General features: G+C 65.0%; 49 protein-coding genes and 1 pseudogene (1 of these 50 running past the window's edge). 29 read left to right on the top strand and 21 right to left on the bottom strand.

Annotated elements, in window-relative coordinates:
- The 8 genes in view from A37U_RS0115320 to A37U_RS0115285 are tightly spaced (at most 55 nt apart) and all read left to right on the top strand, a layout consistent with a single transcriptional unit that may run on beyond the window.
- Nucleotides 1-110 carry the end of an OB-fold domain-containing protein gene (locus tag A37U_RS0115320; RefSeq protein ID WP_020497524.1) on the top strand. The gene continues 1318 nt to the left of window position 1, outside the view, so 110 of the gene's 1428 nt are visible here — the last part of the coding sequence; its start codon lies beyond the left edge, outside the window; its stop codon occupies nucleotides 108-110.
- Entirely contained in the window at nucleotides 107-1300 is a 1194-nt protein-coding gene (locus A37U_RS0115315; RefSeq protein ID WP_031467854.1) for an acetyl-CoA acetyltransferase, read from the top strand. Before A37U_RS0115320 ends, A37U_RS0115315 begins: the two co-directional genes overlap by 4 nt.
- 55 nt (nucleotides 1301-1355) lie before the next feature.
- Nucleotides 1356-2579, top strand: a complete 1224-nt coding sequence (locus A37U_RS0115310; protein WP_020497522.1) for an enoyl-CoA hydratase-related protein — start codon at nucleotides 1356-1358, stop codon at nucleotides 2577-2579.
- 2 nt (nucleotides 2580-2581) lie between these two features.
- Nucleotides 2582-3742, top strand: coding sequence for an acyl-CoA dehydrogenase family protein (locus A37U_RS0115305; protein WP_020497521.1), 1161 nt, complete (start codon nucleotides 2582-2584; stop codon nucleotides 3740-3742).
- A 15-nt stretch (nucleotides 3743-3757) separates the two neighbouring features.
- Entirely contained in the window at nucleotides 3758-4621 is an 864-nt protein-coding gene (locus tag A37U_RS0115300) for an SDR family oxidoreductase (RefSeq protein WP_026197247.1), read from the top strand.
- A gap of 11 nt (nucleotides 4622-4632) precedes the next feature.
- Nucleotides 4633-5949, top strand: coding sequence for a phytoene desaturase family protein (locus A37U_RS0115295; RefSeq protein ID WP_020497519.1), 1317 nt, complete (start codon nucleotides 4633-4635; stop codon nucleotides 5947-5949).
- Nucleotides 5950-5974: 25 nt separating this feature from the next.
- On the top strand, nucleotides 5975-6169 hold the full coding sequence (locus A37U_RS0115290; protein ID WP_020497518.1) for a ferredoxin: 195 nt from the start codon (nucleotides 5975-5977) through the stop codon (nucleotides 6167-6169).
- A gap of 55 nt (nucleotides 6170-6224) precedes the next feature.
- Nucleotides 6225-7463 (top strand): NAD(P)/FAD-dependent oxidoreductase, encoded by a 1239-nt coding sequence (locus A37U_RS0115285; protein WP_020497517.1) that lies wholly within the window; start codon nucleotides 6225-6227, stop codon nucleotides 7461-7463.
- Nucleotides 7464-7473: 10 nt separating this feature from the next.
- On the opposite strand, the gene A37U_RS43890 is transcribed toward A37U_RS0115285, so the two are convergent.
- Nucleotides 7474-8160 carry a TetR/AcrR family transcriptional regulator gene (locus A37U_RS43890; protein ID WP_051111650.1) on the bottom strand — a complete coding sequence of 229 codons (687 nt, stop codon included), beginning with the start codon at nucleotides 8158-8160 and terminating at the stop codon, nucleotides 7474-7476.
- Nucleotides 8161-8716: 556 nt separating this feature from the next.
- Here A37U_RS43890 and A37U_RS0115275 point away from each other — a divergent pair.
- The 4 genes from A37U_RS0115275 (at nucleotide 8717) to A37U_RS0115260 (ending at nucleotide 13766) form a co-directional block, all read left to right on the top strand.
- Nucleotides 8717-9754: an MBL fold metallo-hydrolase gene (locus A37U_RS0115275; protein WP_020497515.1), complete on the top strand. Its 1038-nt coding sequence runs from the start codon at nucleotides 8717-8719 to the stop codon at nucleotides 9752-9754.
- A gap of 304 nt (nucleotides 9755-10058) precedes the next feature.
- Nucleotides 10059-11693, top strand: a complete 1635-nt coding sequence (locus A37U_RS0115270; RefSeq protein ID WP_020497514.1) for a class I adenylate-forming enzyme family protein — start codon at nucleotides 10059-10061, stop codon at nucleotides 11691-11693.
- 157 nt (nucleotides 11694-11850) lie between these two features.
- Nucleotides 11851-12780 carry a phosphotransferase family protein gene (locus A37U_RS43885; RefSeq protein WP_020497513.1) on the top strand — a complete coding sequence of 310 codons (930 nt, stop codon included), beginning with the start codon at nucleotides 11851-11853 and terminating at the stop codon, nucleotides 12778-12780.
- Between the two features lie 14 nt (nucleotides 12781-12794).
- Nucleotides 12795-13766 carry a DUF7065 domain-containing protein gene (locus tag A37U_RS0115260; protein WP_020497512.1) on the top strand — a complete coding sequence of 324 codons (972 nt, stop codon included), beginning with the start codon at nucleotides 12795-12797 and terminating at the stop codon, nucleotides 13764-13766.
- A gap of 371 nt (nucleotides 13767-14137) precedes the next feature.
- Here A37U_RS0115260 and A37U_RS43880 read toward each other — a convergent pair whose 3' ends face one another.
- Nucleotides 14138-14998 (bottom strand): transposase, encoded by an 861-nt coding sequence (locus tag A37U_RS43880; protein ID WP_020497511.1) that lies wholly within the window; start codon nucleotides 14996-14998, stop codon nucleotides 14138-14140.
- A gap of 381 nt (nucleotides 14999-15379) precedes the next feature.
- Between A37U_RS43880 and A37U_RS0115250 the strand changes: the two genes are divergently transcribed.
- Entirely contained in the window at nucleotides 15380-16033 is a 654-nt protein-coding gene (locus A37U_RS0115250) for a GntR family transcriptional regulator (RefSeq protein WP_020497510.1), read from the top strand.
- A 47-nt stretch (nucleotides 16034-16080) separates the two neighbouring features.
- Here A37U_RS0115250 and A37U_RS0115245 read toward each other — a convergent pair whose 3' ends face one another.
- Together A37U_RS0115245 and A37U_RS0115240 are read right to left on the bottom strand one after the other, a co-directional pair.
- Nucleotides 16081-17346, bottom strand: a complete 1266-nt coding sequence (locus A37U_RS0115245; protein WP_020497509.1) for an alpha-hydroxy acid oxidase — start codon at nucleotides 17344-17346, stop codon at nucleotides 16081-16083.
- Nucleotides 17343-18389 (bottom strand): fumarylacetoacetate hydrolase family protein, encoded by a 1047-nt coding sequence (locus tag A37U_RS0115240; RefSeq protein WP_240437592.1) that lies wholly within the window; start codon nucleotides 18387-18389, stop codon nucleotides 17343-17345. The genes A37U_RS0115245 and A37U_RS0115240 overlap by 4 nt, the downstream gene beginning before the upstream one ends.
- Between A37U_RS0115240 and A37U_RS0115235 the strand changes: the two genes are divergently transcribed.
- From A37U_RS0115235 to A37U_RS51520, 5 genes are all read left to right on the top strand, one after another.
- Nucleotides 18354-19130 (top strand): acetoacetate decarboxylase family protein, encoded by a 777-nt coding sequence (locus A37U_RS0115235; RefSeq protein WP_338055014.1) that lies wholly within the window; start codon nucleotides 18354-18356, stop codon nucleotides 19128-19130. The two genes, A37U_RS0115240 and A37U_RS0115235, sit on opposite strands and share 36 nt — an antisense overlap.
- The gene (locus A37U_RS0115230) at nucleotides 19127-19942 is read left to right on the top strand and encodes an SDR family NAD(P)-dependent oxidoreductase (RefSeq protein WP_063712795.1); all 816 of its coding nucleotides are present in this window, start codon (nucleotides 19127-19129) and stop codon (nucleotides 19940-19942) included. Before A37U_RS0115235 ends, A37U_RS0115230 begins: the two co-directional genes overlap by 4 nt.
- Nucleotides 19943-20038: 96 nt before the next feature.
- Nucleotides 20039-20773: an N-acyl homoserine lactonase family protein gene (locus A37U_RS0115225; RefSeq protein ID WP_020497505.1), complete on the top strand. Its 735-nt coding sequence runs from the start codon at nucleotides 20039-20041 to the stop codon at nucleotides 20771-20773.
- Between the two features lie 252 nt (nucleotides 20774-21025).
- Nucleotides 21026-21166 (top strand): hypothetical protein, encoded by a 141-nt coding sequence (locus tag A37U_RS51525; RefSeq protein ID WP_020497504.1) that lies wholly within the window; start codon nucleotides 21026-21028, stop codon nucleotides 21164-21166.
- A gap of 25 nt (nucleotides 21167-21191) precedes the next feature.
- Nucleotides 21192-21590: a hypothetical protein gene (locus tag A37U_RS51520; protein WP_157182841.1), complete on the top strand. Its 399-nt coding sequence runs from the start codon at nucleotides 21192-21194 to the stop codon at nucleotides 21588-21590.
- Nucleotides 21591-22018: 428 nt separating this feature from the next.
- On the opposite strand, the gene A37U_RS0115210 is transcribed toward A37U_RS51520, so the two are convergent.
- Nucleotides 22019-22594, bottom strand: a complete 576-nt coding sequence (locus A37U_RS0115210) for a TetR family transcriptional regulator (RefSeq protein ID WP_026197244.1) — start codon at nucleotides 22592-22594, stop codon at nucleotides 22019-22021.
- A gap of 172 nt (nucleotides 22595-22766) precedes the next feature.
- Between A37U_RS0115210 and A37U_RS0115205 the strand changes: the two genes are divergently transcribed.
- Nucleotides 22767-23783: an alcohol dehydrogenase catalytic domain-containing protein gene (locus A37U_RS0115205; RefSeq protein WP_020497501.1), complete on the top strand. Its 1017-nt coding sequence runs from the start codon at nucleotides 22767-22769 to the stop codon at nucleotides 23781-23783.
- A gap of 765 nt (nucleotides 23784-24548) precedes the next feature.
- On the opposite strand, the gene A37U_RS48365 is transcribed toward A37U_RS0115205, so the two are convergent.
- The 4 genes from A37U_RS48365 to A37U_RS0115185 are packed head-to-tail and all read right to left on the bottom strand — an operon-like array spanning nucleotide 24549 to nucleotide 28968.
- On the bottom strand, nucleotides 24549-25322 hold the full coding sequence (locus tag A37U_RS48365; protein WP_020497500.1) for a nuclear transport factor 2 family protein: 774 nt from the start codon (nucleotides 25320-25322) through the stop codon (nucleotides 24549-24551).
- A gap of 13 nt (nucleotides 25323-25335) precedes the next feature.
- On the bottom strand, nucleotides 25336-27069 hold the full coding sequence (locus tag A37U_RS43870) for a bifunctional 3-(3-hydroxy-phenyl)propionate/3-hydroxycinnamic acid hydroxylase (protein ID WP_020497499.1): 1734 nt from the start codon (nucleotides 27067-27069) through the stop codon (nucleotides 25336-25338).
- Between the two features lie 41 nt (nucleotides 27070-27110).
- The gene (locus A37U_RS0115190) at nucleotides 27111-28022 is read right to left on the bottom strand and encodes a fumarylacetoacetate hydrolase family protein (protein ID WP_020497498.1); all 912 of its coding nucleotides are present in this window, start codon (nucleotides 28020-28022) and stop codon (nucleotides 27111-27113) included.
- 4 nt (nucleotides 28023-28026) lie between these two features.
- A complete protein-coding gene (locus A37U_RS0115185) occupies nucleotides 28027-28968 on the bottom strand; it encodes a VOC family protein (protein ID WP_020497497.1) in 942 nt (313 codons plus the stop codon).
- Nucleotides 28969-29108: 140 nt separating this feature from the next.
- On the opposite strand from A37U_RS0115185, the gene A37U_RS0115180 reads away from it, so the two are divergent.
- On the top strand, nucleotides 29109-29807 hold the full coding sequence (locus A37U_RS0115180; protein WP_040587820.1) for a GntR family transcriptional regulator: 699 nt from the start codon (nucleotides 29109-29111) through the stop codon (nucleotides 29805-29807).
- Between the two features lie 439 nt (nucleotides 29808-30246).
- On the opposite strand, the gene A37U_RS43865 is transcribed toward A37U_RS0115180, so the two are convergent.
- From A37U_RS43865 to A37U_RS0115135, 9 genes are read right to left on the bottom strand one after another with little or no spacing between them, the layout of a single operon-like run.
- Nucleotides 30247-31476: an NAD(P)/FAD-dependent oxidoreductase gene (locus tag A37U_RS43865; RefSeq protein WP_063712794.1), complete on the bottom strand. Its 1230-nt coding sequence runs from the start codon at nucleotides 31474-31476 to the stop codon at nucleotides 30247-30249.
- Entirely contained in the window at nucleotides 31466-31663 is a 198-nt protein-coding gene (locus tag A37U_RS0115165) for a ferredoxin (protein WP_020497494.1), read from the bottom strand. Before A37U_RS0115165 ends, A37U_RS43865 begins: the two co-directional genes overlap by 11 nt.
- Entirely contained in the window at nucleotides 31660-32844 is a 1185-nt protein-coding gene (locus A37U_RS43860; protein WP_020497493.1) for a cytochrome P450, read from the bottom strand. Before A37U_RS43860 ends, A37U_RS0115165 begins: the two co-directional genes overlap by 4 nt.
- 36 nt (nucleotides 32845-32880) lie before the next feature.
- On the bottom strand, nucleotides 32881-33585 hold the full coding sequence (locus A37U_RS0115155) for a class II aldolase/adducin family protein (protein ID WP_020497492.1): 705 nt from the start codon (nucleotides 33583-33585) through the stop codon (nucleotides 32881-32883).
- A gap of 20 nt (nucleotides 33586-33605) precedes the next feature.
- A complete protein-coding gene (locus A37U_RS0115150; protein ID WP_020497491.1) occupies nucleotides 33606-34367 on the bottom strand; it encodes an SDR family NAD(P)-dependent oxidoreductase in 762 nt (253 codons plus the stop codon).
- Nucleotides 34364-34645 (bottom strand): hypothetical protein, encoded by a 282-nt coding sequence (locus A37U_RS52930; protein WP_205622944.1) that lies wholly within the window; start codon nucleotides 34643-34645, stop codon nucleotides 34364-34366. Before A37U_RS52930 ends, A37U_RS0115150 begins: the two co-directional genes overlap by 4 nt.
- The gene (locus A37U_RS43855; protein WP_205622943.1) at nucleotides 34642-36642 is read right to left on the bottom strand and encodes a hydantoinase B/oxoprolinase family protein; all 2001 of its coding nucleotides are present in this window, start codon (nucleotides 36640-36642) and stop codon (nucleotides 34642-34644) included. The genes A37U_RS52930 and A37U_RS43855 overlap by 4 nt, the downstream gene beginning before the upstream one ends.
- The gene (locus A37U_RS0115140; RefSeq protein WP_020497490.1) at nucleotides 36642-38753 is read right to left on the bottom strand and encodes a hydantoinase/oxoprolinase family protein; all 2112 of its coding nucleotides are present in this window, start codon (nucleotides 38751-38753) and stop codon (nucleotides 36642-36644) included. Before A37U_RS0115140 ends, A37U_RS43855 begins: the two co-directional genes overlap by 1 nt.
- Nucleotides 38754-38790: 37 nt before the next feature.
- The gene (locus A37U_RS0115135; RefSeq protein WP_240437591.1) at nucleotides 38791-40434 is read right to left on the bottom strand and encodes an aldehyde dehydrogenase family protein; all 1644 of its coding nucleotides are present in this window, start codon (nucleotides 40432-40434) and stop codon (nucleotides 38791-38793) included.
- Here A37U_RS0115135 and A37U_RS0115130 point away from each other — a divergent pair.
- Together A37U_RS0115130 and A37U_RS0115125 are read left to right on the top strand one after the other, a co-directional pair.
- Nucleotides 40353-41114 carry an IclR family transcriptional regulator gene (locus A37U_RS0115130; RefSeq protein ID WP_020497488.1) on the top strand — a complete coding sequence of 254 codons (762 nt, stop codon included), beginning with the start codon at nucleotides 40353-40355 and terminating at the stop codon, nucleotides 41112-41114. The genes A37U_RS0115135 and A37U_RS0115130 overlap by 82 nt on opposite strands.
- A 203-nt stretch (nucleotides 41115-41317) precedes the next feature.
- Nucleotides 41318-43258 (top strand): FAD-dependent monooxygenase, encoded by a 1941-nt coding sequence (locus A37U_RS0115125; RefSeq protein WP_020497487.1) that lies wholly within the window; start codon nucleotides 41318-41320, stop codon nucleotides 43256-43258.
- Between the two features lie 465 nt (nucleotides 43259-43723).
- On the opposite strand, the gene A37U_RS0115120 is transcribed toward A37U_RS0115125, so the two are convergent.
- A complete protein-coding gene (locus A37U_RS0115120; protein ID WP_157182840.1) occupies nucleotides 43724-44638 on the bottom strand; it encodes a MurR/RpiR family transcriptional regulator in 915 nt (304 codons plus the stop codon).
- Nucleotides 44639-44744: 106 nt separating this feature from the next.
- On the opposite strand from A37U_RS0115120, the gene A37U_RS0115115 reads away from it, so the two are divergent.
- From A37U_RS0115115 to A37U_RS0115095, 5 genes are all read left to right on the top strand, one after another.
- Nucleotides 44745-46778 (top strand): hydantoinase/oxoprolinase family protein, encoded by a 2034-nt coding sequence (locus A37U_RS0115115; RefSeq protein ID WP_020497485.1) that lies wholly within the window; start codon nucleotides 44745-44747, stop codon nucleotides 46776-46778.
- A complete protein-coding gene (locus A37U_RS43850; RefSeq protein WP_020497484.1) occupies nucleotides 46775-48376 on the top strand; it encodes a hydantoinase B/oxoprolinase family protein in 1602 nt (533 codons plus the stop codon). The genes A37U_RS0115115 and A37U_RS43850 overlap by 4 nt, the downstream gene beginning before the upstream one ends.
- Nucleotides 48373-49518, top strand: a complete 1146-nt coding sequence (locus A37U_RS0115105; RefSeq protein WP_020497483.1) for an aminotransferase class V-fold PLP-dependent enzyme — start codon at nucleotides 48373-48375, stop codon at nucleotides 49516-49518. Before A37U_RS43850 ends, A37U_RS0115105 begins: the two co-directional genes overlap by 4 nt.
- A 53-nt stretch (nucleotides 49519-49571) precedes the next feature.
- On the top strand, nucleotides 49572-50906 hold the full coding sequence (locus tag A37U_RS0115100) for an MFS transporter (protein ID WP_020497482.1): 1335 nt from the start codon (nucleotides 49572-49574) through the stop codon (nucleotides 50904-50906).
- 141 nt (nucleotides 50907-51047) lie between these two features.
- Nucleotides 51048-52580 (top strand): amino acid permease, encoded by a 1533-nt coding sequence (locus A37U_RS0115095; RefSeq protein ID WP_020497481.1) that lies wholly within the window; start codon nucleotides 51048-51050, stop codon nucleotides 52578-52580.
- A gap of 1488 nt (nucleotides 52581-54068) precedes the next feature.
- On the opposite strand, the gene A37U_RS0115090 is transcribed toward A37U_RS0115095, so the two are convergent.
- Nucleotides 54069-55001: a helix-turn-helix transcriptional regulator gene (locus A37U_RS0115090; RefSeq protein WP_020497480.1), complete on the bottom strand. Its 933-nt coding sequence runs from the start codon at nucleotides 54999-55001 to the stop codon at nucleotides 54069-54071.
- Nucleotides 55002-55059: 58 nt separating this feature from the next.
- On the opposite strand from A37U_RS0115090, the gene A37U_RS0115085 reads away from it, so the two are divergent.
- On the top strand, nucleotides 55060-56139 hold the full coding sequence (locus A37U_RS0115085) for an aldo/keto reductase (protein WP_205622942.1): 1080 nt from the start codon (nucleotides 55060-55062) through the stop codon (nucleotides 56137-56139).
- A 295-nt stretch (nucleotides 56140-56434) separates the two neighbouring features.
- Nucleotides 56435-57400 carry an aldo/keto reductase gene (locus A37U_RS43845; protein ID WP_020497478.1) on the top strand — a complete coding sequence of 322 codons (966 nt, stop codon included), beginning with the start codon at nucleotides 56435-56437 and terminating at the stop codon, nucleotides 57398-57400.
- 63 nt (nucleotides 57401-57463) lie between these two features.
- Here the strand turns inward: A37U_RS43845 and A37U_RS49695 are convergent.
- Nucleotides 57464-57671 (bottom strand): annotated as a pseudogene (locus A37U_RS49695) (transposase); the annotation flags it as partial.

Here is a 57671-nt window from a genome sequence, read left to right as displayed (position 1 = left end):
GGTTGTTCACCGCGGGCGGTGTGCACAACTACTTCTGGAAAGCGCGAGTGCCCGCGGACGGTGCCGCTTCCGGAGTTGAGCAGGAGCATTCGGATGGAGGACGACAGTGAGCAGCAGGGGAATATGTGACCGGGTGGCGGTCGTCGGGATGGGGTGCACCCCTTTCGGCGAACACTGGTCGTCCTCGGCAGAGGATTTGCTGGTGGATGCGGCCGAGGAAGTGCTCGCTGGTGCCCGCATCGCGAACCAGGATATCGACGCGTACTGGCTCGGCACGCTGGGTTCCGGGCAATCCGGTCTGACGTTGAGCCGTGCTCTCTCGGTCGACTACAAGCCGGTGACCAGAGTGGAGAACTACTGCGCGACGGGCTCGGAGGCGTTCCGCAACGCCTGCTACGCGGTGGCTTCCGGAGCCTATGACCGAGTTCTCGCCGTGGGCGTGGAGAAGCTCAAGGATTCCGGGTTCTCCGGACTGCTTCGTTCGGACCCGCCGGGAGACGGCACCGCCGCGGAGCTGAGTCTGACGGCCCCGGCGGCTTTCTCCTTGCTGGACCCGGCCTATTGCGCGCGTTACGGCGTGGATTCGGCCGATGTGCGCGCGGCTATGACTCATATCGCGTGGAAGAACCACGAGAACGGTTCCCGCAACCCGAAGGCGCAGTATCGGTCTCCGGTCAGCAAGGAGAAAATCGAGCAAGCACCGGTGGTCGCGGGCAGACTCGGCGTACTGGACTGTTCCGGTGTCTCGGATGGGGCCGCCGCCGCGCTGATCGTCCGGGCCGAGCATGCGGCGGATTACACCGATCGCCCGATGTATGTGAAGGGGCTCTCGCTCGCGGCCGGGCCGGCGCGAGGAGCGATGGATCCAGATTATGACTATACGACGTTCCCGGAGGTCGTGCACAGCGTGCGCGATGCGTTGCGGCAGGCGGGGGTGGGTGACCCGAGAGAGGAACTTTCCCTTGCCGAGGTACACGATTGCTTCACACCGACCGAGCTCGTGCTGATGGAGGACATGGGGTTCGCCGAGCGGGGGCAGGCGTGGAAAGACATCCTGGAGGGGGCCTTCGAGCTCGACGGTAAGCTACCGGTGAACCCCGACGGGGGGCTGAAATCCTTCGGCCATCCGGTCGGGGCGAGCGGACTGCGAATGCTCTACGAATGCTGGCTCCAGTTCCGTGGCGAGGCAGGCCGTCGCCAGCTGCCGGATCCGAGGCTCGCCCTGACCCATAACCTCGGGGGTCGGCCGGGAAACTGCGTGTCCTTCGTCTCGGTCGTGGGGTCTGAACCGACCATGTGACTTGACGCGGACACAATTTTTTATTTATATTAAATTCATTAATGATGGAGGTTGCGTGGTGGGACCCAAGGATGCGGTGAATCCGGTCCGGGCACGTGAACTCGCGGCCGGACTCTACCGTGCACTGGCTTCGGGTGATCGCGACGAGCTGGACCGGTTGCTGCACCCTGAATTCGTTGGGCGGGCGACCGAAGGGCTGCCCGGTTCACTCGGCGGGACCTACCAGGGCCCCGATGCCATGCGGCGCCGATTCTGGGGCGGCATCGCCCGGCGGTTCACGGCCCGCGCCGAGCCGGAGAGCTTCGTCATGCTCGAAGACGGCAGGCTGCTGGTCGGCGGGCGCTACACCGGCACGGCGAACAGCACGGGCGCCGAGCTCGACGCGGAGTTTCTGCACCTGCTTTCGTTCGCCGAGGGGCGGATCGTCGCGCTTTCCCAGCTGACCGACAGCGCGCGCTGGGAACGGGCGCTCGAAGGTGAGGGCGAGACGCTGGAAGCCGTCGAGTTCAGCGTCGCCGATGGGCTGGCCACGATTCGGCTCAACCGGCCGGATGCCGGTAACGCGCTGAACCAGCAAGCCGCGGATGAACTGTACGAAGTGGCCACGCGCTGCGCCGCGCGCACCGACCTGCGGGCCCTGCTGATCATCGGATCGGGGTCACGGTTCTCGGTGGGCGGTGACATCGCCGAGTTCCAGAGCCCTGGTGGCAGCAGGGGTATGGCCGAAGTGCTGCGGCGGATGACGACTCCGTACCACGATGCCCTGGCGATCATTCACGAACTCGACGTTCCCGTTATCGCCGCGGTGCATGGCGCGGTGGCCGGAGGAGGCCTCGGGTTGATGCACGTGGCCGATATCGTCTTCGCGGCGGAGGGGACCCGCTTCGCCACCGGCTTCTGCGCGCTCGGGCTCTCGGGGGATGGCGGCAACTCGTGGTTTCTGCCGCGGCTGGTCGGCATGCGCAAGGCCGTCGAGCTGTATTTCGAGCAGCGGGTACTCGATGCGCATGAGGCCGAACAGTGGGGGCTGGTCTCGCATGTGGTGCCCGCCGAGGAGCTTGCCGAACGGTCGAGGGAGCTGGCCGTCCGGCTGGCCGCCGGGCCGACCAAAGCGTACGCCGAGATTCGGCAACTACTGCACGCGTGCTGGGCTTCGGGGCTGACCGAACAGCTTTCCGCGGAAATCGAGGCGATCGCGCGCGCCGGAGCGACAGACGACGCCGCGGCTGCGGTGCAGGCCTTTCTGGCCAAGTCAACACCCACGTTCGAAGGACGATAAGCATGGCAGGACTGGTCGTCGACGGTGAGGACTACCGGCTGATCCGGGAGAGTACGGCGAAGATCGCGGCGAAGTACGGCCGCGAGTATTTCGTGGAGCGCGCCGAGAAGGGCGAGCACATCGACGAGCTCTGGAATGAGCTCGGCGAGGCCGGACTGCTCGGCGTGCATCTGCCCGAGGGATCCGGCGGCGGTGGGGCGGGGCTCGCCGAGCTTGCCGTGGTGATCGAAGAACTCGCGGCGCATGGGCTGCCGCTGCTGATCGGGGTCATCTCTCCGGCGATCTGCGGTTCGATCATCGCCGCGCACGGCTCGGTAGACCTGAAAAGCCGATGGCTGCCGGGACTTGCCGACGGGTCGAGGAAGATGGCTTTCGCGTTGACCGAACCCGATGCCGGATCCAACAGCCACAACATCAAGACCGGTGCACGCAGGGACGGTGACGGCTGGGTCGTCTCTGGCGGAAAGTACTATATCTCGGCGGCCGATGAGTGCGAGGCGCTGCTGCTGGTCGCCGCCGACGCGGACGCCCCCGCGGACAGGCGAAGGCCATTGTCGTTGTTCGTCGTGCCGAAGGACGCGCCCGGTGTCACCCTGCAGCGGATCGATACGGCGCTGGTCTCCCCGGACCGGCAGTTCACCGTGTTCCTCGACCAGGTGCGGCTGGGCCCCGAAACACTGATCGGCGAGGCGGGTCAAGGACTGCGCCAGGTGTTCGCGGGCCTGAACCCGGAGCGGATCCTCGCTGCGGCGATCTGTACCGGGGTCGGCCGGTACGCCGTGGCGAGGGCGGCCGAGTACGCGTGTTCCCGGCAGGTGTGGGCGAGTCCGATCGGAGCGCACCAGGGAATCGCGCATCCTCTCGCCGAAGCACATATCTCGGTCGAGCTCGCCAGACTCGCCGTCATGCGGGCGGCGGAGTTGTTCGACACCGGTGAGCAGGCGGCGGAGGCGGCCAACATCGCGAAATTCGCTGCTTCCGAGGCCTCGCTCAAAGCCCTCGACCAGTCCATCCAGACTCACGGCGGGAATGGTCTTTCCCGGGAATATGGGCTCGCCGATCTGTGGTTCGTCACGCGGCTCATGCGCACCGCTCCGGTGAGCAGGGAGATGGTCCTGAACTTCGTAGCCCAGCACAGCCTCCGGCTGCCCGATTCGTACTAGATCGAAGGAGAAAAAATGCCTGGAGTTGCAGATCGCGTTGTCATCGTGACCGGCGCTGGCGGCGGGCTGGGGAGGCGCTACGCCCTGCTACTCGCCGGCTCCGGAGCACGGGTAGTGGTCAACGACCTTGGCGGGGCCCGGGATGGCTCGGGTAATGGCACGGCGATGGCCGACGGCGTCGTCGACGAGATCCGCGCGGCCGGTGGTGAGGCGGTCGCCAGCTATGCCAGTGTAGCGACGGAATCGGGAGCGGCGAGCATCGTCGAGGATGCCGTACGTGCTTTCGGCCGGGTCGACGGGCTGGTGAGCAATGCGGGCATCCTGCGCGACAGGGCATTCCACAAGATGTCAACGCAAGACTGGGACTCGGTGATCCAGGTCCACCTCTACGGTGGATTCCATATGGCGAAGGCGGTCTGGCCGCATTTTCGCGAGCAGGGGCATGGCCGCATCGTCGTTGCTACCTCGACCAGCGGGGTGTACGGCAACTTCGGCCAGGCGAACTACGGATCCGCGAAGGCCGGGCTGATCGGCTTGATCAATACGCTGGCCATCGAAGGGCGCAAACACGGAATCCTCGCCAATGCGGTGGCGCCGATGGCCGCCACCCGGATGACCGAGGACGTTGCGCCACAGGAGTTACTCGACAAGCTGCCCGCCGAACAGGTCGCCCCGATCGTTGGCTATCTCATCAGCGACGAGTGCACGGACACCGGCACGGTGCTTGTAGCCGGGGGAGGGCAGGTGCACCGCGTGCAGTACTTCCAGTCCAAGGGCGTCACTTTCGGCGATACACCGACGGTCCAGGAGGTCGCGCGTCGCTGGCCGGAGATCACCGATATGGACGCTTCCGTTCCGGGCACGAACCCGGTTGGTTGAGAGGAGGAACGTTGGCCAGTACGGAGCATTCGTTCGATGCCCTGGTCGTCGGTGCCGGTGCGGGTGGACTGTTTACCGCAGCACGACTGTCCCACCTCGGTTACCGGACGCTGGTGGTCGAGCGGCTGGAGCATCTCGGCGGTCGCGCGTCCACCCGGGACATCGACGGTTTCAAGGTGAACAACGGTGCGATCGTCATCGAGGTCGAGGGCATCACCGAGCAGACGTTCGAGGAGGTCGGCGCCAAATTCGACATTCGAAGGCCGGATCCGCCCATCCTGTACCGGATCGGTGCAAAGGATGTGGACGTCACCGGTGGTGGCTGGGGCTTTCTGCTCTCGAAGCTGACACGGCAGGGAGCGAAACTCGTCAAGGGGCTCGGTGCGGCGCGTAACGACGAGGGGCTTCCCGAGAACGAGCTTTCCACGGCCGAGTGGGTCGCCAAGTACACGAAAAACGAGTCGGTACACGGAATCTTCCGGAACATGTGTGGTTCGGTATTCGCCGTGGGTTCCGAAGAGCTTCCCGCACGGGTGTTCCTGACTTATTTCACGAGGAAGAGCGCGTTCAAGAAGTTCGGCTTCTGCCCGGAGGGGACCGTCGGAATATGGCGTTCGCTCGCCGAGACGATCACCGCCAACGGCGGCGAGGTGTGGCTTTCCGCCGAGGTCGAGGCGCTGCACATGCGCGATGGCTCGGTCAGCGGCGCGACCGTGCGCAGGAACGGTGAACCGGTCGAGGTGCGGGCCAGCTTCGTGGTCAGCGACGTGGGGCCGGCCGCGACCATCGATCTCGTCGGTCCGCAGCACTTCCCGTCCGACTACCGGAACGCGGTCAGCAAAGGAGACCGTCCGTGCGCGATGATCACCGTCAACTTCGCCAGCAGGGAGCGGTTGGTTCAGGCGCCGGGAATGCTGAGCTTCGCCAATACGCGCAGGCTCTGCTATGTCGCCAATTTCACGGATTCCTGCCCGGAGATGGCACCGCAGGGGTGGCACCTCTACGTGGGTACCGCCGTGCCGAAGCCCGCTATCGGAGATTTCGACGAGGCAGCCGAGACGGAGCTGCTCTTCGAGGAACTCCGGCAGCAGATTCAGGGATTCGACAACGCCAGGATCCTCTCGACCGAGGTGACTCGGGACGGGTGGCCGCCACAGCGCGCGGTCGCCGGGTTCGACATGTCGCGGACCACTCCCATCGCTAACCTCTGGAACGTCGGAGATGGAGTCAAAGAATACGGAAACGGCGGCACGACGGCATGTGCGGAGACCGCGAAGCTCGTCGTGGACGAGATCCTCGCGGGCTACCCGCTCGCTGGGCGGTCCTGATCGAGGCGACAATGAGGAGTCAACGATGAAGATCATCGTCGATCGGTGCAAATGCACGGGGCTTGGGATCTGCGAATCACTCGCACCCGATGTTTTCGAAGTGGACGACAACGGCGATCTGGAGCTGAAGTCCGAGCTGGTTCCCGACGGGCAACTGACCGATGTGCAGGACGCGGTAGCCGGTTGTCCGACCGAGGCGCTCCGGATCGAGGAAGACTGATCGCTTGTGCCGATGGCCTGCACGGGGTCGGCATCGTGGAGTGGAAAGGGATGGGATGGCGCGAAAGAACCTGGTCGTCGTGGGCGCCTCACTGGCCGGTCTGCGAGCTGTCGAAGCCGCGCGGAATAGCGGCTTCGACGGTTCGATCACGCTTGTCGGCGCCGAGGAGCATCTGCCTTATGATCGGCCGCCGCTTTCCAAGGCCTATCTGGACTGGAACGAACCCGGGGCAGAGCCGGAATCGACCACGTTCCGCACCGAATCGGCGCTGCGGGAGGACATGAACGTGCGGCTGGTGCTCGGCCGGAAGGCGACCGGCCTCGACATCGAGCGGAAACGCGTCCTCTTGGACGGAACGTCACTGGACTACGACGCTCTGGTGCTGGCGACAGGGGCCCGCGCGAGGACATTCCCCGGTTCGGAGCGGCTGCGCGGGGTGCATACGCTGCGCACTCTCGATGATGCGGTGGCCGTCCGCTCCGCGCTCGACGAAGGTGCGCGGACCGTTGTGATCGGTGCCGGGTTCATCGGCTCGGAGGTTGCGGCCGGTGCGCGCAAACGAGGACTCGACGTCACGGTGGTCGAGGCTTCTCCGACACCACTGGCCAGGGCGGTCGGCTCGGCGATGGGGAGTGCCTGCGTAGCACTGCACCATCGCAACGGTACGGATCTGCGCTGCGGCGTGGGAGTGGACGCGATCGAAGGCGAACGCGGTGTGGAGCGGGTCGGTCTCTCCGACGGGACGGCCATTCCCGCGGATCTCGTCGTCGTCGGAATCGGGGCCGATCCGTGTACCGAGTGGCTCGAGGGATCGGGACTGCGGCTGGACGACGGCGTGCTCTGCGACCAGCACCTGTCCGCGGGTGCCGACGGGGTTTTCGCAGCCGGCGATGTCGTACGCTGGCACAACGCGCTGTTCGACCGGCCGATGCGGCTCGAGCATTGGACCAGTGCCGCCGAACAGGGTGCGGTCGCCGCACGCAACGCGATCGAACCCGGTTCGGCCAAGGCCTACCAGACGGTGCCCTATTTCTGGTCCGACTGGTACGACAGCCGAATCCAATTCGTCGGCGTGCCGGACGCCGATGAGGTTCGCATAGTGGAGGGCGATCCGGTACGGGACGAGCGTGTGGTGGCGCTCTATCGTCGTGGGGACCGGCTGGTCGGCGTGCTGACGATCAACGGCCAGAACGTGATCATGAAATATCGAGCTCTCATCATGAAACGCACCTGCTGGGACGATGCGAACACCTTCGCCGAAAGCCGGGCGCGGGTACGAGCCCAGTCCCGATGAGGTGTGCGCGCTACTTCTTCCCCCGTCCCGGCCGGGACGGGGGGCTCGCCTGTTCCGATTCCGGCTGGACGGACAAGCCACCGCGCACCAAGGACTTCGCGGTCCGGATCACGTGATCGAGGGAGCCGCGGCGGGGATTCCACCATTCCGCCGCCCAGTTGAGTGCACCCATCACCAGCATCCGCGCTGCGCGCTGATCGAGATCACCGCGCAGCTGGCCGCTGCGTTTCGCGTCCCGGAACAGCTTACGCCAGATGTCACCGTACCGATTGGCTTCTGCGGTATAGCGAACGCGGATGCTGTCCGGTATCTGTCCGGCATTGCGAATGGCCGCGGTGGTGTAGTCCGATATCTCCAACTGGTACCGCAGGTGTTCTTCCACCGCAGCGTCGATCCTGTCAAGGGGATCGGTGTCCGATGGCAGCGCGTCGAGCTGAGCTTGGACGTGCTCCCCCATACTGGCAATACCCGACCACATCACTTCTTCGATGAGGTCTTCTCGGGAAGGGAAGTAATAGTAGATCGCCGGCGCCTGAATCTCGGCCACGTCCGCGACATCCGTGAGCCGGGTACCGGCGTATCCCTTTCGGCTGAGCACGTGTGCCGCCGCATCCAGGATTCGTTGACGTGTGCGCGCCGACTTGGAACTGTGCTCGTCGGTCGTCTCAGCCTCAGCCTGAGTGGATTTTCTAGCCACGAATCAATACTAACCTGTGGTGACCGCACTTTGTCGTCACCTGGTCACCTCGGTACCAGATAACACCTCTTCGGAGGATCTCCGCGGTGATCACATTCGGCTCGGTCCACGTCTGCACCGCGCCGGGCGCGCTGAGCGGGTACCGGGGAGCGTGTGCACGGTCGCACTTGGTCGCTGTGGATAGGCACGGCGTCGATCGCCCTGACCGTGATGGTCGGGTCGAGGCCCGACCGAGTCCCTGTCCGTACCGCAGCGCTGTCGGTCCCGCCCAGCCCTCAGCCGTGCGTGGAGAACCGTCTGCGCGGGAAGCGAGACGAAAGATGCCCCGTGTTTCCACAGCCTGTGGATGGCCCCGGTGACTCGGCCGAGGCGTTCGGATCGCAGTCCTGCTCGATGGACTGGTGGTCCGGGCCCGGTGCGTGGGCCCGCCCGCCTCGGTGCTGTGTGGAGTGAGGGAGGGGCCGGTCACAGCGAGGATCTCCAGTCCTCTAATCGGTGATAAACTTTTCGTGTTCCGCATTGGACGGCGGAATTGGCCGACCGGATGTGGTGATGTATGAGGCGGGAAGCGTTCGAGCAGCCCTCGGACTGGACCGAGCCCGGAGCGCACCCGGTCGCCACAGGGGTCTACCGGATACCGTTGCCGCTGCCACTGAGTGGTCTCTCCGCGGTGAACGCCTATGCGGTGGAATCGGCTGACGGCGTGGTGCTGATCGACCCCGGTTGGGCGAGCACGGAGAACGAGCGTATCCTCGGCGAGGCGCTTCGCAGTATCGGCTACCGGTTCGCGGACATCAGCTGCTGCCTGGCTACCCACCACCACTGGGATCACTACACCCAGGCGTACGCCTGGCGCGAGAGGTTCGGAGTCGAGTTGTTCACCGGCCGCGGTGAGCGTTTCAGTATCGAGACCTATGAACGGCAGTCCGGCCGGTTCCCGAACCATCCGGAACTGCTCTATCGCTGTGGCGCCGACGACCTGGCCAGCCGTCTCGCGAATGACTACCTGAGTCCCGAATACGAGGTCGATGTCCCGTTCGGCTCGCCGGACGGCTGGCTTGACGACGGACAGCGTATCCAACTCTCGGGCGGTGAGCTCGATGTGTTCGCGACCCCTGGGCACACGCGAGGACACGTGGTGTTCCGGCATCGCGAAGCGGGGATCCTATTTTCTGGGGACCACGTGCTGTCCACGATCACGCCCTCGCTGGGGTTCGAACTGGCTCCCGAACCGCACCCGCTGCGGTCGTTTCTCGCCTCGCTCCGGCTTCTGCTCGCGCAGCCGGACGGACTGCTTCTGCCCGCGCATGGTCACGTGGTAGCGAGCACGCACGCACGGGTCGACGAGCTGCTGCAGCACCATAGGCAACGCCTCGAGGACGTGCGCGTGCTGGTTCATTCCGGTGCCACCACGGCTTATGAAGTGGCGAGGGAACTCCCATGGACTCGGCGCAACCGGCGGCTGGAGAGCCTCGCGGTCGAACACCAGATGTCGGCGGTCATGGAGATCGAGGCACATCTGGACGTGCTGGCCGTGCACGGACGGGTACGGGCCGAGGAGACCCCTTCCCTGCGCAGGTATCTGGTCGCCTGAGCGGGCCCTGTTCGCGCGCTTGGTCCCATACTTGCTGACTTCCACAGCGATGGCGTGGCCGCGATACCCGGAAGGCGACGGCTCTTGGCCCCTGCAATGGCGAGCTTCTCCCCTTTCCCGCTCTTGTACTGCATCTGTCTACAGTGGATTTATCGCGCACGTGCACCGTGTGGCCGGTTACGATTCCGCCGACGTGCGACCGCGGAAACGGACGACCTCGATTGGCCTTTAAGATTGATTAGATTACGTGTATGATCTCGAGGCATCGTGATTGCCGTCCATCGGCCAATGGAGGTCGACGTTCGTGACCGTTCGGAAGTCCGAGCATGTTCTGCTGCACGAATCCCTGTGGGAGAAAGAGGAATCCTCTCCGCTCGTCGAGCATACGGTCGGCTCCTTGCTCGCCGCGCGTGCCCGGGACTGTCCCGACTCGCCCGCTCTCGTCGGCACGGTATGCGGTACCACGCGGCAGCGGCGGCTGACATACCGGGAACTTCACGCGCAAGCATCGCGGGTCGCGCGCGCACTGCTGCGTATCGCCCGCCCTGGCGAATTCGTAGCTCTCTGGGCGCCCAACGTCCTCGAGTGGCCCATTGTCCAATACGGCGCCGCGTTGGCCGGAATGCGACTGGTTGCGCTGAATCCGGTACTGCGCGCGAGCGAGTTGATATATGCGTTGAATCATTCGGAGTCGAGCGTGCTGATCCATGCGGATCGCAGCCGCGACTACGATCTGGCCGCCGTGGTCTCCGCGGTCCGCGGCGAATGCCCGAATCTGCGCGGTGTGGTCAGCCTGTCCGAGTGGGACAGCTGGCTGGACACCGGCCGGGACTCGACCGAGCTCATAGCCTGCGATCCGGATGATCCGGTGATGCTGCAGTACACCTCGGGTACGACGGGACGGCCGAAGGGAGTACTTCTGCGGCACCGGGCACTGGTCAACGTCGCGAAGCTGACACTGGAGACGGCGGGGGCCGCACCGGGGCTCAGGGCGGTGAACCCGTTACCGATGTTCCACACGGCGGCATGCGTGATCGGCACGCTTGGGCCGCTGTGGCTGGGTGGTTGCGTGCTCCTCATCGAACGGTTCGAACCAGGCATGGTGCTTGATGCCCTCCGCGATGAGGACGCCGAGCTGCTGTTCTTTGTGCCAGCGATACTCGGGGCGATAATTGAGAAAGCGCGCGAATCGGGCGGTTCCGCCTCGAGCCTGCGGATCGTGATGGGTGGCGGTGCCGATGTACCGCGGCCGATGATCGAAGAGGCCGAAAAGTTCTTCGGTGTCGAGGTGTACAACCTTTTCGGCCAGACCGAACTCGCGCCGGTGTTGTCGATGACCCGCTGCGGTGACAGCCACCATGATCTCGTGGGCACGGTCGGCAGACCGCTGCCACAGATCGAATGCAAGATCGTGGACCCTGAGACCGGTCGGACACAGCCACTCGGTACGCCGGGTGAGATATGTGCGCGCGGCTACCAACAGCTGATCGAGTACTTGCACGACCCGGAAGCCACCGCGGACGCCGTCGACACCGATGGCTGGGTGCACACCGGTGACCTCGGCAGTATGGACGAACGCGGAATGATCACCCTGACCGGAAGGGCCAAGGATCTGATCATCCGGGGAGGGGAGAACATCGCTCCGCGCGAGATCGAGTCGTGCCTCGCTGAACACGAAGCGGTCGCCGAGGCCGCGGTGATCGGCGTTCCCGACGAGCTGTGGGGTGAGACCGTCGGGGCCGTCATCCGTCCACGCGGAGAGTCGCGGAAGGGAATGCGCGGAGAACTCGAGGCCTATTGCCGTGATCGGCTCTCGCCGTTCAAGGTTCCCGAACATTGGTTGGTGGCGGAGAAGCTGCCCGTGACCCCTACCGGGAAAATCCGAAAATTCGAGCTGGTCGAGGCCGCCGCCAAGGGGAGGCTGACACGGCTGATGTGAGGGAGCGCTTCCGTGTCGTCCGGCTCCCCGTCAGGTCGGGGAGCCGGACGTATCCGAGACCACCGCGTGACAATGAAGAGGCCATGGTATGCGGCTATTACAAGACTGGCTCGTCGACAGCGTGCCCGGGTTTGAACCGCCTGCCGCTGTCCGGAGAATGGGCGTGGGGCAGTCGAATATCACCTCGCTGATCGAGGACAGTGGGGGGCACAGCTGGGTGCTGCGCCATCCGCCCCCGGGCAGCCATGATCCGACCGCTCACGACGTCCACCGGGAAGCTCGGGTTCTCAGCGCTCTCGACGGGTCACCGGTTCCGGTGCCCGCCGTGATCGCTACCGGTAGCAACGAAGCAGGTATCACCACTGCGTTCTACGTGATGCAGCGCGTCCCCGGTGTGGTGCTTGCCAGTGAGGACGAGGCTGAGGGGCTTTCCGGCTCCGAACGGCTCCGAGTAGGCGATGACGTGCTCGGTGTGCTCGCCGCATTACATGCGATCCGGCCGGACGAGATCGGCCTCGGCGACCTGGGACGAACGGAAGGCTATCTGGAACGGCAGATAGTCCGTACCGCGCGCAGCTGGGACGAGTGGGGGAGGGAAAGCAAGGCAGCGGTGGTGTGGGAACGATGCCGCACCCGGCTGGCCGCGCGGATGCCCGCGCAGCAGCGGACAGTGATCGTTCACGGGGACTATCGTCTCTCGAACCTCTTGGTCGAGGCGGGGAAGGTGACAGCCGTACTCGATTGGGAACTGTGCACACTCGGCGATCCGCTCGCCGACTTGGCGTGGCTGGTCGATGACTGGCGCTCACCGCTCGAACCGGCGATCGCCATCCCGAGCCCCACCCGGGTGGGCGGGTTCCACGATCGGGAGCACCTGATTGCGGAGTACGGTCAGATGACCGGCCTCGATGTTTCCGAAATCGGATACTACCGCGCCTTCACCCATTGGAAGGCGGCCACGCTGCTGCAAGGCGTGCTGCTGCGGCGGCGCACTGCCCGCAGGGATACATCCCCCTCGGAATCCGAGCTTGAAACGACGATTGAGACTTTGCTGGACGAAGCGCTCGAACTCATGTCAATCGGTTGACCCCAGGAGCCTTGATGCGACCCGAAGACGACTACAACCATCCGGTCGGCGCCGAGCTCAACTTCAATGAGTCGATGTATTTCCATTTCCACGATGCGGTCGTGGAAATGGGCGGCTTCGTGCGGCTGGCCAACCGCCCCAACGAGGGGCGGGGGGAGATGACGGTCTGCCTCTATCTCCCCGACGGCAGACTGGGATTCGCTTATGCCAGACCAGAGGGAAGATCGAACGAGCGCTTCGATGCGGCAGGGATGCGGTTCTCCGTGCACGAGCCGGGACATCGCATGGATGTGACATTCGCGGGCGAGATATCTGTGCTGGATGACGCGGCACGGCTGGACGACCCTTCCCTCGCGTTCCGATCCAGTCCGCGAATGGTGTGCTCGATCGATCTCACGGTCGACGGGCTCGCCGCACCGTTCGATCACTCCTTCGACGCGAGCGAAGACTCCTTTGCGCCGAATCACTATGAGCAGCTGATCGCAGCGAAGGGAACCCTGGCGCTCGCGGGACGGAGCATACCGATCGAAGGGTACGGCCTGCGCGATCACTCCTGGGGGCCGCGTTCCTGGCAGGCACCGTGGTTCTATCGGTGGATCCACGGGTGTGGTCCCGAGTTTGGTTTCATGGGCGCGTGGTTCGGCAGCCCGCAGGGACCACCGACGCTGGGCGGATTCGTGTGGGACGGTGCAGCCTTGTTCGAGGTCGATTCCCTGGAGATCGGCACCCGGCGAAATGCGCGCGAGGAGCAAGCTGACGTGACCGCGGTGTTGTGCGCGGGTGACAGGGAGTGGAAGATACACGGATCCGCGAAGGCGACCGCGCCACTGCGCAACCGCCGGACCGACGAGCACGGCGAACTGCGAACCACACGGATCGTCGAAGCACTCATGCGCTGGACGCTTCCCGACGGGCGCGTCCTGCAGGGCATGTCCGAGTACCTGGACCAACTCGTGGACGGTCGGCCCGTCGGGCTCGCGGTCTGATCCCGTGAATTCGCCACACTACCCGTGTCATGGCCCAGGTCTCGGAGAAAGTTTCACAATGATTCTCGTGTAGTTTTCGTTGGGGTTGAGCCATGTTGAGCTCTCTGGTGAGTGATTGTCGTTTTTGTGCCTGGCGATTCGTGGGCGCATGCCGACCCAGCGATGCCGCCGCGGCCGGTTCGTAGGCAGCGGTTTCCGGCCGGTGGCAGTGTGTCCGCATTCACTCAAGACCGAGGTATCCGGGATGTGAATATGGACGGTAACCGGCCGAGTGCTCGACGAAAGGCCCTTCCGGTGCCGTCTTCGCCGATCCCGGCCAGGGGTGTCAGCTGGTTGGCTCTGGCCCGAGTCCGGTGGTGACGTCGTGTGGTTCAGTCGAGGTGGATGCGGTGGTGTAGGAGTGGGGAAGTTGCGTGTCCGTGTGTCTGCCGCTTGGTCGTTTTCGTTTTGGTGTTCACACTTTCGGTTCGTCTGTTGTGGAATGGGTAGGTGGGGGTGGTATTGACGGCGTCGCGGTCGAGCTCGAGCCCGTGAGTGATCGCGTGCGGATGGGGGAGATCCTCGCTCCGGGCTTGGTCGATCCAGCCGGTGAGGCGCAATTCGTTGCCGGTTGTGGGGGTCAAAGGGGTAGCGAAGTCGCCGGCGAGACCGGGCAGCGCTGTCGTCTCGGGGCAGGCGGTGACTGCGGCGTCGAGCCGTTCGTGTTGGTGGTCTTTGGGTCGGTCTGGGCCTGTGAGTAGGTAGCGGTCTAGGTGCCGTGGGGAGATGGCCGGTCGGTCGGATGCGATGCGGCCTTGGGTGATGGAGCGGTAGAGCAGGTTTTGGTTGCCGGGGTAGTCGAGCTGTGTGATCTTGGCGAACAGCGTCTGTACCGGAACGGTGGGGTCGAGTTCACGGTGGTGTCGTAGATGCTCCCGGTAGGGGTCGGCCAATGTGGGGCGGTATTTCGGTGCCCGGGTCGGCCGCTCGGGTGCGCTGATCCGGGTGTGGCGTTTGACCGTGTTGGGTGCGGGATTCAGTCGGTGGGCGCATTCCAGCAGGCCGACACCGGCATCGAGCAGATCATGAACCTGTCGCCAGCGCTGTCGTGTGGTCTGGGCTTGGATGCCCTCTCGCGGCGGTGGTCCGGTCTTGTCCCAGCAGCTGCTGTGTGCGGCGACCTCTTTGATGACGGCCTCGGCGAGGTTATGCCAGAGATGCCACCGGTCGGCGACCTGCACCGCGTCGAGCACGCCACGACGGATCGCTTCTAATGGTGGAATCGGGTATTGGAACTGTCCGAGTGCCTTGGGCTCAGACCCTCGGGCGCTGGCTGATGTAACCAAGTAGGCAATCACCAGACCGCCCACAAAGGCCCCGACAGTCCCAGCCAGAGCCAGGGGTTTGGTGTAGTGCGGCCTGCGCGTGCGCGTTTTGCTGGGTTAAGCGCTGAGTGCCGTGGCGTTGTCGGTACTGATCTGCTGGACGACAGTGCGGAATGACCGATGCTCGTACCGCAGAAACTGTCTCTCGTCGGCATTGCGACAGCATTTCCGCTGAGCGATCATCGCGCGCCACGGACGCACGGCCGGGCGGACCTGTATGCTGCATGCATTAAGCGGAAGGCGTGAGGTATGGGTGTGCAGAAGGTCGACCGGCCGCCGTCGTTGACTGAGCTTGCGTACGGTCAGCTGCGGAACGGGATTCTCAGTGGCGACCTTGCCGCGGGCACACGGTTGAGCGTCGTCTCGTTGGCGTCTGAGATGGGGATGAGCCGTAGTCCGGTGCGTGCAGCTATCGAACGATTGGCGACCGACGGTCTGATGCGTCTGGCTCCGGGTGGGGCGATGGTCCTCGCTCCGGATTGTGGCGACCTGCTCGAGGCCCTTGCGGTGCGTGGCACGCTAGAGGGGCTCGCTGCCCGGCTCGCCGCTCCGCAGCTGAAGGACACCGATCTCGCGTCCCTGGCACAGATTCATGACCAGTTCCGAATGGCCGTCGAACAGGATGACACGCACACCGCTCGTCAAGCGGATCTGGAGTTTCATCGGCAAGTTCAACTTCGCTGCGGTAACAGCTGCCTTGTCGAACATCTTGATCGTGTGCAGGCACGGGTGATCCTGGCGACGTACTCGACCGCATGGAGTCCGCAGCAGCACCAGGCCGTAACTGAGCACGCCGAGATCTTGGCCGCTCTGGAATCTCGGGATGGTGCGGCCGCAGGACAGCTGGCGACCGCGCATATCGAGCACCTCATCGAGCGGATCCGCGTCAAATGGCGACACTGAGAAGGTGAGGACACCGGAGGGCCCCAGAGCCCGGCCGGCCCGGATGGTCACGCGTCTAGGGGCCGCCACCGCACCAGTTCCGGGCCGAGATCACCGATGCCCGCGGAGCCGAGGAGCTGCATAGTCTTGATTGCCTCGCCGTGCAGGATTTCCGCAGCGCGCGCAACCCCTCTCGTTCCACCGGCCATCAGACCGTAGAGATACGGTCGGCCGACGAGGACAGCGTCGGCACCTAGGCATAAAGCCGCGATCGCATCCGCACCCTCTCGGACTCCGCCGTCGATGTAGACCTCGGCCCGTTCGCCGATGGCCGCCCGTACCGAGGGCAGCTGTTCAAGCGGTGTCACGGCTCGATCGAGCTGGCGTCCACCGTGGTTGCTGACGACGACGGCGTCGGCACCCGCATCGACGACCGCAACGGCATCGTCGGGATGCTGTATCCCCTTCACGATGAGCTTGCCAGGCCATTCTCTCCGCAGAGCGGCGACATCCGTGATCGTCGCCGAGGGATCGAACATGTGATCGGCGAGTTCGGCCACGGTGCCGCTCCAGGAGCGCAGCGACGCGAAGCGCAGGGGCTCGGTGGTGAGGAGGTTGAACCACCATCGCGGTTTGAGCGAGCCATCCACAAGCGTGCGCAGGGTCAGCGTGGGCGGGATGGTCATACCATTGCGAACATCGCGCAGTCGGTTGCCGGCGACCGGAGTGTCCACAGTCAATACGAGTGCCTCGTACCCGGCGGTCGTGGCGCGTTCGATCAGTTCCGCGCTGCGTTCCCGATCGCGCCAGAGGTAGAGCTGGAACCAGTGCCGGCCTTCCGGCGCTGCGGCGGCCAGCTCCTCGATCGAGGTGGTACCCATGGTGGACAGTGTGTAGGGCACCCCGGCCGCCTGCGCTGCTTGCGCCACGGCGCGCTCGCCCGCATGGTGCATGACCCGGGTGAACCCCGCAGGTGCGAAGACGACGGGCATCGAGGCCGACCGGCCGAGCACTGGGGTGGCCGTGTTCGTCGCGCTGACGTCGCGCAGCACACGCGGGATGAACTCGACGCGTTCGAAGGCGCGCCGGGCCAAAGCCATGGAGTGTTCGTTTCCCGCACCGCCGTCGGTGTAGTCGAAGGCCGCCCTGGGGGTGCGGCGCCGCGCCAGTTCGCGGAGGTCGGCAATGGTGGCGGCGTGACGGAGTCTGCGTTCGGTGCCGTTCCAGACAAGCGGGCGCGGCCGGATCAGCTCGGCGAACTCGGACCACCGGGGGAGTCGCCTCGGTGTTCTGGTGCCAGCTCGGGTGCTGTCGAAGTGGTTTGCCGTGTTCATGTGTCGGCTCCTGTCCGAGCGCCACCTTGCTCGACGCAGCGCTGCTCGATTCGCCCGAGGCCTTCGATCTCGGAGACGACGAGATCCCCGGGGCGCAGATAACGTGGGGGTTTCCTGCCCATGCCCACGCCCTCGGGTGTGCCGGTGAAGATCACGTCACCGGGTCCGAGTGCGCATATACGCGATAACATCGACACCAGGTCGGCGACCGGGTGGATCATCTCGACGGTGCTTCCCGTCTGAACGGGTTCCCCATTGACGGTGCAGCGCAGGGCAAGCCGGTCAGGGTCGGCCAGCTCCTGCGTCGTGACCAGTGCGGGCCCGAGCGGGGCGAACCCGGGGAACGACTTGCCCAGCGAAAACTGTGGGGGCGAGCCGGTCATCTGCACGGTGCGGTCGGAGAAGTCTTGCCCGACCGTCAATCCCGCGACATGCTCCCAGGCACGCTCGGCTGGGATCCGAAACCCGGCTCGTCCGATCACGGCGACGAGCTCGATCTCCCAGTCCACCGTGTCACCGGTCAGCTCCAGATCGGTGTAAGGACCGGTGATCGCGCTGGGGAACTTGGTGAAGGTCAGTGGCATGACCGTCGCGGGCGCGAGGTTCGTCTCCTCCGCATGACTGCGGTAATTCAGCCCGACCGCGAACACCTGGGGCGGGCGCGGAACCGGTGCGCCCAGGAGCGCCGGGTCGAGCGTGACGAGCGCTTCGGGCCGGTGGCATCCACCGCGGTGAGTGGACGCCCAGGCTGTGAAGGCGCACCAGTCGGTGAACACCCCTTGGGGGTCTGGACCGAATCGACCGTCACTGGCCACCTCGACATCCAGCCTGTGGTCACCGAGCTGAAGCACAGCGCGGCCAGCATGATTGAGCAGCTTCACGACACCTCCTGAGTTCTGCATGCAGCATGCAGCACCGCTCCACTGATGACAAGCGTCGTGACCCTTGACACGCCTGAATGCTGCATGCAGGATGCCAGACGACGAACTCACTGAAGAGGAGCGGCTATGGCTATGCCCATGTTCGGCCGCTTCCAGATGCATCCCGGTGGCGGTGTGAACCCGCCCTACTCCCCGGCTTTTCCGCTGGAGTGGGAAACCAGGATGAACGTGCTGGAAGTGGTCACGCAGGTCGAGCGCGAAAAGGTGGAATCCCTGCTCGCCGATACGGGGTTTTCACTGGTCAACGATCGGGTGGCGTTTCGTTTCATGCTCTCGCCCGAGCACACGCTCTCGCTCTATCGCGGGCGCATGTTCGACCTGATGGTGACGGTCCCCGTTCGCTATCAAGGTCTGTTCACGCAGACCCACATCTACATGTACTGCAGCGACCCGATGGGCATCGTGGGCGGTCGCGAACTGTTCGGTTACACCAAGAAGGATTGCGACTTCGAATTCTTCGAGGTGGAGGATGGTCGGGTCACCGGATCGGTCGCCCGACGGTCGATCCCACTCGCGGCTTTTTCCTTCCAGCCGGACGCGAATGTGCCGGTGGTCCGGCTGACCGACGAGGAGCCGCAGCCAGGTGGCGAGCTGCATGTGCGGCGTCTTCCGGACCCGGACGGAGTCGGGGTCGCATACGCGGATGTGGTGTACCGGCACACGCCGATCGAGTACACCGACCCGATTCCCGGCCATGTTGATCTGCGGCTGTACCCGTCGGAGTTCGACCCGTTGACCGATCTCGAGCCCAAGGTTCTCGGTGCTCATTTCATGAAGACCCCGGTTTATGGCGGAGGTTTCGAGGTCGAGGACCGTCGGCTCATCGAACGGAGGCTGCCGTGACACCGCCACCGACCCGAGACGGCCCGGGAGGGCGGGCGGCGATCGTGACCGGGGGCGGCGGCGATATAGGGCGGGCGATCTGCGGGCGTCTTGCCAGGTCCGGCTGGACGGTCATCGTGTGCGACCGTGATCGAGAGGCGGCCACGAGCGTGGCCGATTCGCTCGCCGATGCCGGCCGGACGGCCGAGCCCCGGCAGATCGACGTCACCGATCATGGGCAAATGGAGCAGCTGGTCGAGCATGTGGCCGCCCGGTACGGACTCGGGGCGCTGGTCAACAATGTCGGCATCGAAGGGGCGGTGCAGCCACTGTTGTCCTACCCCGAGGACGTGTTCGAGAACGTCATGCGCACCAACGTGCACGGTGTGTTCCTCGGGATGCGCGCGGCTCTGCCGGCCATGCTCGCGGCCGGGTCCGGGGTGATCGTCAACAACGCCTCGACCTCGGCGATTCGCGGCCGCGCCAACCTGGCCGGCTACATCGCCAGCAAGCATGCCGTGCTCGGCCTCACCAAGGTCGCCGCGCTCGAAGTGGTGGGAACCGGGGTCCGGGTCAACGCCGTACTGCCCGGGCCGATCGAGACACGGATGATCCGCGCCATCAACGCGGGTAATCAGGCGCTGTCGTGCCCGAACGACAGCGAAACGCCCACCGGCCGAACGGGAGGATCCGGCGAAGTGAAGCGTGCTGCCGCGGCGCCCTACGGCACGGTCGACGACGTAGCCGCCGCGGTCGACTATCTCACCGCCCCGGAATCCCGGCACATGAACGGCACACCGCTGGTGCTCGACGGCGGCAGCACCGTCGCCTGACGGCGACAGAGAACACCAGAGATCCAACACCTAGGAGAATTCGGTATGCACGGAACAACGCACGCCAAGCGTTTATGGGCACTTGATGGAGCCCGGATGACACTGGAGAACAGCCTGCTGATCGTGGGTGGTACAGGGAAACTGACTGTCCCGCTCCCGACCTTCCTCATCGAGCACGAACGTGGACTCGTGCTCTTCGACACCGGACTGGTACCGGAAGCGGTCGACGACCCCCATGCGGTTTACGGGGAACTCGTCGAAGAAGCAGGCATCGAGATGACCTCCGAACAACGCGTCGACAGCCAGCTGGCCGCCATCGGTTTCCAGCCCGAAGACGTCACCCACGTGATTCTCTCGCACACCCACGTCGACCACACCGGCGGCCTCTCTTTGTTCCCACACGCCAAATTCTTCATCCAGCGTGGAGAGCTCGGTTACGGTTACTGGCCCTACCCGGCGGCGGCCGCATTCTTCCGGCCGGCCGATTTCGACCCCATCCGCAAGATCGGCTGGAACGAAGTGGACGGCGACTTCGACCTTTTCGGCGACGGCAGCATTCAGATGCTCGCCTGTCCCGGCCACACACCCGGAAACGCCAGCCTATTCGTGCAGCTCGCCGAACAATCCTTCATTCTCACCGGCGACACCGCGCACAGCATCGCGGCGATCGAGAACGATCTCCCGGCTTCCCCGGATGCCAATACCGAAAAAGCCGTGTGGTCGATCCGGAAACTGAAGCAACTGGCAGCGGCACGGCAATCGACCATCTGGGTCGGACACGACCCTGACCAGTGGCCGACTTTCAAACACGCACCGGAATACTACGTGTGAGGCGCCACCATGATCCTCATCGAGTACGCCTGTCGCGCCTGTGGAACCCTGGAAGAGACCTGGGCACGACGACCGATCTCGTCCGCCAGAGCATGCGCCGCCTGTGGTGGACCGGCCCGGCGTCGCTTCGGTGGTTCCCTGCTCGCAACGAGCCGACCGCCCAGTACCCGGCACTCGACGCGCGCGGACGCACACCACGGTCACAGCCACGGAATTCCCGGCGACTGCGTCCTGCAGCCGACCGCGGCCCGCATGCTCGAAGCACGCGTACAGGGCAACCACCGCGCGATCGAGCAGGAAACCGCCTACCAGGAGAAGGCGATCAGCAAAGGTGAGCTCGACCCGCGCCGCGCCCCTACGGTGGACTACCCGGGACAGTCCACCACCACCTGAGGTCTGCCCGTGCACCGTCATCACCGTGGCGATCAGTGAAGACTCGTCACCGAGGCCGGAGGACCGCCATGCCTGCCAGTCCTCACCAGAGCTTGTCAGGACACTGGCGGCAGCCGCTGAGAGGAATGATGACGACTCGTGGATGCCCCTCGGCGGTGAGATGAAAGGGCGCACCTTCCTGGGGATGATCCGCGGCCTGTGTGGTTCTGATCAGGACCGGTGTGGTGAGCGCGGGCAGTGCGGAAGAAGTTCGGCGCCGCTCCTCCCGACGGCGCCGAAAGCCGGGGGAGAGACCTCGGCCAACCCGGCAGCCGAGCAGTACACGATGTGCGCTTTCGGCACCCAGTTCACCGCGGTACGTTCGCCGCCGGTCGGATCATCATCGATCCGGTCACCGCGCGATCGCGGCTCCTCGGCGGAATGACCGTGGCCTTTCATGGTGCTGTATGAAAACGACCTTCTCGATTCGCGGACTGGGCACGTGGCGGACGGGGAACGTGATCAACCGGCTTCAGCTATGTGATCGGGATGGGGCAGCGCTAGTCTTCGCGGCGCGGTTTGCTGGGCTCCGCTAGCTCCCGGCCGGCACTGTGGGACCTCATCGAGTTTGCTCGATCCTGTCTCCGGTGTGCTCGTGGCACCCTCATCGCCGGTGGCTCCCTGGCGATCGAACAGGTTCTGGGGTTGTCCCCGGTGTCCGCCGGATTGCTGCCCGGACCGGCCGATGTGCTCGCGTCGTGTATTCGTTCCCCGGCCGAAGCCTGTTCCGGCTCGGAGATTATGCAGCATGGCGCGGCGTGCCGGTTTCCTTGTGGTTGAGCCATGTCAGATGCTGTTGGCGCGGTTGAGGAATCATTGTCGCGCGACAAAAGCTTCTACGGCGGCGATGATCACGGTACGGTGGGTGCGCAGCCGTTTGGGTGACCATGGTTTTTCTGGGGCGAGGGCGCGTAACGCGGGGGAGGCGTTCGCCCAGGCGGTGGTCAGACCGAGAACGAGCGCGAGGATGTCGGTGGGGTCGGCGCTCTCGAGGGAACCGAGGGCAGGCCGGGCTGCCTGGATCGCCGCTACTTTCGGACGGTAGGCGGCGATTTCGTCCTCGGTGGGCTCAGGCCGTTCCAGCTGGGCCCATCCGGTCAGTCGCACAACTTCCGGGTACGTGATCAGGTAGTCGAACACCTCGCCCGCATATCCGGGCAAATCCTCGGCGGTGAACGGAACTGCCTCGGCCAGATCGGCGAGGCTCCGGGCGACGATAAGGTCGAAGAGCTCGGCCTTGTTGCCGAAGTGAACGTAGATGAGGCGCTTGTTGGCCTGCGCGGCGTCGGCCATCCGATCGACGCGGGCACCCGCCAGCCCGTACCGGGCGAACTCATGGTAAGCGGCCTCGAGTATGCGGCGCTTGGTGGCGGTGGCGTCCGGCGGCATGGCGACCATTCTAATAGCCGACGTAACTATCCGGATGGTGACAGGGAGCAAATCTGTTCACAGCGCGCACCCCGCAAGGTAGGTAACTATCTAGTTATTGATATCTCGCCATGCTTTGCCTATGCTGGTATCTAGCCAGTTAGTTACCTGAATGAATAGCAGGGAGTACGTGATGCAGGCAGTCGTGATGGCCGGGGCCGGTCAGCCGTGGCAGGTCCGCGAGGTGCCGACACCGGTGGTGGAACCGGGGCAGGTGCTGGTCAGAGTGCACGCGTCCGGGATGTGTTATACGGATGTGTGGGCGACCCAGGGCTACGGCGGAGACATCTACCCGCAGACACCTGGACACGAGGTGGTCGGTGAGGTCGTCGAGGTGGGCGCCGGTGTGCGCACCCGCGAGGTCGGCGACCGGGTCGGCACGACCTGGGTGCAGGCGGCCTGTGGGCGTTGTGGCTACTGTCGGGAGAACCGCCCGCTGACCGGGCAGACCGCGATGAACTGTGCCGCGGCGCGCACGACCGGGTTCGCCGCGCAAGGTGGGCACGCGGAGTACATCGCGATTGCCGCGGAAGGCACGGTGCTGCTGCCCGAGGTCCTGGACTATGTGGATGCCGCGCCGATGATGTGCGCCGGATACACCACCTGGAGCGGCTTCCGGGACGCGGCACCGCAGCCACACGAGCGGATCGCGGTACTCGGCATCGGAGGTCTGGGGCACGTGGCGCTGCAGTTGTCCAAGGCATGCGGTTTCGAGACCGTCGCGATCACGCATTCGCCCGACAAGCAGGACGCTGCGCGTGACCTGGGTGCCGATCACGTGGTCGGCAGCGGAGTGGAACTGCGCGAACTCGGTGGGGCGGATGTGCTGATGCTGACCACCAACAACTTCGAGGCCACTCAGGAAGCCATGACCGGCCTGCGTGTCGACGGCCGTGTGGTCCTCAGTGGGCTGGATTTCACCCGGCCGTTCAGCATCTCTTCCGAAGGGGTGCCGTTCCACATGATGCGGCAACGGGTCATCGGTTCCACTCACGGCGGCCAGCAGTACCTCGGCGAGGTGCTCGAGCTCGCCGCGAAGAACAAGGTGAAACCCGTCGTCGAGCGATTCTCCCTCGACCAGGCCACCGAAGCCTACGATCGGCTCGTCTCCGGCCACATGCGGTACCGCGGCGTGTTCACCCCCGCATAGCGCCATTGTCCACGTGGAGTCTCGGTGCCCTTTGGCGATACTGTGCCAAGCGGGCCCGTTGTTCCGGACCATCGAGTATTTTCGGCGGATTGCCTTGACGTGTTCCGTTGTCCCCTCTGGTGACTGGAGGGGCCGCGGTCGTCGAGGGATGTACTCGGGCTTAGAGCTCATTGCACGATGACGCCACCTGCTGCGCGGGGCCGGATCGGTGCCTCGCTGCGTTGTCGTCGACCACCATAGCTGCCGCTATGGCTTAACCCTCCGCCTTGCTGATCCCGGGTGCGGGTGCCCCGCAAGGACACATCCGATCTGATCCCCGCTCACGACCGAAGCCATCGTGCAACGAACTCTTATTTCCTCGGGTTGCGATTCCGCGTTCGGATTTCTTCCTGCTGATCCGGGTACATTCGGTCCTTGCTCGAGATGACCGATGAAGGCGTAATGAAGGGAAATGGGCACACATCGGGTGGTTGTCGAGCTGGTGCCGATGTTTGCGGGCGCTCCGAGTTTGCGCAGGGCTCTCGGCTGCGCGAAGTCCGGCCATGTCGAGGCAGCGGTATTCCGATGTCGCGACCAGCGTTTTCCGAGGAGTCGTGCGATTTTCCCCTTTCCGGGATGTCGTGCAGGACGGATTGGCTCGGCCTGGTGCCTGCTTCCGGAGAGCACGGCCGCCGATATCCTGAGCAACGTTTGAAACCTGTGGACCGGTCCTGGAGGGGATGTCCGCCGCTCCCTGTGGAATCGGCCCGGCATGGTGACGGCCGGTCAGCCGAGCGGGACGATGTCTCTGCGGGTGAACTGGAGGCCGTCGGGCGTCCGTCGGATCGTGTCGCGATATTCTCCGACGAACGCGGTGGCCGGTTCCCCCGTCTCGGAGGTGACGTACAGGGTCAGATACGCGGTCCCGGTGATCGTGCCGTCGGGGCGGGCGCCGTAGCGCAGGTTCGTCACCTGGTGGTGGGTCTGTCTGCCGGTGGGGCGGGCGTCGGCCCATTCCTGGATCCCGGCTGGTCCGTGCCGGTCGGGGCCGAGTCCGGTGACGACCGCGTCGTCGCTGAGGAGCTCTGCTACACCACCGGCATCTCCGTGATCGATCCGGTGGGCCCACTCGTTCACCAATCCCGCAACGGTGGCCGTGTCGGCGGCACTGAGCGGTATGCTGTCCGGGAAGTCGCCGCCCTGGTGGTCGGTGAGATAGAGATAGTCGGCCCTGGGCGGCGCGTAGACATCGATGTTGAGCGCGACCTCGTCACCGACGGCCACTCCGGTATGGGGGGCGCTGGCCGGGATGACCAGGACCTGCCCGGCCTCGACCAGGTATTTCCGGTCCGCGACGGTGAACTCCATGGCGCCGCTGACGATCATGCTTACTTGGTCGAAATCGTGGCTGTGCGGCGGTTGTGGGGGCATCGCCGGGTCCATCCAATTGTAGGTGACCAGGCTGTGGTCCCCGCGTACCGCGGCACGCTGCCAGGTGCCGTCAAGCCGCGATTCGCGGGGAAGCTGGTCGTAGGCGATGTGTTGTGGTGTGCGTGGCAATGGCGTTCCTTCCTCAGCGGCGGTGCGCGGCGGCGTCGGACCGGCGACGAGCGTCCGAGCCGACGAACGGTGGGATCAGGGACACATTGTCGGAGTCGACGCCGTACACCATGTGGTCGGGCCGCACGATCGCCACCTTCGCGTTGCCGTATTTCTTGAACCATTCGTAGAGGCGCCCGACCGGATCACCGATCTCGCCGGGCCCGACAATGAGGGTTCCGGTCCGGATCCGCATGAACTCCGCTCCCAGGCGCTCCCACGCTTCGATGGCCTCGGCTGGCAGGTGCTCGCGCGGGTCGCAGTCGAGGCCGAGGACGCGGAAGCCGAATCCGAGCGCGTCATCGGAGAGCATCCGCCCGGTCGGCGTGCCGACATCGATGTTCGGGAAAGGAGTCCCGGTCGGAGTGTTGCGGCCACGAGCCGAGGAGACGAACCCGGCGCTGATGGCTGGAGCCGGCTTGGCCTTCATCGACATCGTGTAGGCCTTGATTCCGGGAATCCGGCGCATCAGCCGTAGCGCCCAGTTGCGGATCGTGGCGAGCGCTTTGTTCTCCACCAGGACGATCGAACCGAGCAGTTGGGAGTACTTCGTCATCTCGGCGACGTGTTTCTGCCGCTCAGCCTGGTAGGTGTCGAGGAATTCGGGGCGAACCACACCGTCGAGTACCATCTTGATCTTCCACACGATGTTGGCGGAATCCCGGATCCCGGCCGACATTCCTTGCCCGGCGAATGGCGGCATGATGTGGGCGGCGTCGCCCAGTAGCATCACCCGTCCGATTCTCCATTCGGCGGCATTGCGCACATGGAACGTGTAGTCCCAGGTGCGCTCGATCCGGACGTGGGACTCGTCGATCCCGGCGTCGGGCTCGTCGCTGGCCTTGGCGGAAAATTCTTTGAGCATGGGCCACAGTACGTCGTGTTTCTGCATGTGGCCGATGTCCTCGGACTGCGCGCACCGCCACTCGTAGCGGTGCATCCCACCGGGGCACGGGCAGTCGACTCCGGGACGGACCGGGTCGCAGATGAACTTGAAGTGCGGTGTTCCCGGCACCCGGCGGAGTAGTTCGCCCTGCACGTCGAACCACTTGTCCGGGTATGAGGTGCCGCCCATGGCGAAGCCAAGGGCTTTGCGGATCGGACTGGAACCGCCGTCGCAGCCTAGGACGTAGCGGCCGCGCACCGCGAATGACTCGCTGGTACCGGGTTTTCGGATCTCGACGGTCGCGTTCTCGGTGTGGTTGGTGACGTCGAATGCCTCCCATCCGCTGAGCATGGTGATCGTCTCCGCCCGCCTAGCCACCCCCGCACGCAATTCCTGCTCCAGCCAGGGCTGGTGGAAGAAGTTCTGTTGGTAGTAACCGTTGTCGGAGATCTCCGGGGCGAGCCGGAGGATCTCCTTGCCCTTCGCTGTCACGAAGGTCATGGTCAGGCCCTCGTGCATCGTCGCCCGGATCTTGTCGACGAGACCGATGCTCTGGAATATCCGGAGAACCTCGTCGTCACAGGCGATCGCGCGCTGTCGTGGGAAGATATCGGTTTCCCGCTCGACAATGAGAGTCTCCAGGCCGAGCTGCGCGGCGAAGTTCGCCGCCGTAACACCTGCGGGCCCGTAACCGACGATGACGAGGTCGTAGATCTTCGACTCGTCGGGCTTGTCTGAACTCGGCACATCGACCGTTATCGATTCGGCGGTGCGGTGCGCGGCCAAACCGTCATCGGAGGGCCGTTCCTGCAGAGTTGCCATCGCTTTTGCTCCTTCGTCATTGAGGGAGGGGACCCAGGGGCTCAGGCCGACCGGCCGGCCAGCACGTCGCCCTCGATGTATGCGGCGTCGTCGAGCTCGTCGACGACGGTGTTACTGATGCTGCCCAGACCCTCGATCTCGATCCGGACGGTGTCCCCGGCGCGCAGATAGCGGGGCGGGGACATCGCGTGGCCGACCCCTGCCGGTGTCCCGGTGGCGATGATGTCACCGGGTTCGAGGGTGCACGCAGTGCTGATGTGGGCGATGATCGCATCGACGTCGGTCAGCAGGTCCCGGGTCGAGCCGTCCTGGCGGAGTTCCCCGCAGACCCAAGTCCGTACCCGAAGGTCGTGTGGGTCGGGAACGTCGTCGGTGGTGGTGATCCAGGGGCCGAGCGGGCCGTGGGTGTCCCAGCTCTTGCCCAGCGTCATGGTAGGAGTCGCGAGTTGCCAGTCGCGGACGCTGACATCGTTCACGACGAGATAGCCGCCGACGACCTCACGGGCGCGCCGGGCCGGCACGTGCCTGCACCGGCGACCGATAACGACCCCGAGTTCACCCTCGTAATCGATCTGCGAGGAGGCCCGCGGCCGTACGATCGGGGAGAACGGACCGGTAACGCACGTTCCCTGCTTGGTGAACACGACCGGTACCTCGGGCCGCCGCATCCCCGATTCCTTGGTGTGGTCGGCGTAGTTCAGGCCGACCGCGAGCAACTTGCCGGGGCGGCGAATCGGTGACTGCAACTCGACGTCCCCCAGATCGAAGTCCCCACCTGCCCGGGCTACCTCGTCGGCCTTCGGCAGCCGGCCTTTCGCCGCCCGCTCTAGCAGATCGATGAGCAGGTCGTCTGGGGAGGAACCGGGCCGTGGAAGCAATTCCGTGACAGTGTCCGCGGCGACCGAACCGACCTTGGTCGGCCCATCGCCCACGGTGAATCGTGCGATACGCATGCGATCAACTCCCCAATTCGAATCCGGGTGGCGGAGGCTGGAAGTTCCAGACAGAGATGAACTTCTCGAACCTGTCGGCGGAATAGATCTCGACTGGACGTTCGAACGGGTTCTCGTCCATGTTGGAGTTGATCTCGACCCTATTGTTCGACGGATCCTTGACGTACAGGAAGTTGTTGGCGCCGAGACCGCCGTGTTTGCCGATACCCCACTCGCATCGGTCGACACCGCGAGAGCAGATCCGGTCGGCAATCTCCCCCATGTGGTTGAGATCCTCAGCGAGGAAGGCAACGTGGTGCAACCTCGTCGACGGATCGTCGGTCGCCATGATCGCGACGTCGTGGTGCTGCGCAGTGATGTGTGTCCAGGCAGCGCCCCATCCGTCGGGCCCCTCGACCGCGTCGGAGGTCGCGAAGCCGAACGTTGTACCGAGCCAGTCCGCATAACCTTTCACGTCCGGAGCGAGCAGGTTCATGTGGTCGGTGTCGATCGGCGCGACCCCCTGATCCCGGGCCGTGTTGCGCACTCCCGTCGGGCGCTCGTCACTGGCGACGATCTGGAACGCGACTCCGGTGGGAGTCTCCACCCGGATCGCGTCGTCGATGGCGGGAAGATCCACCGACACTCGCTTCACTTCGGTGCCGCGCGCCCGCAAGGTGGCTGCGAGATTCTCCAGGGACTGTGTCCCGTCTATGCCGAAGGAATACGACTCAAGACCGCGTCCGGTGCCCTGCGTATCGAGCCGGAGCGCGAGGTCGACATGATGGTCCCCGCCGCAGGTGAGCAGCGCGAGATCCTGGTTCTTGTCGACAACCTGAAGGTCGAGCGCCCGGGTGTACCACTCCAGCGCAATATCCAGATCGTGCACCCGGATCGTCGCGAATTCCAGGCGATTCAGGGGAGCGCGCCAGCTTGCCGCCCCTTCATTCGCCTCCGATGCCGCCATGGTGATACCTCCGTTCCCAGCCGCCGCCCCTGGCGGCAAGTCGCTGCGATGTGAGTCATAGGTCTACCCAGTCAAGATTTGATCTGTCAAGTAACTTTCGAAAGTTGTGCCACTTTTTAAATCGGGCTACCATGCTTGCCATGGTGAAGAATGGTGACGGATCCACGCGGACGAATTTCGTTTACGCCGCAATCCGTGCCGACATCCTGGGAGGGCGGCTGGTGCCAGGCGAGCGGCTTAAGTTCCCCGTGCTCAGCCAGCGATACGAGACGAGCGTGGGTGCGGCACGGGAGGCGTTGATCCGACTCCTCGGTGAGGGGCTGGTGAAGAACCAGGATCATCACGGCTACACGGTGACCCCGTTGTCGCATCGTGAGCTCGTCGATCTCACCGACGCGCGAGTCGAGATCGAATCTCTGGTGCTTCGGATGTCGGTCGAGTCGGGTGGCGTGGAGTGGGAGTCCCGGCTACTTGCCGCTCATCACGTGCTTGAGCGGGCACCGTTCTTCGCCGATGGGGACATCGATCATCCGGGTGACCAGTGGTCGGCGGCACATGCGGCGTTTCACCTCGCCCTCATCGACGCGTGCCCGAACCAGCATCTGCTCGACGTGGCGTGCGCCTTGCGCGAAGAGGCGGAGCTCTACCGGCAGTGGTCGGTGTCGTTCGGACAAGAGCCGGATCGCAATCTCCCGGCGGAACACGCGGCATTGCGTGACGCCGCTCTGGCGAAGGAGCCGGAGCTCGCCGGACGCCTGATCCGCGAACACATCGCGCACACCGCGAACCTGCTCATCTCCTGCGCGGTGGACGACCCCCCTGCGTCGAATTCGGCCTGAGAACCCCGGCGCCGGAGGCGCACGTGCTGACCGTGTATCCCTGCGCAGCACACGTGATCAGGCACTGAATCGATGACCCGACCGGTGGTTCGGCTGCGGGCACCGCCAGGTCATCGGAGCACGATACGCGGTGTCGACCCGAAGGCGGCGCTTGCCGGAGGGGCAGGCCGGTCTCGCCGACGCTGGGCGGCGCCGAAACCGCTTGCACGCCGCGATCAGGGGCCGACTGCGATCCCGGACGCACTCATCGACGGCGTCCTGGTCTGGAGGCCGAAGCCGGCGGAGACCTGGTCCAGCATCACACCGGATTCACGGTTACCCGTGACCTGGCCGCCGTTCTCGCGGAACCATCGGCGGTACGGTCCGGGTGCGGCAGCATCCGTGCGATCCGCGCATCGGCGGGCGGCCTCGGAGTCAGGGATCCCTTCGACAGCTTCGTTCAGCCGATTGATGCACAGGTCGCGAGCGCTGATTCGAGTGTGATCGAGTCGCGCAGTAGTCGCCGGCGGATCGCGAGCATGGTGGCTGGGGAGTCGATAGTCGTGATGCCGAGGACGTCGTTCCCGTGATGGTGTACGACCGCTGTCGCGGTGCCGCTGTTTGGAACGGTCGTGTTCGCGGTGCCCGGCACTCCGGCGATCTGGATGGTGTGCTGGTATTGATCGGACCAGACATAGGGGAGTATGGCGCACTCGGCGCGTGCTTCGCCGGCGATACGGCGGCCTACGAATGCGGCCTGTTCGCCCGCGCTTGTCCAATGCTCGAGGTGCATTCGGCTGCCGTAGCGCGGGTTCTGCCATTCCGCGCAATCACCGACGGCGAATATTCCGGGAACGGATGTCTCCAGGCCGGCGCCGCAGTACACGTGCCCGTCGCGTGTCAAGGTGAGTGACGAGCTCTCGAGCCACGCAGTGTGCGGTACTGCGCCGACCGCCACCAGGATGTAGTCGCAGTCGATCGAGGTCCCATCCGAAAGGGAGAGGCGGGCACGGCCATCGGCTGTGCCCGCGGCGGTTGTTACTGCGGTACCGAGGTGAAGCGTCACTCCGTTACCGTGGTGGATGCGCGCCAAGACCGCCGCGGCCTCGGCGGGTACGCCACGGGCGAGCAGACGTGGTTCGGCTTCGATGAGGTGGACTACCGTGCCGCGTGAACGAGCCGTGGATGCGGCTTCAAGGCCCAGGAAACCGCCGCCGACGACGACAAGGACCCGATTGGGGCCGATCGAGTCGCGGATGGCGGCGGCCGAGGCGGCGGTCCGGATGTTCCCGGCGGGAAGGCAGGGATCGGCTAGGGCGGGGAGTGTACGTGCGGTGCTACCGCTGGCGATCACGAGTTTGTCGAATTCGACGACGCTGTCCTCGAAGGTGACCGTACGCTGCTCGGCGTCGAGTGCCAGTGCCCGCGCGCCGGGCCGATGTTCCACCGCCGCGTCCGCGAGGGCCGCTGAGGTGGTCAACGACCGTACCGGGGTGTCGGGATGAAGAAACTGTTTGGACAAAGGTGGTTTGTCGTAAGGCAGCCCCACCTCCGCGTCGGCTACGATGACTCGATCCCGGTATCCTGCGGTGCGCAGCGCGTGGGCGCAGCGCACTCCGGCCACGGAACCTCCCACGACGAGAGTTCCGGTGTGTACCCGGGCTGGTGGTGTCGAACCGCTAAGAGTCATCGGCCTGGATGGCGTTGGCCGGGCAGTCGGCGACGGCTTCGCGGACAGCGGATTCGTCCGCTTCGCTGAACTCCGTTTTGCGCAGGTAAGCGATATCGGTCGCCGGGTCCAGATCGAATACTTCGGGCGCGGCGAAAAGGCAGTTTCCGTGACCGCTGCACAGTTGGGTGTCGATGGTGACCTTCACTGGAATGCTCCTTCGTCGAACACAAGGGGTAGAGAACGCGGGCCGTGGTGAATACCGCCGACCAATGCCCCGAAATCCGGTGTTCCCGCAGGAACGAGTGCCGGTAGTTCCGCGAGTCGGGTCAGGAGAAGCTTGAGCTCGGTGCGTGCGAGGACCGCACCTGGACACTGGTGGATGCCGAATCCGAAAGCCAGATGTCCACGCAGACCGCGGTCGAGGTCGATGGTGGTCGCATCGGGGAATTGCGTTTCGTCGCGGTTGGCCGAGGCGAGCGCGAGTAATACCCTGGATCCTGCCGGAATCGTCTGACCACCGATTTCCACGTCACGTGTCGTCTCGCGGGCGAACAGTTGTGCCGGACTGCCGACGCGGAGCGCCTCTTCGACCAGTACCGGAACACGGTCAGGATCGTGGCGGACCGTCGTCTGCAGCGACTGGTTCCGCGCCAAGAGATGTGCCAGCCACCCCGCGGCATTGGTGGTCGTCTCATGCCCGGCGATCGCGAAGGTCAGCAGGACACGTTCGAGCTCGTCGTCGGTGACCGGACGGCCATCGACCCGGGCGGCGAGCAGCTCGGTGAGGTAGTCGTCGGGCAGGTGGCTTCGGTGGCGGGCGATTTCCGCGCGGATCACCGCACACAATTGACTCCGGGCTTCGTCGAGGGAGCGCTCGGTGATCTGATGCCACGAGTCCTCGGTCAGCTCCCGAAGTTGGGAGATGGTGTCCGGCTGAAAGCCCACCACCTCCTCAAGAACCGCCAACGGCATGGGCAAGGCGACCTGACGTACGAAGTCGCCGCCGCCGTTTTCGTGGTAGCCGTCCACAAGACCGTTGATCAGATCGGTCAGGAATGGAGTCATGGCACGTACCGACCGCGAGGTGATCCGTGCGGTGAAGAGTTTGCGATAGTCGGTGTGCAGCGGCGGGTCGAACTCGATCGGGATCGATCGTCCCGTACCGATGGCGGGGATACGGATGCCGCCCGCGGAGGAGAACGTGGCCGGATCCCGAAGGGCTGCGCGAACATCGGCGTAGCGGCTGAGTACCCAGAATCCCCCGTGCTCCGCGGAATAGGTGACTCCGCGGGCGCGCAGACCGGCGTAGTCGGCGAAGATCTCCTCGCTGGACAGCGGAGCGTGGTGATCGAAAGGGCATGCCGGGAATGTCGGCGTCGTGGTCATCGCGGGTGCTCTCCCTTTGGTCTACGGGTGTGCTGGTTATTGCTCCAGTCGGCGCACGAGGTAATCCCAGACCTGATAGACGGCATCAGCATGAAAGATGTGCCGACGTTTGGATTCGGACTCGGCGGGTTCGGACCAAGACGGCCACGAGTCGAATCCTTGTGTGATCCATTGCTGCTGAGCGGCCCGTTCCAGGATGATCGCGGCGACCGTGGCCACTTGCAGGGTCGGGCCCACGGTGACGATACCGTGGTTGACCAGGAACACTGCGGACGCGGCGCCGAGGGTAGCCGCGAGACTCCCGCCCAGTTCAGGGGTGAGGATCAGGTCGGCGGTATCGGTGAAGCGCGGAATCTCCGGTGGGACGAAGTAGTTGGCGGCGTGGCTGACCGGCCGCAGTGGTTGCCCGGCAGCCGCCAGTGCTACGGCGTACGGGGAGTGGGTATGGACGACACCACCGACGTCGGGGCGGGCGGCGATGATTTCGGTGTGGATGGGGTATTCGCTGTGCCGGGGGCCGGCTCCCTCGAGCACATCGCCAACGGGGTCGACCAGTTGCACCTGGTCGGGCGTGACCTCTTCGAGCCCCCAGCCACTGGCTTTCATCCATACTCCGCGCCCGTCAGGATCACGGGTCGATGCGTGCCCCCAAATGAGATCACCCTGGTCGGAGCTTCCGAGAATGCGTGACGAGAGTGAGACAAGCTGCCGGATTTCTTCGGTCTCGGACGAGTTGGTCATAGCGCGTTCCTTCGAGAGGTTCAGCGGTGGACGAGGCCTGCGTTGACGCTGATGGTCTGCCCGGTCAGGTAGGCAGCGTCATCGCTGAGCAGGAATGCGGCCGTGCCCAGCATGTCGTCAGGGCAGGCAGTCCGGGGAAGTGCCTGTGCCGAGAGCATGGTCTCGCGTTGTTCGGCTGTGACGGTTTCGCGCGGTACTTCGGTGTAGACCGGTCCGGGAGAAAGAGTATTCACCCGTATCCCGAACTGGCCGAGCTCACGGGCCATGGAATAGGTCATGCCGTGCACGCCGCCTTTGCTGGCTATGTAATGCAAGTAGCCGGGCCGGCCGAGCAGGACCGCGTCGGAACCAATATTGACGATGCTGGCGGTGCCGGCCTTGGTCAGCAGCGGCAGCAGTGCCGAAACCGTCAGCCACGGTCCGCGCAGGTTGACTGCTTGTACTTCATCCCATTCTTTGTCGGTGATCTCCCAGAACGGTTTCATGGTGATGGTAGAGAACACCGCCGCATTGTTGATCAGTCCGTCGATGTGGCCATATGCCTCGGTCAGTGTCGCGGCGAGCTGTTCGCAGGACGCACGGTCGGTGACATCGAGCGGGTGCGCGTACGCCTTTCCGGGCCCATCGAGGGTGGCCGCGCAGGCTTCCAGTTTTTCCCGGTTGCGGTCGGTCAGCACGACGTTGCAGCCCTCATCGACGAGGCGGCGGGCGTAGGCGGCGCCGATGCCCTGGGCCGCGCCGGTGACCACAATCGTCTTCTCTTCGAGTGCGCGGACGCTCATCGCAGGCTCCATTCCCGGTACGAGGGTTCTTCGGCGGGGACGATCTCGGTGCGCAGCAAGGTGAAACAGCCTGGGCAGGATACTTGGCGCAGCATGATCCCGCGGTCCACGAAGAGCGCGGGATCGGCGTGTATGCCGGGCCCGGCATCGACCGAGGGCCGCGCATGACGCAGGGCCTTGTTCATAGGAGAGCTGCGCGAATCGCCGATGGTCGTCTCGCAGTGGCGGCAGACCACGGCCCCATTTTCGTCGGTGCACAAGTTGAAGTCGATGATCATCGGCGCGCTCCGCTATCGATCGGGGACTGCTCGGGCTCGAGCCCGACACGGCGGCGACTCAGCTGACGGCGGAGGGTCTCGGTCGCCTCCGGATCGGCACGGCCCTCGTCGGCGAGTACGACACCGTATACCGCGTGTGCGGCATGCGCGGAAACTTTACCTTCGCCCACGTCTTTGGCGACTCTCTCCGGTTCGCGATGTAACGGATCACCGATGCCCCCACCACCTTGCCAATGGGTGAAGTACACGTCGCCAGGGGTCAGATCGGTCTCCAGATGTGGGGGCACTACCTGGGTTCGGCCCCCGAGTTGTTCCAACGACCGCGGGATCTTGCCTGCGGCGAACTGTTCGCGGACCCCGGCGTCACGGACGAGGACGTCCCATTGTGTCGCGGCGGGATAGGCACCGGACAGACCGGCCGCCTGCGGGACGGCTTTTCCGTTGGCCGAGACAACGAGGTGTACCTCGCCGACCGGGGAATCGTGCGGTATGAAACAACTCGATGCGCCGACACCGCCGCGCCACCGGCCGGGCCCACCCGAGTCGACTTCCTCCCGCCGCCACAAGTACAACATGGGAAAGTTGAATTCGTTGATCTCGACATCGGCGGTCCGGCCCATGGGGATGCAATGGGCGCCACCGGTATCGACGCCGTCGTTGTCGACTCTGGCACCCAAGCCTCCCGCGGTGGGGTCGCATATCATGGTGGCGAACCCGCTGCCACGCTGATCTACGCCCGAAAGCAGTGTGAGGTCCCAGGTTCCACAGCACACACTCATGGCGGAGCGGCCGAACTCGGGATGGGTGATCAGCATTTCGGCGACCGTTTCCGACACGGCGTTCTGTGTTGCCCACGCGGAGTTCACCGAGGCCTTGCCGATTCCCGCGGGAAAGGTGCAGTTGTTGATCGTGCCGGGTTCGCTGATGATGTCCATACACCGGAAGACCCCACCCGGCGACCAGGACATCTCCGGACAGAGCATCGTGAGCATGACCGGCAGAATGCCGCCGCGCAGTCCCGCGTACGTGCAGTTGATGATTCCCTCGACCTGGAGGTCGGTACCGGTGAAATCGAAGGTAAGCCGCTCGCCGTCCTTGGTCATCGCGACGACGATCTTGTGGATCTCGCGGTCACCGGAACGGCCGCCGTCCTGGTGTGCCACCGATGACCAGGTGCCATCGGGAAGTTCCCGCAACTTCGCTTTCAGCCGTGCCTCGGCGTCGTTCATCATCTTCTTCATCACGGCTTTGACCGTGTCCGGTCCGTAAGTGTCGATCAACGCCGTCAGCCGGTCATGCGCGACGTTGTTGGCTCCGATCTTGGCGCGCAGGTCGAGACCGACAAGTCTCGGAACGCGCGAGCGGCGCAGGTACATGTCCTCGGTGTCCGCACGCAGCTGGCCTTCTTCGACGATCTTGACAGGGGGGATCGGCAGGGACTCCCAGAACACGTCGCGGCCGTCGACCGACCAGCTTCCGGGGGAGACGCCCCCGAGGTCGACCTGGTGGGCGACCGCGGCTGTCCAGCAGAACAGCTGGCCGTCATGGAACAGTGGCGCAAGGACGGTGACGTCGTTCTGGTGCAGTCCACCACCGACCCACGGATCGTTGAGCAAGAACTGGTCGCCCTCGCGGATGCCGGGATTGGCGCTGCGATTGGTGAGTGTCCAGCGCGCGGCCATATCGAGGGCCGAGCCCAGTTGCATGTTGTAGAGGCCGACCTGCACGGTTTCGCCCGCCTCGTCCATGATGCCGGTGCCGAAATCGTTGCAGTCGGTGACTACGACCGAACCGGACATACGTTTGACCGCGTCACCCATGTCGTCGGTGACGGCCACGAGTCGGTGCCTGATCACTTCGTAGGTCAGCGCGTCCAGCCCGGCCGTGATGTCCTCGCTGACACGGTGCAGGATGACGTCACCGAACGGGCCGGAGGTCTGGAGTGGCTGGCCGGACTCGGCGAAGCGCTCGGAACCGGCGACGGGGATGACGGGCATCAGTGCTCCTCAGTTTCGGTGCGGTAGCGGATGACGAGGTTGCCGAGCCGGTCGACCGTTCCCGCTGTTCCCGGAGGCAGGGCCACAGTGGTCGTGGGCGCCTCGACGACGGCGGGGCCCATGACACGGTGGCCCGCCTTCAGCGCACGATAGTCGTAGATCTGTGCCCGCTGTCTGCCGACACGGACATCGAGGAAGACCTCGCGCTCACTGCTGGGAATGGGATCCCCGGTACTACGGGCGTGATCGGGCAAGGTCGGCGTGATCGGCAATGTGCCGACCGCGCGGACCCGGTAAGTGATCAGCTGAAGTCCCGCATCGGGAAATCCGGTTCCCTTGCCGTACACGGCTTCGTAGCGGTCCTCGAAGTCGCGGCCGATGTGGCCGATGTGCTCCGCGGCGAGTTTGCCGCCGGGCACGGGTGTGGACACCTCGGCCATCTGCATCGTGTATCGAATGTCGGCCTCACGCTGATAAGTGACCGTGGAAAACCGGAGGCCCTGTTTGGTCAATCGTGCGTCGAGTTCGGCTTCCAGCTCGGCGTACACAGCATTGACCGCCGCCGGATCGACGGGCATCGGCGCGGGTTGTGACCGTTCCGCGGTCAGGATGATGTCGGAGGCGGCCAGGCCGTAAGCCGAGAATACGGCCGCGGTCGCGCCAAGCGGCACCACAACCTCGTTGACGCCGAGGTCGGCGGCGTAGTTGGCGCAGTGCATCGGGCCCGCGCCACCGTAGGCGTAGAGGGTGAACTCCCGAGGGTCCTGACCCGAGTTGACCACGACCTTGCGCACCAAATCGGCCGTCTGGGCGTTCTGAATCGCGTAGATCGCCGCAGCGGCGTCATCGACCGACATGCTCAGGGGAGTGGCGATCACTTTGTCGATCGCCTCACGGGCCAGCTGGGTTCGCAGCTTTTTGCGGCCACCGAAGAAGTTGTCGGGGTTGATGATCCCCAGTACGAGGTCGGCGTCGGTCACCGTCGGCTCCCAGCCCCCATCGCCGTAACAGGCGGGGCCTGGGCTGGCACCCGCACTGCGCGGTCCGACCTTCAGGTTGCCGGCAGTGTCGAGCCAAGCGATCGCGCCGCCACCGGCGCCGATGGTGTGCACGTCCACCGTCGGAGTGCTGATCGCGTACTGATTGAGCACGGTACTGGTGGTTGCCACCGGTTTCCCGTCGACGACCAATCCCACGAGGAACGTCGTTCCGCCCATGTCGGTGGAGATGACCTTGCCGGTCTCCAGTGCCTCGGCCATCCTGGTACAGCCGACCACCCCGCCGGTGAGCACCGATCCGATGGTGGTGATGGCGCGCCCGGGCGCATCCGCGGCGCTGACACAACCGCCGGATCCCTGCATCACCATCAGTCCGCCGGTGAAGCCCCGTTCGCGCAACCTTGCCTGCAACGGTTCCAGGTATGCCCCGAGGCGTGGCCCGACCTGAGTGTTCATCAGCGTGGTGACACTGCGCGAATATTCTCGAATGCGCGGAGACACTTCGCTGGACAGTGCCACGTACAAGCCGGGCGCCTCTTCATGGATCAACTCACGTACGCGCTGCTCGTGCGCGGGGCTGTGGAATGACCACAGCAGCGATACGGCGATGGCCTCGACATCGTCGGCGAGCAGTGCGCGTACCGACTCGCGTACACCGTCCTCGTCGAGGGGGACGATTACGGCCCCCTTGTGGTCGATCCGTTCGTCGATCTCGGCGATTCGCCCGCATGGCACCAATGCGGGCGGCTTGGAGGTCCTGGCCATGTGCTGGATCTCGTCGCTGCCGAGACCAGCGTAGCGGCCCTCCATGTTCATGATGGCGATCGAGTCCGCGTGCCCGCGGGTGGTCAGAAAACCGACACGCGCCACGTCGCCGGTCACCAGGGAATTGAGCGTGGAAGTGGTGCCGTGCACGATGTACTCGGTGTTGGCCAGCAGCTCGTTCGGATCGGTGCCGAGGTCACCGGCAAGTCCGTCGATCGCGTCGAGAAAACCGTCGGCGAAGTTCGGCGGCGTAGACGGTGTCTTCGCCGTCGCGAGGCGGTTGTGCTGGTCGGCGGCGAAGGCATCGGTGAAGGTGCCGCCGGTATCGATGCCGATCACGTACGGCATGGCAGACGTCCTCTCATTCTCCGGAATTGGTGCCGGTTCAGTAATTGACGTTTATCGTTTTCAGTTCGGTGTAACTGAGCAGTTCTTCCAGGCTTTCCTCGCGCCCGACGCCCGAACCCTTGACACCTCCGAACGGCACGTTCGGAAAATGCCGGGAAGAGTCGTTGATCCAAGTGAAGCCGGCTTCGAACTCGTGGACCATGCGGTGGGCACGGGCCACGTCCTGGGTCCACACACTCGCAGTGAGGCCGTAGTCGACGTCGTTGGCGATAGCGATGGCCTCGTCCTCGTCGGTGAAGGAGAGCACCGACAGGAGCGGGCCGAACACTTCCTCCTGGGCGATGCGCGAGTCCGGCCGCACTCCGGTGAACACCGTCGGAGCAACGAACAGGCCCCGTTCGAGATTCGAAGGCGGGCCGCCCCCGGTCACCACGGTGGCGCCTTCGCTTTTCGCGGTCTCGATGTAGCGCAACGTTTTCTCGTATTGCGCCCGGTTGATCATGGTTCCCTGTTCGGTGGCCTCGTCGAACGGGTCGCCGATCCGGCGGCGTTCGATCAGCGCGACCACTTTCTCGACGAGCACATCGTGCACTTCGCGTTGTACCAACAGCCGGGAGTTCGATCCACAGGACTGGCCAGACCACGTGAAATTCATGCCGAACACCGCCCCCTTGGCGGCCGCGTCGAGATCGGCGTCGGCGAATACGACCATCGCGTTCTTCCCGCCGAGTTCCAGGGTCACGTCTTTCACGGCGGTTTCGGCCGCGGCACGTTGGATAGCCCGCCCGGTCGGTTCGGATCCGATGAAACCGATCCGGCGCACCTGCCGATGACGTACAAGGGCATCGCCGATCGCGGGTCCGTCGCCGACGACGACGGAGAGAACACCGGGCGGGAAGATGTCGGCGGCGAGCTCGCCGAGACGTAGCGCCGAAAGCGGGGCGGCCTCTGGCGGTTTGAGGATGGTCGGATTCCCCGCCACCAGCGGGGCGCCGATTTTGCATGCGAACATCAGCGGATGGTTGTAGGGCACGATCCGGGCCACCACACCGACCGGTTCCCGAACGGTGATATGCAGACCGTGGGAGGCCGGTACCGAGGTTCCCTTCAACTCGAGTGCCTGCCCGGCGAACATTCGCAGCTGCATGACCGCAGTGGCCACGTCGGCGCGTGAGTTGCTGATGGGCGACCCGGCATCGACGGTGTCCAGGAGTGCCAATTCCTCGCCATGCTCCTCGATGGAGTCCGCGAGTGCCCGCACCAGTTCCGCTCGCTCGGTATTCGGCGTTGCGCGCCATTTCGCTCGCGCGGCGTGTGCGGTCCGCGCCGCAGTATCGACGTCGCCGACGTCCGCGTCCGGTGCCTCGGCGATGACCATTTCCCCATAGGGACTCACTCGCTGATAGGTCCGGTGGCCGGTGGCGGAGACGAGCGTGCCGTCGATCAGCAGTCTCCACTCGCGGTCGAGCAATGCGGTTACCGCCGCCGGAACCAGTGCTGCGGCCTGATTCGTCACGGACCAATTCGGCTGCGCGGATGACGCCTGTGTCATACGATCACTGTGGCGCATTTCTGCGAATAAGGATATAGTTTTCTGCTGTGAAGAATAAGCCAACCTATGCGGTCGAGTCCGTCGACCACGCGTTACACCTGGCTCAGCTGCTCCAACAGGAAGGGCCACTGCGGGTCACCGACGCCGCATCGCGTCTGGGCGTATCGGCTTCCACCGCGCATCGATTGCTTGCCATGCTCGTTTATCGTGATTTCGCCGAGCAGACTTCGCAGCGACAATATACCGCCGGATATTTGCTCAGGCCAGCACAGCAGTCCGAGGCGCCGCTCGCGCTGCTACGGCGCATCGCCGTGCCGCATTTGCAGGCACTGACTCGCCGGGTGCAGGAGTCGAGCAACCTCGTGGTGCTCGTCGGTGCCGAGGTTCGTTTCCTGGCCACAGCCGAATGTGATCAACTGCTCCGGGTAGGCGATCGCGTGGGACAGGTCGTACCGGCCCATCTCGCCTCCGGTGGCCAGGCTCTGCTCGCCGAGATGTCCGGGAGTGCGATCGAAGAACGTTATGAAGCCCATGGCGAGGTCGAATTGCGGAGCTTCCGGCGAAAGCTTCGTACGGTCCGGAAGCGCGGCTTCGCGATCAATGATCAACTGACCGAACGCGGTGTCACCGCCATCGGCGCGGCTTTGCACCAGCCATCCGGAGAGCCCACCGCGGCCATTTCGATCTCGCTGCCTAGTGCTCGATTCCGACGTGACGATCTGCGCGTCTGGGGAAACGAAATAGTCACCACCGCCACGGTCATCGAGCGGGATCTCGAAGCAGGTGGGGCACCCGTCCAGTCGCAATGACACGATTGTGTCCCGAGCAACAGGTACCGAGCGCGAATACCGGGATATTGTGAAATGGATGTTTCTGCATAGCAGAAAATTCTGTCTCCTGAATCGGATTGACGGCACGATGGGTGGCGCCACTGGGCAATCCGAGCTGTGCGGCGCGGAGGCCCTGTTCTTCGACGGCCGGGAGAGGATTCGACGGCCAGGGAGTCAGACAAGTGCAGCAGCAATTCTATCTCGACGGCTACAAACCCGGAGACCCATTCATCGCCGAGCCCGATCCGCGCATGGCAGGGCGCTCCAGCGGGTTGCCACGCGTGGCGGACGTCGTCATCATCGGGTGCGGCCCTGCCGGGCTATTGCTGGCGGCCCAACTCGCCCAGTTTCCCGAGGTCCACACGGTCATCCTCGACCGGCGGTCCGGGCCACTCGAGGTCGGCCAGGCGGACGGTGTCGCGTGCCGCACAGTGGAGATCTTCGAGACGTTCGGTTTGGCGGACCGACTCATGCAGGAGGGCTATCAAGTCAACGAGGTCACTTTCTGGCGTCCGGACCCCGCGAATCCCGGCTCGATCGTGCGCACCGGCCGCATCAAGGACGTCGAAGACGACCTGTCGGAGATGCCGCACGTAATCGTCAACCAGGCCCGGATGCTGACCTTCCTCCGAGAGCACATGCGTCGCTCAGCCGCCCGCTTGAAACCATACTACGGGCTACATGCTGCCGACGTGCGGATCAGTACGGACAGCACGGATGAGTATCCGGTAACGGTCGTACTACAACACCTGGAGGATTCCAGCCCCACCGGGGAGACATCAACCATTCGCGCCCGGTATGTCGTCGGCTGCGAAGGCGCGCACAGCGTCACGAGGCAGGCCGTCGGACGTCAACTCGAGGGAGAGGCCAACGGCCAGTCCTGGGGCGTACTGGACGTGCTGGCCATCACCGATTTTCCCGATATCCGGCTGAAGTCGGCGATCAACTCCGAATACGGCAGCATTCTCATCATCCCTCGAGAGGGCGGCTACCTTGTCCGGCTCTACATCGAGCTAGACAATGACCGCGACGGCGAAATGCTGCGCAACCGTACCGTCACCCCACGCAAACTCACGGCAGTCGCCAACCGGATCCTGCACCCCTACAGCATTGACGTGAAACAGGTTGGTTGGTGGTCAGTCTATGAGGTCAGCCAGCGGTTATGTGATCGCTTCGACGACATCGCGGGCGGCGAGTTCGATACGTGTCAGCCCAGGGTATTTCTCGCCGGCGACGCCTGCCACACACACAGCGCCAAAGCGGGACAGGGGATGAACGTTTCGATCGCCGACGCGTGGAACCTCGGGTGGAAGCTTGCCACGGTGCTGCGTGGAACCTCAAGACCAGAATTGCTGCAGACCTATTCCCCGGAACGCCAGGCCGTAGCCCAAGAACTCATCGATTTCGATCGGACATTCGCCGCCATGTTCGCCTCCCATTCCGGCCAGTCGGAGACTCCCAGCTCGGCTCGATTCCAGGAATATTTTCGCGAACAGGGGCGGTTCACCGCGGGCGTCGGAGTTCGTTACGGTCCTTCGCTGCTCACCGCGCGGCCGACACACCAACATCTCGCCCAGGGATTCCAGCTCGGGACACGTTTTCACTCCGCCCCCGTGGTCAGGCTCGCCGATGCCAAGCCCATGCAGTTAGGACACGCGGCTCGCGCCGACGGAGCCTGGCGGCTCTACATGTTCGCCGACCAGGCCCGTCCGGACCGTCCGGATTCATGCCTACGTCGAATGGCGGCGACTCTGGCCTCACCGCACTCACCCATCGCACTGTTCACTCCACCCGATGCCGATCCGGACTCGGTCATCGACGTGCGCGCAATCCTTCAGCAACACCACCGAGAACTGACTGCTAGAGAGCTACCACCAGCCTTGTTGCCCCGCAAAGGACCATACGGACTTATCGACTACGAGAAGGTCTTCTGCCCCGACCCAGCCCTCGATATATTCGAGCGACGTGGAATCGATCGCCAATGCGGAGCGCTCGTCCTCGTCCGTCCCGACCAGTACATCGCCCACGTGCTTCCACTTGACGCCCATGAGGAACTGACGCATTTCCTGCGAGGTGTCCTTATCGAGGTGAGCTTGGGGTTCCATCGAAGTCGTGGAGGCTAGACGGTCAGGAGTGACTGGCTCGATATGGAGTGTGCGTGTCAGCGCTGCGGGTGATACGGCGGCCGAGATGTCGGACTGGGGCAGACCGGCCCCTGGGTCCTCCTCGACCTCGACTGCAGGCCGTGTCCCCGGGGCAGAGTGCATGATCGGTACGAGTCGGCCGAGTTGATCGATGTGATCGCTGACGCCGATAACCCTCGCGAGCCGCGAAGCTGGGTGAACGATCGCCGTGCCGGATAGCTGATCGTTTCCGCTCAGGCTGCCAGTTCGGGTCCCGGCCCAGGAGCGCCACGATCCGGTCTATGAGCTTGTCATCGGCGGGTTCGGGAAGCGGGGCGCGGTAGGTGTCGGAGGCGCCGGTCAGCGGACTGTCCCGTGTGGTGATGCGGCGTGCGACCGCTACGGCTGCTGGATCGCGCGGCCCTGCAGCGCAGCGCGCTTTCGGTGACCGGGCAGCCTTTTTCGCTATTCGTGCGCGAAGACGTTCATCGCGGAGTAGGAGGCGTCGACGCGTTGCATCGCGTCTTCGGCTCGGATGTGGTCGGCGCGTGCGGTCATGGCAATGAGTGTTTCGACCACAGTCAGTGCGGGTGTGAGTGAGGTCCGGGGTGTGGGGCTGTCGGAGGGGGCGATGAGGGCGAGTTGCGCCGAAGTCGTGAGTGGCGATACTTCGCTGTCGGTCAATGCGATCACCTTCGCGCCGGTGGCCGCGGCCGCCGCCGCAGCGTCCGCGGTCGCGCGGTAGTAGCGATGGAAGTCGATGGCGATCACGAGATCCTCGGGTGCGAGCAGGCCCAGTTGCTGAGCTGTCGCGACGGGGTCCGCGGGCTGATCGGCGGCGATTCCCAGTAGTCGTAGTGACGAACCGAGGTGAGCCGCGACGGGAGCGGCGACGCCGAGCCCCAACAGCAGCACCTGGCGGGCTCGAGTCAGGGCTTCCGCGGCGTCGGCGAGAATCGCGGGTGAGACCGTCCGGGTCAAATGTTCGAGGTTGCGCCGGGTCTGTGCAAGGACCGCGTCGAACATTGCAGCCGAGTTGTCCGGTTCGGGATCGCTGGCGAGTTCCTTGAGGAAGTGCGGGTATTTCGAGAGCGTGGACCGCAGGGAGCGTTGCAGATCAGGGTAGCCCGCGAATCCCAAGCGCTGCGCGAGTCGCACCACGGTGGCGGTGTGCACGTCGGCGCGTTCGGCGAGGTCAGCAGCGGGTAGATAGGCGATGGCATCGAAATCCTCGAGCATCGCCCGCGCCACTTGACGTTGCGCTTTGCCCAGTGAAGGCGCCAGCGCAGCAAGTTGCGCGCGCAGCTCGTCAGGTTCGGCCATCAGCTCATCCTCGCAGTTCCCCTGATTGTCATGAACGAGCGTGCCGCACCAGTGCAAGCAATGCAAGTATCTTTGCAGATATTTAGATCACGCGAGATTGCTTGCAAAGAGGCCGTTTGGCTGGTTAGTGTTCCGGCAGTCAACGTCTTGGTGAGGAGAGCGCATGTCGTGGCGGGTCGGAGTGGACACCGGGGGAACTTTCACGGATGTCGCACTGGTCGATGAGCGGCGTGGCTTGGTCGCCGTCCGCAAGGTGCCCTCCATCAAGGAGGATCCGTCGGCGGCGATCATGGCCGGTGTTCTCGGTCTGCTCGCCGAGTACGGTGTCTCATACGGGGAGATCGCCCGTTTCAACCACGGCACGACGGTGGCGGTCAATGCTGTGCTCGAGGGTGCGGCGACCCGCACCGCGTTGCTGACCACGGCGGGATTCCGCGACGTGATCGAGCTCGCCCGGCAACGTCGGCCGCACTTGTACGACATGTCGGTGCGTAAGCCGGTACCGATCATCGACCGGGAATTGCGGTTCGAGATCGACGAAAGGCTGGACATCGACGGGGTGGAGGTCCGTCCTGTTGACGAAGGCAGCCTTGGGGCGGCGATCGCCGGGATACGTGATTCCGGGGCCGACGCGATCGCGGTGTGCCTGCTGCACTCCTACGCCGACCGGCGGCATGAAGTGGAGGTTCGCAGGCGTCTCCAGGAGGTGTTGCCCGGGGTGCCGGTCTCGGTCTCCAGCGAGGTGCACCCGGAGTACCGCGAGTACGAGCGATTCAGCACGACCGCGGTCAATGCCTCTCTTGTCCCTGTGATGCGCCGCTATCTCGATCGGCTTTCCGATGCGGTCGCCTCGGCGGGCATCGCCTCGCCCGTGCGGGTGGTGCAGTCCAACGGTGGTCTCGCGTCCACCGCGACGACCGGGGAGCTCCCGGTCTCCACCCTGTTCTCCGGGCCGAGCGCCGGGGTCCTCGGTGCCGCTGCGCTGGCTGCCGAGGCAGGGGTGCGCGACATCATCACCTTCGATATGGGTGGCACCAGCACGGATGTCTGTCTCGTGCGCGGTGGGCAGGTACCGATCGTGCACGAGCGGGAGATGGATGGCCGCCCGATCATGGGCGCGATGGTCGACGTGGTCTCGGTCGGTTCCGGTGGTGGATCCATCGCCTGGGTCGACGATGGCGGACTGCTCAAGGTCGGTCCACGAAGCGCGGGCGCCGCCCCGGGACCGGTCGCTTACGGCCGTGGGGGGAGCCGCCCTACGGTCACCGATGCCGACTGTGTGCTCGGCTATCTGCACCCGGACGCGCCGCTTGCCGGGACGCTTCGCGTCGACATCGCGGCCGCGGCAGGTCAGTTGGAAGCGGAGGTGGGCCGACGGCTCGGGCTTGATGCGGTCGCGGTCGCCGAGGGCGTGCTTCGGGTCCTGCAGGCCGATCTCGTCCGCGCCGTTCGCACCGTTTCGGTCGCCCGTGGCACCGATCCTCGTGCGTTCACGCTCGTCCCGTATGGCGGCGCCGGGCCACTGCACGCCTCGGCTCTCGCTCGCGAGCTCGGCATCCGTCGCGTGCTCGTCCCGCCTGCTCCCGGCATCCTGTGCGCCTACGGCGCTCTGGCCGCCGATGTGCGCGGCGACTTCGGTGCCACCTGCGTAGCGGAAGCCACCGAAACCGGGCTCGCGGATATCGTCGCCGCCTACAAGGGGCTTGACGAGCGTGCCACCGACTGGGCCCGCGTGGAGTCGGTCACCGATGCCGTGCTCACCGAACGGCGCATCGAACTGCGCTATGCCAACCAGAGCCATGCCCTCGTGGTGCCGCTGCACGGCGAACCGGACGCTGACTCTTTACGGCAGGCGGTCGCCGATTTCCATCGGCTCTATGAGAAACGGTACGGCTACACACTGCCCGAGGAACCGGTACGGGTCGTCGCCGTACGGCTCACCACGACCGCGCCGACCGAACGCTCGTGGAGCTCGCAGCCGATGCCCGAGGGACAGGCCACCCCGACCGTGCGCGACATCTTCGTCGACGGCACCTGGACAAGCGCCGAGGTCTACCGCAGAGAAGCGCTTCCACTCGGCTGGAGCTGTTCCGGTCCGGCGATCGTGAGCCAACTGGACGCCACGACCGTCGTGCTTCCCGGACAGAACGCCGGCATCGACGAGTACGCCAACCTGATCATCGAGGAGACACGATGACCCCCGCCGACACCGCAGCGGAGCTGGACCCGATCACTACCGAGGTGATCGGCAGCGCGTTGTTCGCCATCACCGAGGAGATGAGCAGCGCGCTCATGCGTACCGCCTACTCGCCGAACATCCGTGAACGCGGCGATTGCTCCACCGGTCTGTTCGATGCGCAGGGTCACGTTCTCGCACAGTCACAGCGACTGCCGCTGCACATGGGGTCGCTGCTCGGCTCGGTGCGGTCCGTGCACGAGCGCTACCCGGTGGAGACACTGCGGTTCGGAGACATGTTCGTTGCCAATGACCCTTACCACGGCGGGGGCTCACACTTGCCCGACGTCAACGTGGTCGCGCCGATCTTCTTGCACGACAGGCTCATCGGCTACGCGGCGAGCACCGCCCACCACTCGGATGTCGGTGGCATGGTCGCGGGCAGCGAATCCGCCGACTGCCGCGAAGTGTTCCAGGAAGGGCTGCGACTGCCGCCGGTGAAGCTGGTGGGCTCCGGTCGTGTGCAAGAGGACGTGATCGCGATCGTCGCTCTCAACTCACGTGTGCCCGTGGACCGCGGCGGTGATCTGCACGCGCAGATCGCCGCCAACCGGATCGGCCAGCAGCGGCTTGCCGCACTCGCCGAACGCTACGGTACGGACCGGTTGCAGGATTACGTCGACGATCTTCTCCGGGCGACAGAACGGCGTATCCGGGCCCGCTACGCGGAGATCGAGCCCGGCGCGTACGAGCACGACGAGTACCTGGATCCACTCGCCGATGGCACCCCACTGCGGATCCACGTGCGGCTCCAGGTCCGTGACGGCAGGCTGGTCTTCGACTTCACCGGCTCCAGCCCGCAGCTGCCCTACGCGCGCAACATTCCCTCCTACGCCCTCGCAGCCACCGCGTTCTGTGTGGTCAAGACCCTGCTCGATCCAGCGATCGCGACCAACGACGGCTTCTACCGGAGTATCGAGATCATCGCACCAGAGGGCACGATCGTGAACCCCGTGGAACCTGCCCCGGTCGGAGCCCGCGCGCTGTCCTGCGGCGTGCTCGCCGACGCGATAGCGGGCGCGCTCTCGCTTGCCGCCCCGGACCGCATGGTCGCCGGTTCCGGTCCGCACCAGCTCGTGGTGTTCGCGGGCCTCGACGAGCGCACCGACGACTACTTCGTCAACTACGAGACCATCGCCGGTGCGCTCGGCGCAACGGCCACCCACGATGGCCTCGACGCAGTGCGCATCTACGCATCCGGCGCCGCGAACCTCCCGGTCGAAGCGCTCGAACACGCCTTTCCCCTGCGGGTGGAGCGCTACGAACTGCGCGACGGTTCCGGCGGTGGTGGCGCACATCGCGGCGGACGGGGAATCCGCCGCGATTACCGGCTCCTTGCCGAAACCGCGCGCCTGAGCCTGACCGGTGAACGGCACATCGAACCCGCACGGGGGACACGCGGTGGCGCCGACGGTGCACCCGGTCACTTCGTCCTGAACCCCGACCGAGTACAGGAAGCCGAGCTGCCGCGGATCGCACGGGACATAGTGCTCCACGCCGGTGACGTGCTTCGCGTCGAGACGCCCGGCGGTGCCGGGCACGGGGAGGCCGGCCGATGAGCACCAGTGTGCGGGAAACCAACGTGTTCGAGCGCGCTCGGTGCGAGTTCCGGGTGCTCGACCGGACAACCTACCTCGACGTCGCCGGGCGGGCGCCGATGGCCGAGAGTGTCCACCAGGCGATGCTCGACTATCTGGAGGTCTGCCGCACCCGAGGCGCAGACAAAGCGGAATGGTCCGCCCGCGTCGAACGGCTACGGGCGCGCACCGCGGCCTTCCTCGGGGCGGACGCGGCAGAGATCGCGTTCATGAAGAACACCTCCGACGGACTGAACTCGGTCGGCGCCGCGCTGCAGCTCGGCCCCGGCGACAGCGTTCTGCTCAGTCCGGAGTTCGAGCACGCCAACAACGTGTACCCGTGGGTGCACCTGCGGGACCAGGGCGTCGCGGTGCGCACGATCCCGCTGGGACCGGAGGGATCCGTCCGGCCCCACGATGTCGCCGCCGTCATCGACAAAAGCACCCGGCTCGTGACGCTGTCCGCAGTGTCCTCGTGGACGGGCGCACGGCCGGATCTGGCCGCCATCGCCGACGTCTGCCACGAACACGGTGCGTTCTTCCTCGTCGACGGCGCCCAGGCGCTCGGCGTGGTCGACGTCGACGTACATCGCGACCGCATCGACGCGCTGGCCGCCGCTACCCAGAAGGGTCTGCTCGGCATGTACGGGCTCGGCGTCCTATACTGCCGCGCGGAGTGGTTCGACCGGCTGCGGCCACCGTTCCTGTCCGTCGCGGGCGTCGACCGTGTGGGCCTGCACGAATCCGATCTCGGCGATTTCGAGAATGCCACCGCCCTCGATTCGGCGGCCCGCTTCGAGGTCGGCAATCACAATTTCGCCGGGCTCTTCGCGCTCGAGGCCTCCCTCTCGCTCCTCGCGGAGACCGGAACAGCGGCCGTCGAGCGCCACGTTCTCGACCTCGCGGACGAACTCACCACAGCGCTGACCGACGCGGGAATTCCACCATCGCTACACCGTGCCCAGTCAGGGATTGTCTCCTTCGCCGTGCCTGATCCCGAGTCCCTGGTCGGGCGGCTGGCCGCTGAAGAGGTTCGCGTCTCAGCCCGGCGCGGCACGGTACGCGCCAGCCTGCACCTCTACAACAACCGCTCGGACATCGAACGGCTGATCAACCTTCTCTGAGTCTCTCTCCACCACGTGCTTCCCGCTGACATGACCGACAAGGAAGTCACAACATGAACAGCAGCACCGCACCCGCGCAGACAGCATCACGACGCGGCACGGTCAACATCCTTGCCGCGAGCACCATCGGCTCGATCGTCGAGTGGTACGACTACAACATCTTCGCCACCAGCTCCGCCGTGGTGTTCCCCACGGTGTTCTTTCCGCACGCCACCCCGTTCGTCGGGACAATGGAGTCCTTCGCGACGTTCGCGGCCTCGTTCTTGCTCCGTCCCATCGGCGCTCTGATCTTCGGCCACTTCGGCGACCGTCACGGTCGCAAGACCTCGCTCATCGTGACTCTGCTCATGATGGGGCTGACCACCGTGTTCATCGGACTCATCCCGTCGGCTGACGCAATCGGCTCAGCCGCACCGCTGCTGCTCGTGCTTTTCCGCCTCGTGCAAGGCGTTGCGCTCGGCGGCGAATGGGGTGGCGGTGTACTGATGACCACCGAACACGCAGCCGAACACCGGCGCGGACTCTGGGGCGCTCTGCCGCAAATCGGAAGCCCCACCGCCAACCTGTGCGCGAGCGGCATGATGGCACTCGCCGCCGCGATCAGTGGGAATGCCTTCATCGAGTGGGGATGGCGTATCCCGTTCCTGGCAGGCGCCGTGCTGCTCGCGATCGGTTTCGTCATGCGGCGCACCGTGTCCGACAGCCCCGCCTTCCGGGAAATCAAGCAGCAGGGCAACACCGCCCGTTTCCCGCTGCTGTCCCTGTTGCGCCACGATACGAAAACCTTGCTGCTGGCTGCCGGCACCCGCATCGGGGTGGACGTCGCCTACTACACCTTCGCCACGTACAGCCTCAGCTACCTGACCCGCAATCTGCACCTCGACACCAACATCGGTTTCATCGCGCTCGCCGTGGGAGCTGCGTGTGAGGTCGTCGTCATCCCAATGGCCGGTGCACTCTCCGATCGGATCGGCCGGAAGAAGGTCTTCCTCGGCGGGCTGACCGTCTTCGCGATCTGGTCGTTTCTGTTCTTCCCGCTCGTCAGCTCCGGTTTCCAGGTACTGGTGATCCTCGCCTTCGCCGTCGCGCTCGGCCTCGGCCACGCCGGCACCTGGGGCATCATGGGTTCTCTCTATCCCGAACTGTTCCGCACCCAGGAGCGATACACCGGCGCCTCCTTCAGCTTTCAGCTCGCCGGTATCTTCGGCGGAGCACTTGCCCCCTTCATCGCCACCGCACTGGTGTCCTCGTCGCTGGGCATCGCCGGCGTGGCGATCTATCTACTCATCGCCTGTGCCCTCAGTTTCGCCTGTGTGCTGGCTCTGCCAGAGACCCGCTCGGCGAACCTTCGCGCCGCAAACGAGGAAAACCGCCCCGAAACCGGCTGACAGCAGCGACCGTCGCCGCCGTCGAACGAGTGACCACAGCACACCCGATCCGCAGCCTCTGCTCAGGACGAACAACGAAGAGCGGCCTGATCACGGCTCGGGGCCGTTTGCCGGCACCTGAAGAAAGGAACGTCAGTGACGATGTCACACGAAAAGATTGGCAGTACGCGGCTCTCCGGCGACAACCCTGCCGACGATGGGTCCGGCACCCGCGACTTCGCCGACGAGCAGTCCGGCTACCGCACCGGGATGACAGCGCGTCACCTGCAGATGATCGCGATCGGCGGCGCTATCGGCACCGGGCTGTTTCTCGGTGCGGGGGGCCGGCTCCACGAGGGAGGCCCTTTCCTGGTGGTGATCTACGCGGTATGCGGCCTTTTCGCCTTCCTGGTGCTGCGCGCCCTGGGCGAGTTGGTGCTGCACCGGCCTTCCAGCGGCTCGTTCGTTTCCTACGCCCGCGAGTTCTACGGTGAGAAGCTGGCGTTCGTCACCGGCTGGATGTATTTCTTCCACTGGGTCTTGACCACCATCGTCGACTGCACCGCCGTGGCACTATACGTGAAGTACTGGTCCCTGTTTTCCGCTGTCCCGCAATGGGTTCTCGCCCTGATCGCGCTGCCGATCGTGATGGGATTGAACCTCATCTCGGCGCGGGTCTTCGGCGAGACGGAGTTCTGGTTCGCGCTGGTCAAAGTCGGCGCCTTGGTGACCTTCCTGATCATCGGCATCATCGTTCTTGCCGGCGGCTGGCCGACCGACGCGGGGCCGACCGGTGTTACGATGATCACCGACAACGGCGGGATACTGCCACACGGCGCCACCATCGGCTCGGTGCTGGTTCTGTCCCAGGGCGTTGTCCTCGCCTTCGCCGGGACCGAACTCATCAGTATCGCCGCCGGCGAGACCGCGAATCCACAGAAAGTGATGCCTCGAGCGATCAACAGTGTCATCGTGCGCCTCGCCATCTTCTACTGCGGGACCGTGCTCCTGCTGGCGCTGTTGCTTCCCGCGCGCCTGTACTCCGCGACCCAAAGCCCGTTTGTCACCTTCTTCAGCCACTTCGGCGGCCCACATGTCAGCGCCATAGCCGGTACGGTGATGAACTTCATCGTCTTGACCGCGGTGTTGTCCAGCCTGAACGCCGGCCTGTACTCCACCGGCCGCGTCCTGCGCTCGTTGTCCCACTCCGGCGCCGCCCCGCGGGCGCTCGGCCGGATGAACCGGCGCGGCGTACCTTATGGGGGTATTTTGCTTACTGGGGCGATCGGATTGTTCGGTGTCATCCTGAACTATCTCGTTCCCTCGGAAGCCTTCGAGATTGCGCTCAACACGACCTCACTGGGCGTCATCTGCAGTTGGGCCACCATCGTGCTGTGCCAGATGCAGCTACGACGCTGGTCACTCCAGGGCAAGCTCGAGCGCCCCGCCTTCCGGCTCTTCGGCGCCCCCGCTACCGCATGGCTCACGCTCGTCTTTCTCGGTGCAGTGCTGGTCCTGATCGCTTTCGACTACCCAACCGGTACTTACACCATCGCCGCCTTGCCCGTGGTCGCCGGGCTGCTGATCCTGGGCTGGTATCGCCGCCGCGGCCGAATCACGGCAGTGGCTGAACGGCGTCGACTGGGCGCCAAACCCAACCCGGATTCGTGGGGTCCCGAACGCGAACCGAAGTGATCGGTCTGAGGGATGATCGTGCAAGCCTTTTCGGTGGCTTGCCGATCATGATCCGAAAAGCCGAAGCGGGCCGAGGCCGGGGTGGTGGCTCGCGCGAATCGTGGCGGCCGCGAATGAACGGCACTGGGTGATGGCGAGGAGCGCCGGTAGTGGCCGCGGTGATGCGCAGGTGTCCCAGGAGCGTTCTCGGTGAGAAGTGGGTGGTTGCAGGTCAGAACCCGCTCTATGGGCGTGTCGGAATCTGTTTTCCCAGGAAATCTGCGAGGGAGGTTGGTCTGGATCGGTTCGGGTTGGGCATCTTCGGTCGGTGCCGTCCCCCGCGGGGGACGGCGTAGTCGTGGCGGCTGGTGCCATCCTTGCTATCGCTTGTGTCGATCTTTTCCGGCGAAGGGACTGGTGGGCGCGAACCTCAAGTAAGGGGGCGACGTACTTGGTGAGTGTGCGGAAGTCGCGAGCGGAGCCACGTGAATGCTCGAGTCGATCGTTGATGGTCTTGTTGGGGCCCATATTGGCGCCGACCGACCACGTCGAAGCATGACGGAAAGAGGACAGGGTCGATGTTTGCGTCGCGACCGCAGTCGAGGGGTGAGACGTCTGGCGGCATTGCGCGAGACGATCTTGAACGGGACGGCTATAGAGTGGTGCTGACCAGGTCGGGTCTGTGCGGCAGGGTGTACTAGGCTCTCTTATGAGACGAGGTCATTCGTCGTACTGCGTCTGTAGAGGCGCGTGATCCCTCGCTTGGGAGAGAATTCGAGTCTGTGACACCTACTTCCGGAGAGCAGGCACATTCGACTCTAAGGCCTCTACCAGAAACTATACTCACGTGATCCGTCACATGAACCCCGGAGATCCCACCGTTCGCCGCGAGTTCGTGCCACGACTCATGCCACGAAACTGGGATCACGCTCCGGGCGTGTCGCCCTAATTCTGCTGGCAGCAGGTGAACCCAAACTGTACGAACTCGGCATTCCGTGGAGTCGATGCGCGACGCATCGATGTAGTGCTCGGAGAAACAGCGGGTGCGGCTGACGATCCCCGCGTGCAAGGCTGGGGTGCAAACCGAGGGGGTGCGCGGCGTGCACGCGGGACGATCCCCGCGCGTGCGGGGCTGGGGAGCGAGATGACCTCATCCGGCTGATGGAGGAAGGACGATCCCCGCGCGTGCGGGGCTCGGACTCGGGTGTTCGTGACCATGTGCTGTCCTACCGGACGATCCCCGCGCGTGCGGGCTGGGAGGACGGGCGGCATGAGTGGCGACACCGAGTACGGACGATCCCCGCGTATGCGGGGCTGGGGGCTACTGCAAACGGGTGGGTTCTTCCTCACGGGGACGATCCCCGCGCGTGCGGGGTTGGGTCCTCTTGGGTTTTCATGCGGAGCTCCGGCTCTGGACGATCCCTTCGCGGCCGCTGTGTGTGGTTGGTTCGGTTCGTGGTTGACCTGAACGATTTCGGAGGGGCGGAACAGGTGGTTCGGGTGCGGCGGCTACGGCGGGGGTTCGGCCCGGTGGAGATCGTGGTGGCACCGGTGCTGAAGGGGTGTCTTGCCGTAGGTGCGTTTGAAGGCCGTGATGAAGGCGCTTTCCGAGGTGTAGCCGAGCTGCACTGCCAATTGGCCTACGGTCGCGTCGTGGTGGGTGAGTTCGTGTGCGGCGATCCGCATGCGCCATTCGGTCAGGTAGGCGAATGGCGGGATCCCGGCGACGGTGCGGAATCGCGCGGCGAAACCGGTGCGGGACATAGTGGCGCGGCGGGCGAGTTCGTCGAGCCGCCACGCGTGGGCGGGGTTCTCGTGCAGGGCTCGGGCGGCTGGTGCCAGCCGCGGATCGGCTAGGACGCGTAGCCGGCCTGCGGGCAGGGCGTCCGGCTGAGTCAGGTACGCACGCAGGACTTGGACGAGGAGCAGTTGCGCGAGGTGATCCCGGGTGAAGCTGTGGCCGGGACGGTCGCAGCCCGTTTCCGTGTCTAGTTCCTGCAGCAGCCAGCCGAAGGCCGAGGCCTGCGGGTGTGTGGCGGAAATGTGCAGCAGCGGCGGCAAAGCCTGCACCAGCAGTGCCTCGCCGCCCGGTTCGACGGTCACTTCGCCACCTACGCCGGAGAATTCGTCCGCTGTCCCGATGCGATGGTCGGGCACCGTCATCGTTTCGGCATCGACCGGCAGCACATCGGCATCGGTGCGCAAGACGAAGGGATGGGAACCGTTCACCGCGATCGCCTCGCCGGACCGCAATTCGACTCGCTGTTCGCCGGAGGCGAAGGTGCAACTCCCGCGCTGCACGGCGATGATCTTGAGCCGCCCGCGGGACGGGAAGCGCAGAGCCCATCGGCCGCTTGCGGACAGCTTTCCGGTCAGGCGGCAGCGAGCGCCGGCGAGGGCGAGCACCTGGGAGAGCGGGTCGGGGTGCCGGTGGGCGAGCATGCCTGTACTTTCGCGCTAAAAATTGGGACGCAACGCTATTCACCGTACACTGTCTCTGGTGAACACTGGGGTCATGAACCTCGCTTCGTACCGCACCCTCGGCCGGACCGGCCTCCGGATCAGCCCGCTGGTCCTCGGCACGCTGACCTTCGACGATCCCGGCTGGGGTTGCGATCAGGACACCGCGCTGCAGCTGCTGCACCATTACGTCGATGCGGGAGGAAACACTCTCGACACGGCCAACGGCTACGCCGGCGGCCGAGCGGAACAGACCATCGCGAAATTCCTCAAGCAGAACCCGTCGCGGCGGGACGCGCTGGTGCTCGCCACGAAGTTCGCAGGCAACATGCACCCCGGCGACCCCAACGGCGGTGGTGCCGGCCGCAAGGCGATCTTGCGGCAACTCGACGCGTCACTCACCCGGCTGGGCACCGATCACGTGGACCTGTACTGGCAGCACTACTTCGACCGGCACACCCCGATCGAAGAGACAATCGGCACCCTGCAGGACCTGATCACCGCGGGCAAAATCCGCTACTACGGCCTCTCCGACACCCCCGCGTGGGCCGTCACGCGCGCGGCGAGCCTCGCCGAATGCCGCGGCTGGGCCCCAGTCGCGGCGATTCAGGTTGAGTACTCGCTGCTGCAGCGGACTGTCGAAGGTGAGCTGTTCGGCGCGGCCCGGGCTCTGGGCATCGGCGTGACGCCGTGGGGTCCGCTCGCGGGTGGGGTGCTGTCCGGGAAATACACCCGGACCGGTGACGCCGAGTCAGGCCGCGCGGACTGGGCCAGCACCCGCGCACGACTGACCGACAACAACTTTGCCCTGCTCGACGTACTGCACGAAATCGCCGCTGCACAACGCGTTCCGGTGTCCGCCGTCGCTCTTGCCTGGGTCAATCACCACCCCGAAGTGACCGCGACGATCATCGGCTGCCGCACGCTTGAGCAGTTGGAGAACAACCTGGCATCCCTTGCCGTGACACTTTCCACCGACCAACTCGCCACGCTGGACACCTTGACCGCCCCGTCTTTACCCTTCCCCTTCGCCTTTCTCGACAACACCGCGGCCGACCTCGCCCAAGGCGGCGCGACGATCAACGGGATACCGTCCCGAAACTGGCACCCGTCCCAGTGACCAGCACGAACCGCCGACGTCGGCGGTCGGCGATGCGGCCAAGCCGCGGTCCTGCCCGGTGCGCTGAGTGTTTCTGCGACACAACCGCGACACGGTGTCCACGAATGGCGGACATCGGCTCGGCAGGCTTGGACTATGACCTCAACTGAGACCATTTCGTCCACTGCGGGCAAGGAAGCGCACCGGGTGCCGAAGGGTCGTCTACTTGGCATCGACGGATGCCGTGTTCGCTAGCTGAGCAGTATAGTCGGGACGTGAGATAGCAACGCTCACCAAAGAGGCACGGAGTGCTGATATGCATGAGACCGCACTGGGGAAGACATCCATCGAAGTCAGCGAGTTCATCTTCGGTGCGGGCGGGATCGGGGGAATTGGCAGCGTTCCAGTGTTCCGCGGTCACGGAAACAGTGCCGAAGAAGGGATGAGTCTGCTCGACAGGGCGCTGGAAATCGGCATCACGGTAATCGACACCGCGGATGTCTACGCGGGCGGCGACAGCGAGCGCACTGTGGGCGAGTGGCTCACTTCTCGTAAGCCGCAGAACATGCTCGTGACGACGAAGACGGGCGGTCACGGCAGGCCCGAGAAAAGGGGCACCGACCTGTCGCGCGAGCACGTCGCGCGGCAGTTGGAGCAAAGCATCGGCCGCATCGGTCGGGTCGATCTGTTTCTCTCCCACGGACCGGATCCCGATACGCCAGTCGAGGAGACGCTGACGGCGTTCGCGGCGGCGCAGGAGGCGGGCCAGATTCGTGCGTTCGGGATGTGCAACGTGGACGCGCCGCTACTCGAGCGCATTCTGGCCGTCGCAAAACGTAACGGCCTGCCCCGGCCCGAGTGGATCCAGAACAGCATGAGCCTGCTCGACCGCGGCAGCGAGCGCGAACTGCTGCCTCTGGTCATGGGTGAAGGGCTTGGGTTCACCCCGTTCTCGCCGCTGGCGGGCGGCGTTCTGTCCGAGCGGTATCTGGACGGCGCCGAGATCGCCCCGGACAGTCGGATCGGGTTGGCCGGCGAGACGTACTACGCGGGCAGGTACTCCGAGGAGAACCTGGCCAAGGTAGCGGCCCTGCGCGAGTTGGCCCGGGAACGCGAAGTCAGCGTGGCCGGCATCGCGCTCGCTTGGCTGCGCGCGCATCCGGCTGTGACCGCGCCGATCGTCGCGCCAAGCAAACCGGCGCAGTGGCAGGCTGTCACAGAGGCGCTTCGGCTGGGCCTCGACGAGGAGACCTTCGCCCAGATCGGCGCGATCTTCGAATGACGTCGACGTTGAACAAATGGTCAAAGGTGACCGCGCAAAGTGTTGATTGCCCTCATCGGAACGCCTGTTCAACCGTTCTTGCGGGTTGTTCGACCAGATCTGCCGCCAGATCTGTTTCGGAAACCCGGTGAACGACAACAGCTCCGCCCGCGCTTGGTCGAGATGATCGGCCACTCTCGGGAGTTTCTCGGCGAGTGCGTCGAGCATCCGATCGTATTGCGCCACAACGCTTTCCGTGTCCGCCTGGTCGAACACCGAGTGCCACAACGTC

The organism is Sciscionella marina DSM 45152 (assembly GCF_000379465.1).
Classification (GTDB): domain Bacteria; phylum Actinomycetota; class Actinomycetes; order Mycobacteriales; family Pseudonocardiaceae; genus Sciscionella; species Sciscionella marina.
The sequence above is the reverse complement of the archived record's forward strand: the minus strand, read 5'-3'. Positions and strand labels throughout refer to the sequence as shown.

Coding starts and splice junctions, on each gene's coding strand:
- A37U_RS0115305 (WP_020497521.1), top strand. CDS start 2,582: ATGGCAGGACTGGTCGTCGACGGTGAGGACTACCGGCTGATCCGGGAG.
- A37U_RS0115300 (WP_026197247.1), top strand. CDS start 3,758: ATGCCTGGAGTTGCAGATCGCGTTGTCATCGTGACCGGCGCTGGCGGC.
- A37U_RS0115290 (WP_020497518.1), top strand. CDS start 5,975: ATGAAGATCATCGTCGATCGGTGCAAATGCACGGGGCTTGGGATCTGC.
- A37U_RS0115285 (WP_020497517.1), top strand. CDS start 6,225: ATGGCGCGAAAGAACCTGGTCGTCGTGGGCGCCTCACTGGCCGGTCTG.
- A37U_RS0115275 (WP_020497515.1), top strand. CDS start 8,717: ATGAGGCGGGAAGCGTTCGAGCAGCCCTCGGACTGGACCGAGCCCGGA.
- A37U_RS43885 (WP_020497513.1), top strand. CDS start 11,851: ATGGGCGTGGGGCAGTCGAATATCACCTCGCTGATCGAGGACAGTGGG.
- A37U_RS0115260 (WP_020497512.1), top strand. CDS start 12,795: ATGCGACCCGAAGACGACTACAACCATCCGGTCGGCGCCGAGCTCAAC.
- A37U_RS0115250 (WP_020497510.1), top strand. CDS start 15,380: ATGGGTGTGCAGAAGGTCGACCGGCCGCCGTCGTTGACTGAGCTTGCG.
- A37U_RS0115245 (WP_020497509.1), bottom strand. CDS start 17,346: ATGAACACGGCAAACCACTTCGACAGCACCCGAGCTGGCACCAGAACA.
- A37U_RS0115235 (WP_338055014.1), top strand. CDS start 18,354: ATGGCTATGCCCATGTTCGGCCGCTTCCAGATGCATCCCGGTGGCGGT.
- A37U_RS0115240 (WP_240437592.1), bottom strand. CDS start 18,389: ATGCATCTGGAAGCGGCCGAACATGGGCATAGCCATAGCCGCTCCTCT.
- A37U_RS0115225 (WP_020497505.1), top strand. CDS start 20,039: ATGACACTGGAGAACAGCCTGCTGATCGTGGGTGGTACAGGGAAACTG.
- A37U_RS51525 (WP_020497504.1), top strand. CDS start 21,026: ATGCTCGAAGCACGCGTACAGGGCAACCACCGCGCGATCGAGCAGGAA.
- A37U_RS0115210 (WP_026197244.1), bottom strand. CDS start 22,594: ATGCCGCCGGACGCCACCGCCACCAAGCGCCGCATACTCGAGGCCGCT.
- A37U_RS0115205 (WP_020497501.1), top strand. CDS start 22,767: ATGCAGGCAGTCGTGATGGCCGGGGCCGGTCAGCCGTGGCAGGTCCGC.
- A37U_RS43870 (WP_020497499.1), bottom strand. CDS start 27,069: ATGGCAACTCTGCAGGAACGGCCCTCCGATGACGGTTTGGCCGCGCAC.
- A37U_RS0115190 (WP_020497498.1), bottom strand. CDS start 28,022: ATGCGTATCGCACGATTCACCGTGGGCGATGGGCCGACCAAGGTCGGT.
- A37U_RS0115185 (WP_020497497.1), bottom strand. CDS start 28,968: ATGGCGGCATCGGAGGCGAATGAAGGGGCGGCAAGCTGGCGCGCTCCC.
- A37U_RS0115180 (WP_040587820.1), top strand. CDS start 29,109: ATGGTGAAGAATGGTGACGGATCCACGCGGACGAATTTCGTTTACGCC.
- A37U_RS43865 (WP_063712794.1), bottom strand. CDS start 31,476: ATGACTCTTAGCGGTTCGACACCACCAGCCCGGGTACACACCGGAACT.
- A37U_RS43860 (WP_020497493.1), bottom strand. CDS start 32,844: ATGACCACGACGCCGACATTCCCGGCATGCCCTTTCGATCACCACGCT.
- A37U_RS0115155 (WP_020497492.1), bottom strand. CDS start 33,585: ATGACCAACTCGTCCGAGACCGAAGAAATCCGGCAGCTTGTCTCACTC.
- A37U_RS0115150 (WP_020497491.1), bottom strand. CDS start 34,367: ATGAGCGTCCGCGCACTCGAAGAGAAGACGATTGTGGTCACCGGCGCG.
- A37U_RS52930 (WP_205622944.1), bottom strand. CDS start 34,645: ATGATCATCGACTTCAACTTGTGCACCGACGAAAATGGGGCCGTGGTC.
- A37U_RS43855 (WP_205622943.1), bottom strand. CDS start 36,642: ATGCCCGTCATCCCCGTCGCCGGTTCCGAGCGCTTCGCCGAGTCCGGC.
- A37U_RS0115140 (WP_020497490.1), bottom strand. CDS start 38,753: ATGCCGTACGTGATCGGCATCGATACCGGCGGCACCTTCACCGATGCC.
- A37U_RS0115115 (WP_020497485.1), top strand. CDS start 44,745: ATGTCGTGGCGGGTCGGAGTGGACACCGGGGGAACTTTCACGGATGTC.
- A37U_RS43850 (WP_020497484.1), top strand. CDS start 46,775: ATGACCCCCGCCGACACCGCAGCGGAGCTGGACCCGATCACTACCGAG.
- A37U_RS0115105 (WP_020497483.1), top strand. CDS start 48,373: ATGAGCACCAGTGTGCGGGAAACCAACGTGTTCGAGCGCGCTCGGTGC.
- A37U_RS0115100 (WP_020497482.1), top strand. CDS start 49,572: ATGAACAGCAGCACCGCACCCGCGCAGACAGCATCACGACGCGGCACG.
- A37U_RS0115095 (WP_020497481.1), top strand. CDS start 51,048: ATGTCACACGAAAAGATTGGCAGTACGCGGCTCTCCGGCGACAACCCT.
- A37U_RS0115090 (WP_020497480.1), bottom strand. CDS start 55,001: ATGCTCGCCCACCGGCACCCCGACCCGCTCTCCCAGGTGCTCGCCCTC.
- A37U_RS43845 (WP_020497478.1), top strand. CDS start 56,435: ATGCATGAGACCGCACTGGGGAAGACATCCATCGAAGTCAGCGAGTTC.